This is a genomic window from Bacillus paranthracis (genome assembly GCF_001883995.1).
In the GTDB taxonomy this organism is placed as follows: Bacteria; Bacillota; Bacilli; order Bacillales; family Bacillaceae_G; genus Bacillus_A; species Bacillus_A paranthracis.
The window spans coordinates 1-41,306 of record NZ_MACE01000084.1; the positions used below are offsets into that span (position 1 = coordinate 1).

At 34.3% G+C, this 41,306-nt stretch carries 45 protein-coding genes; 6 read left to right on the plus strand and 39 right to left on the minus strand.

The window, feature by feature from the left end; all coding sequences use genetic code 11:
• Positions 1 to 686: 686 nt before the first annotated feature.
• The 10 genes from BAQ46_RS31490 to BAQ46_RS28195 form a co-directional block, all read right to left on the minus strand.
• A complete protein-coding gene (locus BAQ46_RS31490; RefSeq protein WP_002163576.1) occupies positions 687 to 821 on the minus strand; it encodes a hypothetical protein in 135 nt (44 codons plus the stop codon).
• Positions 822 to 887: 66 nt separating this feature from the next.
• Entirely contained in the window at positions 888 to 1,109 is a 222-nt protein-coding gene (locus BAQ46_RS30480) for a hypothetical protein (protein ID WP_000407000.1), read from the minus strand.
• A gap of 226 nt (positions 1,110 to 1,335) precedes the next feature.
• Entirely contained in the window at positions 1,336 to 2,121 is a 786-nt protein-coding gene (gdh, locus tag BAQ46_RS28160) for a glucose 1-dehydrogenase (protein WP_071743323.1), read from the minus strand.
• Between the two features lie 16 nt (positions 2,122 to 2,137).
• Positions 2,138 to 2,995 (minus strand): RhaT/GlcU family sugar-proton symporter, encoded by an 858-nt coding sequence (locus BAQ46_RS28165; RefSeq protein WP_000353541.1) that lies wholly within the window; start codon positions 2,993 to 2,995, stop codon positions 2,138 to 2,140.
• Between the two features lie 241 nt (positions 2,996 to 3,236).
• Entirely contained in the window at positions 3,237 to 3,836 is a 600-nt protein-coding gene (locus BAQ46_RS28170; RefSeq protein WP_000158931.1) for a nitroreductase family protein, read from the minus strand.
• Between the two features lie 364 nt (positions 3,837 to 4,200).
• Positions 4,201 to 5,274 carry a WD40/YVTN/BNR-like repeat-containing protein gene (locus BAQ46_RS28175; RefSeq protein WP_061184475.1) on the minus strand — a complete coding sequence of 358 codons (1,074 nt, stop codon included), beginning with the start codon at positions 5,272 to 5,274 and terminating at the stop codon, positions 4,201 to 4,203.
• 426 nt (positions 5,275 to 5,700) lie between these two features.
• Complete coding sequence (locus tag BAQ46_RS28180; RefSeq protein WP_000793586.1) at positions 5,701 to 6,540, minus strand: aldo/keto reductase; 840 nt, start codon at positions 6,538 to 6,540, stop codon at positions 5,701 to 5,703.
• A gap of 16 nt (positions 6,541 to 6,556) precedes the next feature.
• Positions 6,557 to 7,771 carry an MFS transporter gene (locus BAQ46_RS28185; RefSeq protein WP_001089895.1) on the minus strand — a complete coding sequence of 405 codons (1,215 nt, stop codon included), beginning with the start codon at positions 7,769 to 7,771 and terminating at the stop codon, positions 6,557 to 6,559.
• A 581-nt stretch (positions 7,772 to 8,352) separates the two neighbouring features.
• On the minus strand, positions 8,353 to 8,826 hold the full coding sequence (locus tag BAQ46_RS28190; RefSeq protein ID WP_001128303.1) for a tautomerase family protein: 474 nt from the start codon (positions 8,824 to 8,826) through the stop codon (positions 8,353 to 8,355).
• Between the two features lie 42 nt (positions 8,827 to 8,868).
• Positions 8,869 to 9,384: a heme-degrading domain-containing protein gene (locus tag BAQ46_RS28195; RefSeq protein ID WP_003267145.1), complete on the minus strand. Its 516-nt coding sequence runs from the start codon at positions 9,382 to 9,384 to the stop codon at positions 8,869 to 8,871.
• 511 nt (positions 9,385 to 9,895) lie between these two features.
• On the opposite strand from BAQ46_RS28195, the gene BAQ46_RS28200 reads away from it, so the two are divergent.
• On the plus strand, positions 9,896 to 10,378 hold the full coding sequence (locus tag BAQ46_RS28200; protein ID WP_061129150.1) for a VOC family protein: 483 nt from the start codon (positions 9,896 to 9,898) through the stop codon (positions 10,376 to 10,378).
• 159 nt (positions 10,379 to 10,537) lie between these two features.
• Here BAQ46_RS28200 and BAQ46_RS28205 read toward each other — a convergent pair whose 3' ends face one another.
• The 6 genes from BAQ46_RS28205 to spxA form a co-directional block, all read right to left on the minus strand.
• Entirely contained in the window at positions 10,538 to 11,857 is a 1,320-nt protein-coding gene (locus BAQ46_RS28205; protein ID WP_001014180.1) for an aromatic amino acid transport family protein, read from the minus strand.
• A 1,148-nt stretch (positions 11,858 to 13,005) separates the two neighbouring features.
• Positions 13,006 to 13,341, minus strand: a complete 336-nt coding sequence (locus BAQ46_RS28210; protein WP_000987477.1) for an IDEAL domain-containing protein — start codon at positions 13,339 to 13,341, stop codon at positions 13,006 to 13,008.
• A 116-nt stretch (positions 13,342 to 13,457) separates the two neighbouring features.
• Complete coding sequence (saiR, locus tag BAQ46_RS28215; RefSeq protein WP_000093217.1) at positions 13,458 to 13,871, minus strand: Rrf2-family transcriptional regulator SaiR; 414 nt, start codon at positions 13,869 to 13,871, stop codon at positions 13,458 to 13,460.
• Positions 13,872 to 14,034: 163 nt separating this feature from the next.
• Entirely contained in the window at positions 14,035 to 14,169 is a 135-nt protein-coding gene (locus BAQ46_RS28220; protein WP_000573531.1) for a BA3454 family stress response protein, read from the minus strand.
• A gap of 109 nt (positions 14,170 to 14,278) precedes the next feature.
• On the minus strand, positions 14,279 to 14,413 hold the full coding sequence (locus tag BAQ46_RS28225; RefSeq protein WP_000573537.1) for a BA3454 family stress response protein: 135 nt from the start codon (positions 14,411 to 14,413) through the stop codon (positions 14,279 to 14,281).
• A 47-nt stretch (positions 14,414 to 14,460) separates the two neighbouring features.
• A complete protein-coding gene (gene spxA / locus BAQ46_RS28230; RefSeq protein ID WP_000261183.1) occupies positions 14,461 to 14,856 on the minus strand; it encodes a transcriptional regulator SpxA in 396 nt (131 codons plus the stop codon).
• 582 nt (positions 14,857 to 15,438) lie between these two features.
• Here spxA and BAQ46_RS28235 point away from each other — a divergent pair.
• The gene (locus tag BAQ46_RS28235; protein WP_071743325.1) at positions 15,439 to 15,783 is read left to right on the plus strand and encodes a winged helix-turn-helix transcriptional regulator; all 345 of its coding nucleotides are present in this window, start codon (positions 15,439 to 15,441) and stop codon (positions 15,781 to 15,783) included.
• 64 nt (positions 15,784 to 15,847) lie between these two features.
• On the opposite strand, the gene BAQ46_RS28240 is transcribed toward BAQ46_RS28235, so the two are convergent.
• The 5 genes from BAQ46_RS28240 to BAQ46_RS28260 form a co-directional block, all read right to left on the minus strand.
• Positions 15,848 to 16,585 (minus strand): GntR family transcriptional regulator, encoded by a 738-nt coding sequence (locus BAQ46_RS28240; RefSeq protein ID WP_071743327.1) that lies wholly within the window; start codon positions 16,583 to 16,585, stop codon positions 15,848 to 15,850.
• A 32-nt stretch (positions 16,586 to 16,617) separates the two neighbouring features.
• Positions 16,618 to 17,679, minus strand: a complete 1,062-nt coding sequence (locus BAQ46_RS28245) for an oxidoreductase (protein WP_000176611.1) — start codon at positions 17,677 to 17,679, stop codon at positions 16,618 to 16,620.
• A 217-nt stretch (positions 17,680 to 17,896) separates the two neighbouring features.
• Entirely contained in the window at positions 17,897 to 19,069 is a 1,173-nt protein-coding gene (locus tag BAQ46_RS28250; protein ID WP_071743329.1) for a cyclopropane-fatty-acyl-phospholipid synthase, read from the minus strand.
• Positions 19,070 to 19,389: 320 nt separating this feature from the next.
• On the minus strand, positions 19,390 to 19,716 hold the full coding sequence (locus tag BAQ46_RS28255) for a winged helix-turn-helix transcriptional regulator (protein WP_000816333.1): 327 nt from the start codon (positions 19,714 to 19,716) through the stop codon (positions 19,390 to 19,392).
• 189 nt (positions 19,717 to 19,905) lie between these two features.
• Positions 19,906 to 20,247 carry a winged helix-turn-helix transcriptional regulator gene (locus BAQ46_RS28260; protein ID WP_000860838.1) on the minus strand — a complete coding sequence of 114 codons (342 nt, stop codon included), beginning with the start codon at positions 20,245 to 20,247 and terminating at the stop codon, positions 19,906 to 19,908.
• 412 nt (positions 20,248 to 20,659) lie between these two features.
• Between BAQ46_RS28260 and BAQ46_RS28265 the strand changes: the two genes are divergently transcribed.
• Positions 20,660 to 21,670 (plus strand): aldo/keto reductase, encoded by a 1,011-nt coding sequence (locus BAQ46_RS28265; RefSeq protein WP_000040518.1) that lies wholly within the window; start codon positions 20,660 to 20,662, stop codon positions 21,668 to 21,670.
• Between the two features lie 78 nt (positions 21,671 to 21,748).
• Positions 21,749 to 22,165 carry an SRPBCC family protein gene (locus BAQ46_RS28270; RefSeq protein WP_000079489.1) on the plus strand — a complete coding sequence of 139 codons (417 nt, stop codon included), beginning with the start codon at positions 21,749 to 21,751 and terminating at the stop codon, positions 22,163 to 22,165.
• 44 nt (positions 22,166 to 22,209) lie between these two features.
• On the opposite strand, the gene BAQ46_RS28275 is transcribed toward BAQ46_RS28270, so the two are convergent.
• From BAQ46_RS28275 to BAQ46_RS28295, 5 genes are all read right to left on the minus strand, one after another.
• Entirely contained in the window at positions 22,210 to 22,776 is a 567-nt protein-coding gene (locus BAQ46_RS28275) for an SGNH/GDSL hydrolase family protein (RefSeq protein ID WP_000855219.1), read from the minus strand.
• 16 nt (positions 22,777 to 22,792) lie between these two features.
• On the minus strand, positions 22,793 to 23,620 hold the full coding sequence (locus tag BAQ46_RS28280) for an MBL fold metallo-hydrolase (protein ID WP_001992904.1): 828 nt from the start codon (positions 23,618 to 23,620) through the stop codon (positions 22,793 to 22,795).
• Positions 23,621 to 23,645: 25 nt separating this feature from the next.
• Complete coding sequence (locus BAQ46_RS28285; protein WP_001102937.1) at positions 23,646 to 24,203, minus strand: DUF7010 family protein; 558 nt, start codon at positions 24,201 to 24,203, stop codon at positions 23,646 to 23,648.
• A gap of 27 nt (positions 24,204 to 24,230) precedes the next feature.
• Positions 24,231 to 25,070, minus strand: coding sequence for an aminoglycoside phosphotransferase family protein (locus BAQ46_RS28290; RefSeq protein WP_071743340.1), 840 nt, complete (start codon positions 25,068 to 25,070; stop codon positions 24,231 to 24,233).
• Between the two features lie 187 nt (positions 25,071 to 25,257).
• Positions 25,258 to 26,007 (minus strand): Nif3-like dinuclear metal center hexameric protein, encoded by a 750-nt coding sequence (locus BAQ46_RS28295; RefSeq protein ID WP_048557280.1) that lies wholly within the window; start codon positions 26,005 to 26,007, stop codon positions 25,258 to 25,260.
• A gap of 83 nt (positions 26,008 to 26,090) precedes the next feature.
• On the opposite strand from BAQ46_RS28295, the gene BAQ46_RS28300 reads away from it, so the two are divergent.
• Positions 26,091 to 26,300: a hypothetical protein gene (locus BAQ46_RS28300; RefSeq protein WP_000801653.1), complete on the plus strand. Its 210-nt coding sequence runs from the start codon at positions 26,091 to 26,093 to the stop codon at positions 26,298 to 26,300.
• A gap of 179 nt (positions 26,301 to 26,479) precedes the next feature.
• Here BAQ46_RS28300 and BAQ46_RS28305 read toward each other — a convergent pair whose 3' ends face one another.
• From BAQ46_RS28305 to BAQ46_RS28330, 6 genes are all read right to left on the minus strand, one after another.
• Positions 26,480 to 27,379: a PhzF family phenazine biosynthesis isomerase gene (locus tag BAQ46_RS28305; RefSeq protein WP_071743331.1), complete on the minus strand. Its 900-nt coding sequence runs from the start codon at positions 27,377 to 27,379 to the stop codon at positions 26,480 to 26,482.
• An 11-nt stretch (positions 27,380 to 27,390) separates the two neighbouring features.
• The gene (locus BAQ46_RS28310) at positions 27,391 to 28,167 is read right to left on the minus strand and encodes a GNAT family N-acetyltransferase (RefSeq protein ID WP_000638674.1); all 777 of its coding nucleotides are present in this window, start codon (positions 28,165 to 28,167) and stop codon (positions 27,391 to 27,393) included.
• On the minus strand, positions 28,164 to 28,868 hold the full coding sequence (locus BAQ46_RS28315) for an SDR family NAD(P)-dependent oxidoreductase (RefSeq protein WP_001264490.1): 705 nt from the start codon (positions 28,866 to 28,868) through the stop codon (positions 28,164 to 28,166). Before BAQ46_RS28315 ends, BAQ46_RS28310 begins: the two co-directional genes overlap by 4 nt.
• Complete coding sequence (locus BAQ46_RS28320) at positions 28,865 to 29,428, minus strand: GNAT family N-acetyltransferase (protein WP_071743333.1); 564 nt, start codon at positions 29,426 to 29,428, stop codon at positions 28,865 to 28,867. The genes BAQ46_RS28315 and BAQ46_RS28320 overlap by 4 nt, the downstream gene beginning before the upstream one ends.
• A 144-nt stretch (positions 29,429 to 29,572) precedes the next feature.
• Positions 29,573 to 31,066, minus strand: a complete 1,494-nt coding sequence (locus BAQ46_RS28325) for a class I adenylate-forming enzyme family protein (RefSeq protein ID WP_084638403.1) — start codon at positions 31,064 to 31,066, stop codon at positions 29,573 to 29,575.
• Positions 31,067 to 31,209: 143 nt separating this feature from the next.
• Entirely contained in the window at positions 31,210 to 31,743 is a 534-nt protein-coding gene (locus tag BAQ46_RS28330; protein WP_002170196.1) for an NAD(P)H-dependent oxidoreductase, read from the minus strand.
• Positions 31,744 to 31,867: 124 nt separating this feature from the next.
• Between BAQ46_RS28330 and BAQ46_RS28335 the strand changes: the two genes are divergently transcribed.
• The gene (locus BAQ46_RS28335; protein WP_000554057.1) at positions 31,868 to 32,191 is read left to right on the plus strand and encodes a winged helix-turn-helix transcriptional regulator; all 324 of its coding nucleotides are present in this window, start codon (positions 31,868 to 31,870) and stop codon (positions 32,189 to 32,191) included.
• A gap of 193 nt (positions 32,192 to 32,384) precedes the next feature.
• Here BAQ46_RS28335 and BAQ46_RS28340 read toward each other — a convergent pair whose 3' ends face one another.
• The 7 genes from BAQ46_RS28340 to BAQ46_RS28375 all read right to left on the minus strand — a co-directional run.
• Complete coding sequence (locus BAQ46_RS28340; protein WP_000418468.1) at positions 32,385 to 33,185, minus strand: hypothetical protein; 801 nt, start codon at positions 33,183 to 33,185, stop codon at positions 32,385 to 32,387.
• Between the two features lie 305 nt (positions 33,186 to 33,490).
• Positions 33,491 to 33,766 (minus strand): ArsR/SmtB family transcription factor, encoded by a 276-nt coding sequence (locus BAQ46_RS28345; protein WP_000662957.1) that lies wholly within the window; start codon positions 33,764 to 33,766, stop codon positions 33,491 to 33,493.
• A gap of 229 nt (positions 33,767 to 33,995) precedes the next feature.
• Complete coding sequence (locus BAQ46_RS28350; protein WP_071743338.1) at positions 33,996 to 37,343, minus strand: trifunctional glycoside hydrolase family 18/polysaccharide deacetylase/glycosyltransferase family 2 protein; 3,348 nt, start codon at positions 37,341 to 37,343, stop codon at positions 33,996 to 33,998.
• A gap of 177 nt (positions 37,344 to 37,520) precedes the next feature.
• Positions 37,521 to 38,843, minus strand: coding sequence for an anti-sigma-I factor RsgI (gene rsgI / locus BAQ46_RS28355; protein WP_076875315.1), 1,323 nt, complete (start codon positions 38,841 to 38,843; stop codon positions 37,521 to 37,523).
• Positions 38,833 to 39,555: an RNA polymerase sigma factor SigI gene (gene sigI, locus BAQ46_RS28360; protein WP_013246469.1), complete on the minus strand. Its 723-nt coding sequence runs from the start codon at positions 39,553 to 39,555 to the stop codon at positions 38,833 to 38,835. Before sigI ends, rsgI begins: the two co-directional genes overlap by 11 nt.
• Positions 39,556 to 40,108: 553 nt before the next feature.
• The gene (locus tag BAQ46_RS28370; protein ID WP_000136100.1) at positions 40,109 to 40,870 is read right to left on the minus strand and encodes a glycosyltransferase family 2 protein; all 762 of its coding nucleotides are present in this window, start codon (positions 40,868 to 40,870) and stop codon (positions 40,109 to 40,111) included.
• A gap of 336 nt (positions 40,871 to 41,206) precedes the next feature.
• A partial coding sequence (locus BAQ46_RS28375; protein WP_084638402.1) for a heavy metal-binding domain-containing protein occupies positions 41,207 to 41,306 on the minus strand: 100 nt, incomplete at its 5' end.

Below are 41,306 nucleotides of genomic sequence, written 5' to 3' on the forward strand. Positions count from 1 at the left end.
CAATAATTGAGTTGTTTGGTTTTAATAAGTTTAAATGAAGCAGTTAGCCTTCGCTAACTGCTTTTGTATTGAATAATTTTTTAAATACATGGTAATACTATAGATACACCAAGGTCGAATACGAATAACCATTGTGTTCTTCTTATTCACGAAGCAGTTAGCTTTTACTAACTGCTTTTCCTTTAAAAAAATAAATGAATTTTTATTAGATTCATTTCCGTATAACATTTTCATTCTCATTACACTATAACTGTAGCTTTATGTTCCACCTCTATTACAGGCAGGGCCTAATTTTCGTTTTTATAAACATATACTCTAATGAAATTAGGTATTTATTAGCGATTTATGCATCTTCTTAATCAAAGCCTCAGTAAATCACATGTATACTACAAATACTTCTGAAAACTGACACGAACATAAATTATTAATGGTATTTACACTTTAGCTTCTAATGTCGAAGTACTTAACCTCCCCCATGTAATCTTTTACAAATCATAACTCTGAATTCCTTAACAATAGTTATTACCTTCCAACCTTGTTCTTTTGGAATATGTTTAGTAATTGCTTTTTCCTTTGTTCAATCATCTACGTAAGTACGCTAGCGCAAGGTGTCATTACTGATGCCGTTCTCTTCTATTTTTTCAATTCTCTTTGAGATTAAAATAACGTTTTTATTCATGTTTTCTCTATTCATTTACTTCACGATTAAACCATTTATCTCTAGTTAACTTATCGAGAAGAAAATAATAATTCTCCGCTGTTACAAGCTCATAATTATTATTTTCCCAATAAATTTCTTTTAAATTATCTTCTGTAACCATTTCAACTAAATCCCCAGCTCATCGGGTTCTAATGCAAGATGCCCATATTATACAGAAACAAGCTCCTTAAAAGTAAAAAAACATAAAATATATAGATTCTTTATAAAGGAGCTGATAATTCAATGTACCCTTCCCATTATGTACCTTGGGGACAATGGCATCAACACCACCCTCATCAAACATGGCAACAATGGCATCATACAATGTGGCCACATTATATGAATTGGAATCAATGGCATCAACATTATCCTCATCAAACATGGCAACAATGGCATCAACAATTTCCAATACCTTACCATCGTTAAAAATAAAAACTATAAAACAAAGGGTACCCTCTAATTGGATGCCCTTTTGTTTTAATATAAGAATTTTATATAAAAATTAATCCATATTTTTCGCATGATTTTTTATATGAGATTCATTATATCCGTCACTCTGAAAGATATTCCTAAAGTAAAAAATCACTTTAAAGACTGATTCTATAATCTCTGAAAAAATCCTGTTATACAATTACTCATCCGCGTCCAGCTTGGAAGGATGGATATAGAGTCATGCCGCCATCAGCAAACAGTGTAATACCTGTTACATAACTCGCTTGCGAAGAAGCAAGCCATACCGCTACAGCTGCAATTTCTTTTGGTTCTCCGATATATCCCATTGGAACCATACTTTCAACATCCGCACGTTTTTCTGGATCTGCAAATTTCTCAGCATTAATTGGCGTATTGATAGCACCCGGTCCAATATTATTTACACGAATTCCTTTTGGTGCATACTCTAGTGCTAATGTTTCTGTCATTAGCTTAATACCACCTTTACTTGCTGCATAGTGAACAAATAATGGCCATGGAATTTGCTCGTGAACGCTTGACATATTAATAACTGACCCTTTAATATCGTTCTCTACGAAATATTTAATTGCTTCGCGGCTTCCTAAGAAAGCGCCTGTTAAATTCGTATTAATTACTCTATTCCAATCACTTAATGGCATTTCATGTGAAGGTACCGGATTTTCGATACCTGCATTATTAATCATGACATCTAGTGTACCAAATTCTTTCACTGCTGACTGCACGAGATTGATAACATCCGATTCGACTGTTACATCTCCTTTTATCGCAATAGCTTCCCCCCCTACTTTTTTAATCTCGTCTACTAATTCTTTCGCTTCCGATTCATCAGATCGATAATTTACTACAACCTTTGCTTGTTCTTCTCCAAAACGAACTGCCATTGCTCTTCCAAGACCTTTTGCAGCACCTGTAATAACAACTACTTTTCCTTTTAAATCTGTATACATAATTTTTTCCTCCTCTTTATCCTTTTGCAATTCCTAACATAACTCCAGCTGCGACAATAAAGATAATCCCAATGATAATCGCATTAAACTGACGTTTTGTTTTCTTTTCACCTAATATAAAAATGCCACCTAAAGTTGAGATTACAATCCCCATTTGGGAAAGGGAGAAGCTTGTAGCTACCCCTACACGCGGCTGTGATATAAATAAAAACATATTTCCGGCTGCCCAAATTAAGCCAGGAATAATATTACGAATGGCATATTTATTGAATGGTCGATGCTTAAATGTTAGCAGGATTCCACCTAACACCATGCCGATTGCTTGCGGCAATAATGCTGACCATCCGTCTATATTAAATAATCGTATTACCACTACATAAACTAAATAGCCAAAAGTAGATACCAATAAAATTAAAATCCCTCTTTTTAAGTTCCCTGCTTGTGCTTGTTGTTTCTCTTCTGAATTTGGGAGTGATGTAAGAACGATTCCGATTATGATACAAATAAGTGCCAGAACACCTAATATAACAGACGTTGTTGTGGACCATTCATGAAATACGATTACTCCAAATAAAGTAGCTGACACTAATTGCATCCCGGTTGAAATAGGCATTGTTTTAGAAACTCCAATTAAATCAATACTTTTTAATTGATTAGCTTGTCCCAATGCCCAAAATAACCCTGATACAATTCCTACTCCAATTACCATTGGCGTTAACACTGGTTTTACAAAAATATAAATACCTATTGAGAAAAGAAGTGCACCAAAAGTTGTTCCAAGTACTTGACTATAGGGTCCTCCGCCCAATTTAACGTTAAAGAGTACAATACTCCCCCAAAATAACGCTGGTAAAATCGCTAATAAAATATCCATTTTTTCATCACCCCTATCCCTCCTACATAGTTACTATTACACCCCGTCCCCAAAAATTATTGTTTCTCTCCTATATAAAATATATACATCTTAAAGAATTACTAATTAATTTATAAATACGAATATTTTCCTATTACCTAAAAAAGAATCCATTTTGAAAATGGATTCTTTTTTCACAAAAATATTTGTATGTATCCTAATTAGGATATGAATTTTAAATTATCCTTTAGAGAACAGTTAATTATTTATGAAATTTCACACGCTCTTCAAGCGGTTGGAATTCTTTTTCTCCTGGTGCAGCTGTTGGATTACCAAATGGCATTTGTGCAATGAGTTTCCAATTAGAAGGAACATTCCATTCTTGTTTTACCTCATCGTCGATTAATGGATTATAATGTTGTAAAGATGCCCCTAATCCCTCTGCTTCTAAACCTGTCCACACGACTAGTTGGTGCATACCTGATGCTTGGTGTGACCAAATTGGGAAGTTTTCAGCATATGCAGCAAATTTTTCTTGAAGCGATTTCACTATTGCCTCATCTTCAAAGAATAGTACTGTTCCATAACCAGCTTTAAACGAATCCATTTTTTGTTGCGTTCCTGAAAAATCTCCATCTCCTACTACTTTTCTTAATGTTTCAGTTGTAATATCCCATAGTTTATCATGAGCTTCACCAAATAATACAACTAATCGCGCAGTTTGAGAATTGAAAGCAGATGGAGTATATTTCACAGCAAACTCCACGATTTCTTTAATTTTTTCATCCGATACTTTTACCTCTTTATTAATCCCATAGTAAGTACGTCTTTCTTTCAGTGCAGTATAGAAATCTTTTGTCATAATTCAATTCCTCCTGAGTTTTAATATTCTTCAAAATCATACATCTCATAGATAATATGCGTTTAAAAGAGTTCATTTTTAAATCATTGAACTTCTTAACACCCATTGCCAGTCATTCTAAATCTAAACACACTGCTTTCTTCAGTTTCCCTAAAAAGCCTTATAACATTATTCGGTACTATTTTACCCATTCTCCATTCAGATATTCTACGTGTTTCATATTTACACAAATATGAAAATAACCTTAAATTGATAGTCAAAAAAGCCAGGTAACACGAATAACGCATTACCTAGCTTTTTACATTTTCAAATTCAATTCAAATAACCATACTTAATGAATAGTTGTAAAAATTATACTCATTACTTATTTAATAATTAACATCTCATAAGGATGTTGTTCCATAAATCTGTTCTCCCATGGAATATCTAATGACGTCCAATTTGAACCGCCATCTACCGACTTATAAACCCCTTTATTACTAAATAAATAGAACGTTCCATCACTTGTTGCCTTTAATACTGGTATGATTGTGCCTTTAGGAGTTGGTAAACCTGCATTCATTTCTGCCCAAGGCTGATCTTTTTCTTTCTTATAAATAAATGATTCACAATTTCCATTATTGTAATCATGCGCTACGTGTGGATTTGAAGATGTCGCGATAATAATATTTTCTGGATCATTTGGGTTAACTGCCATTTGATATGCGTAATGATGTTTTAGCCCACTACACATATAGTTCCAAGTCTTACCTCCATCATTACTCTCCGCATACTCGTGACCTGGTTCTTTCAAGAATGAATCACCTAACACCCCGTATAAGCGATTCGGTGCATTGCGATGTGATGTAAGAATGTGAATATCTTGAGGATAGTTCCCCTCTTTTTCCTCAGTCCATGTCATACCGCCATCTACACTTTTAATTAATCCCCCAACCTCAATCGTTGTATATATAGTTTCTGGATTATTAGCATCAATTTCAATATGTTTTACGTGGTGCGTATATGTTCGTTGAGGAAAGAACCATGATGAATACGATGGCATTTGTCGATAATCCGTTAGCAGTTCAAAACTGTCTCCTCCATTTTTAGATACAAACATGGCGCTCGGTTCAGTTCCTACATATACGATACCGTTACCGTCATCACCCTTCACTGAAGATACAGAAACCGCTGTAATAGCTCTCATATGAATAGCATTAGCTGGGAACACTTCACCAAAAGAAGGTAAAGTTCCAATCGCTTCCCATGAACTTCCTCCATCTTTACTTCTCCATAATCCCCTATCAAAAGTACCACAATACATTCTTTCTGAATCGTATGGATCTAAAGCTAACGCAACTGGATTCGCACCTACAAACTGTGATTGGACACTCCATGTTGAGTCTTTTTTTTCTGCAATTACAAGCTCTCTATCAAACGCTAATATAAATTTTTCCATAACTAAAATCTCCTCGTTTCATAATATATCTACTGTATTATTTAAATTTTCGCCATTACAATTTAAGAGGCGAATTTTATATGCTATAGCATATAAAAGATAAAATTTATAATCAATATGTGATTAAAAACTTACATTATATATTTTGTTAATTTCACATCAGTGCGATGAACAAGATACCCTGTTCACTCATATAAGTCCATATGCCACCTCCAAATAACTTGCAATATACATGCTATAGCATACATATTATAGAATGCATGATTACATGTCAAACTTTAATACTGTCTTAGAGTAAGTTCTCTACATAGCCAAAAGCAATTCAACAGCCATAATATAAACGCTAATCAAATAAACAGAAACATTTTATTGAATAGAAAATAAAAAAGAGTGCAACTTTGCACTCTTTTTACTCATTCTTTAATCTTAGAAATCAAAGTTATCAGGGTCTGGACCAACGCGGTGATTTTGGTTTAACGCATCGATTTTTTCCATATCTTCTTTCGTTAATTCAAAGTTAAATACATCAGCGTTTGCAATAATACGGTGTTCTTTCGTTGATTTTGGAATTGTAATTACTCCATTTTGAAGATCCCAACGTAAAATCACTTGTGCTGTTGTTTTACCGTATTTCTCAGCAATTGCCTGTAATGTTTCATTATCTAATAATTGACCTTGCATTAGTGGTGACCATGCTTCCATTTGAATACCTTGTTCTTTACAGAAAGCTTGTAATTCTTTTTGTGTTAAACGAGGATGGTATTCTACTTGGTTGATCATTGGCTTAATTTCTGCATCTTTTATTACATCTTGCAGGTGATGAATTTGGAAGTTACTTACGCCAATTGCACGTACACGCTTTTCTTTATAAAGCGTTTCTAACGCTCTCCACGTATCTTTATATTTCCCTTCTACAGGCCAGTGAACAAGATATAAATCTAAATAATCTAGTTGTAATTTTTTTAAACTCTCTTCATATGCAGCAATTGTTTCTTCGTATCCTTGGTCTGCGTTCCATACTTTTGAAGTGATAAATAATTCTTCTCTTGAAATTCCAGTCGCTTCAATACCAGCGCGAATTCCTTCACCTACAGCTGCTTCATTTCCATAAATCGCAGCTGTATCGATGCTACGGTATCCTGCCTTAATTGCTGATTTAATTGCTTCTACAAGCTCTGGTCCTTCTTCTACTTTAAATACACCTAAACCAAACCAAGGCATTTCTACACCGTTATGCAATGTTGTTGTACTTTGTAAGTTTTTCATTATATTTTCTCTCCTTTTATTTTACTTGATCTCGTTTTTCTAATGACATGCTCCATGCTGTTAAAATAACAGCACCTACTACCATAATGCCGCCTACCCAAGCAGTATGAATTAACCCTAACGAATTCGTTACAATACCACCTAAATAAGCACCAAGAGCAATCCCGGCGTTAAACGCCGCAATATTAATTGCCGATGCAACATCGACAGCACTCGGTACAAATCGTTCAGCTAACATTACGACATATACTTGTAACCCTGGAACATTCATAAATGCGAATAGTCCCATAAAAATAATTGTGATTAACCCCGCTACCTTAAATGGTGCTGTAAATGTTAAAACAAATAATATAATCGCTTGAATAAAGAACATGTAAAATAGCGCTCGAATCGGATTATGATTCGATAATTTCCCGCCAATCACATTCCCTATTGCAATGGCGATTCCATACACTAATAAAATGATAGTAACCGTATTAGCTTTAAATCCTGTTACTTCTTGTAATAACGGAGATAAATACGTAAATGTTACGAATGTTCCCCCATATCCTAATGCAGTAATGATGAAAACTAGTAACAGTCTTCCGTTTGTAATTAATTTAAACTGATCGCGGAATGATACAGACGCACCTTTTTTCATATTAGATGGAATGAGAATACTATTTGCGATTAAGGCAATAATTCCAATTACTACAATTGCTAAAAATGATGTTCTCCAGCCAAATTGTTGACCAATAAATGTTCCAATTGGTGCTCCTGTAATAGTTGCAACTGTTACACCAGTAAACATAATGGCAATGGCGCTAGCACGTTTATTTTCTGGTACAAGTGCCGCAGCAATCGTTGAACCAATTGACATAAACACACCATGCGAAAGTGCAGAAACAATTCGCGCAATAAGTAATACAGTGAAACTTGTTGCGACAGCTGCAATTCCATTACCAATAATGAAAATAATCATAATCCACATTAATAACGTTTTTCGTGACATATTAGCTGTTAACGACGTTAATACCGGAGCACCAAATGCTACGCCTAACGCATATAAAGAAACTGTTAAACCAGCTGTTGTCACCGACACATGTAAATCTTCCGAAATAGATGGTAATAAACCGACACTAACAAATTCAGTTGTCCCAATCCCGAACGCACTAATTGCTAGCGCTAATAACGCAAATATACTTCTTCGATTCGTCTGAACTTCTGAAGACGATGCTGTATATGAATTCAATTGATTTCCCCTCTTCCCTATAATTCCTATCATAATAGTGCGATAAAAAGGCCTTTTTATCTTTCAAAACATATATTTAATCTCTACAAACGCTATTATGAATGGTTTCATTCTCTTTTTAAAGAACGCACTTTAAAGTACTATAGATACTTTTTAGTACCGTAAAGCTTGTCTCTCTCCTACATGTACTATTATGAAATATATTTAACATAATGAATAGTACGCACTTTAAAGTGCTGTAGGTACTAAAAAGTAACATAGTTAATTACTAGTACCATAAAGCTTGTTTCCCTCTCACATGTGCTATTATGAATGATATTTAACATAATAAAAAGTACGTACTTTAAAGTACTATAGGTACTAAAAAGTAACATTTATATAACCTAGCTTATTTTGCTCCAAAATTAACATCTACATTCAACGAAGAAAGGTTTCATATGGAGAAATACTCTCTTCCTAGAGAGGCGACTTTAGAGGATATTACTTGAAAATGTAAAGGATCATATTCATTATCACAAACAAATAATAAAAAAGGCAAAAACGAACAGAAATATGTTCATTTTTGCCTTTTTATTAATTCATTAAAATGTACGACTTTTGGAAAGGAAATCTTTATCGGCTCCCGTTACACCACTTTGCCCCCAGTTTCCTGGAATCATTTCACGAATAAGAATTAGCACTTTATCCAAAGGTGCATGCGTATATTTAGATGTTACTTGTGTAAGTTCGTTTACCCACTTATCCTTTGTTTCTTGATCAAATGTATTCCATATGTCAATCTTAATAATAGCCATTCCATCAACGTTACCAGACGATGTATCGTAGGACTCTTTTGTCTCCCAATTGGACACCCTACTTTTCTCAGCAAAGGTAGCATCACTTGCTACAGCTCCGGCTTTCCCCCAATTTTCTTTCTCAAGTTCCGTAATCAACACTTGAATTTTGTCAGGGACAATTTTTAATCGTTTTATTGTAAGTTCCGTTACATTATAAATGAATTCCTTCTTTTCTTCTGTTGACATCGTTGGCCAAGTATTTAGTTCAATTAACGGCATAGTATTGCCCCCTAAAATTAATTATCTATTCACTAACTACAGCTATTGATTCAAATGATTTTTAACTGCCCTTACTACCAATTCGTGATCTTCTTCTGGTGGTAATCCTGATACTGTTATCATTCCAATAACCCCTACGTTTTTTATTCTGATAGGAAAACATCCACCAAATGCAGCATATTCCGAAGTATCTAAAAGATATTTTTCATTATATGAGATTCCAGTTATTTCACTTTGTATCTGCATATAATACGAGCTACGATCATGCAGGGAAACGACTCGCTTTTTACGCTCAATCCATTTCGTATTTTCCGCATTTGTCCCTGTCATCTTGAAATGAAATAATTGCACACCGTTTTTCGTTATATCAACAGCAATCAATTTTCCTTCTCGCTTTGCTGTTTCCACGATAAATAAACCTAGTTGCAAGGCATCTTCATTTGTAAAAGAGGTAAATTGAAGTGTTTCCTCCTCTTTTAAAATTTGTTTACTTATTTCATTTAAATTTGAAGAACTCATATCTTTAACCTCCATAATTGTTTTATGCCACTGCGGCATTTTTTGAAATTATTAGGCCACATAGTACAACCTTTCAATCAATTTGATTCTAAATAAAATGCTGTAACATCGGTGGTAACTAGTACCGAAAAGCTTGTTTTCTTCTTACTGGTGCTATTATGAATGATATTCAAAATTATAAAAAGTACGCACTTTAAAGTGCTATAGGTACTTTAAAGTACTATTTTACTTATCCCTATCTTACAGAGACTATTATGAAATATATTTAACATCTTAAAAATGTATGTACTAAAGAATAATATTTTTCATATCAAACTTTTTTGCTCAATGGCTGTAATGCAAGCCCATCAAATTTTTGTATAAAAACAAACGAAAAAGAAAAGAATCTAGCCGATACTAGATTCTTTTCTTATCTACAAAATACTCTTATATTTCTTTTGAGTTGTTAAAAACGAATTAGAATAGAACTTCAACTAAAGGCCCATTTTAATTACAGTAAAAGATTGGTGAAACGATACATTACACCACCTAAAAATAGGAGGTAACAAAAATGAGTGAAAAAACAGCAGGCTTTTCACAAGTAAATCACGTCGGAATTACAGTAAGCAATTTAGAAAAATCTATCGTTTTTTATGAAGCATTAACAGGTAAGAAAGTATCAAACATCGATGAAATTGGCGGGAAACGAATGGCGCAAACACAAGGACTTGAAGATACTCGTATTAAATATGCCAATCTACACTTAGACAATTTGAACATCGACATTCTAGAATACGTTGTCCCTAAATCAGATAAAGCATCTTACTCAAATGATCAAATTAGTGCGATGCATCTTTGTTTTGAAGTAGAAGATATTGATGCCGCTGTAGAACGTCTAAAAGCAATTGGGGTAGAACCAGATGGAGAGCCAATTATCTTCCAAGAAGAAGACGGCTTGAAATCTGGATTTGGTACAGGCGTTGCCTACTTCCGTGATCCAGATGGTACTAATTTAGAGCTCATTGCTCCAAAAGGCCCATTTAGACGTGAATAGTAAAAATAAATTAATACCGAAACAGCCACCTTATCTCTGAAAAGGTGGCTGTTTGTTGATAGATTAAATAAAAAGGACAAACTCTCCAACGTGAGAAGTTTGTCCCAAAATAGATATTTCATATTCGACTACTTTGACACTAAAATCAAAAATCGTGAATTAGAATAATGACTTAATACTTGCTAAAACAGTAAGTACACCTACAATAATAACAAATACGTTACTCATTTTCCCTTTGTACTTAGCTAATACCGGTACTTTTTGAATCGCATACATCGGTAATAGACATAAGATAGCAGCAACTAATGGACCGCTTAGAGAATCAATAAGTCCAAGAATACTTGGATTTGTATAAGCAACAAACCAGCATGATAATACAACAAAAGTAAGGATTATTGTCTTAATTGTTTTTTCTTCAATATCTTTTCCACGTGATTTACCAAACTTAATAATCATGTCACGCATTACTTCAAATGCTCCGATATAATGGCCAAGGAATGACTTTGTAATAGCCACAAAAGCAATAATTGGAGCTGCAATCGTGATTACAGGCGAATTAAGCTCATTCGCAAGATATGAAAGAATTGATAAGTTTTGTTCTTTTGCCATTTTTATATCCTCTGGAGTCAAGCTCAATGCGCTACTCCAAACGAAGAACATAACAACAGCGAATGTCATGATATAACAAACCTTTTGTATTTGCGCACATTTCGCATCAGTGGCTTCGATTCCATACGTAGCTCTCTGTTTCACAACAAATGATGAAATCATAGGTGAATGATTAAATGAGAATACGATGATTGGTAGAATCATCAATATCGTCCCAAAATAGCCTGTTCCTGTTGAAGCAGTTGAAACAGCTGAAAAACTAAGCATTGACGTATTCCACTGTGGAATTAAAGATATTGCGATAAACAGTAGAGAAACGATGAAAGGATACACTAACATACTCATTACCTTTACAGTAATATCTTGACCAAAATTTAGTATAGCGATAAGACCAAGAACTAATACAAGTGATAAAATTGCTCTTGGAGGTTCTGGCATGTGCAATTGATGCACGATAAAACTACTTGCAGTGTTTGTAAGCGCAACCGAATACATTAGTACGATTGTATAAATTGAACCGAAATATACGATGTTAAAAATGATACTCGCTTTATTTCCAAAATACTCTCTAATTGTACCTGTGATCCCCTCATCAGCAGAATTAGAAGCGTATATCATTTTAGCAAGCGCCCTATGTGAGTAGTACATAACTGGATATGCAAGCAATGTAATTAGCAGTAAAGATAATAAACCACCTGAACCTGCATTAATCGGTAAAAAGAGCACCCCTGCTCCAATTGCAGTTCCAAATAGACTGAGTGCCCATGTAGTATCCTGCTTATGCCACTTTTTCGGATCTGCATATTGCTCATTGTTTAGTGCGGTATTTTCAGCTTGAACTTCTATTTTCTTTGCAGTATTCCCGTTCATATAATAACTCCCCCTTGTATCTATTCCTGCATCTCTCTTTGCATCTAACAAATATTCCCTTTCCGGAAAATGAATTCCTTACAAGTTGCCCCACATTGTATGTCCTTCATCATAATGAATCCAAATTGAAACATTCGCTAATTAGCGTCCTAATATAATTGTTAGCGTTCACAAAAAAGTTTACTCGTAATATCCGCTCTTTATATAAAGACCCCTTAAGAGAACAATATAGAATAGACTTCATAAATACGTTGCAACATTTCTAATAACAGTGTATTACTTCATGGTTTCTCTTTTTTACTTTTAACAGTAATTTTAGCTAAACCGGCCTCTCTTCATTTGCGAGGCATTTCTTTCTCAATTCTATACATTAACTTTCATAACTTCGGTAGCACTGATAATATTGCTTACACAAGCCACTGAAGCACATTACATTCATTTCGCCTCTAATCACACACCTTTCTTACTAATAATCGCATTTTTTATATTTTCTCCAGAGATAATAAAATTTCTCTCGACGCCCTCATTATAACGTGTATATTTATAAAATTAATATTTTTATATTTTCAGAAATATTAATTGGATATAATTTTACATAGATAACATTTTACAGTTCGCATGCAACCCTTGTTCCTATCGCTTAAAACTGAATGAATTAGCATAAAACACAGTCACATATTATTTATCCAAGTTACTTATTATAAAGATACTTATATTCTTCTTTGTCAAAAAAATTTATTTTAATTTAAAAAGATATTCTAATAAATAATTAATGTGGTTAAAAAGAAATATCTTTTTGAATATACCAACCAATTTTCAGGATATATATTATCGACATTGCATTCATATACATTTTTAGGAAGCTACCTTTTACTTGATGGCAATAAGAGGACCGCTAACATTTTACAAAAACCTACGCTAAACGCAAAAATACAATAAGCTGCCCATATCGGGCAGCTTATTTACATAACAATTGTTATCAGAGGTATGCAAACAACTGAATGCAATGTAATCTTAATTCGAGTTTTTTCAACTCTTCTTCAGGAATATTTCTATATTTATAATGAATCGTTTTTATATCATTTCCTTAGAGATGATATTATTGATTATTGCACGATTCAACCTATTAAAAGCAAATCATGTAATCTTTAAAATCCTTCGTTAACTAGCTCTTTTATTGAGTTTAATTTTGAAGAAAGCTCGATAAACCATTCTTCGTCTCCTGTTAATAATGCAAGGTCTATCAGATAAAGAATTTGCTCCTTATTGATTACCTTTGATTCAGGAAGTTTGTTAACATGTTTACTAAAGAGTAAAATCGCTTCGTTTATTGTGTACTTGTCGTCACGTTTCACAATACTAACTGTAACTATATCTTCCGCTTCATCAAGTGATACAATGTAACCAACTATGAATTCGCCCTCATTTGATATTCCACGAACCCAATCTCCTACTTTTACAACTTGATTATTATTTGACATCATACTTTTTCACCTTCTTATAAATATTTTTTGTGACGATAAAAACGAAATTAAACTGTAATATTTTCCATTACATTTCAATGGTAAGAACTTACGGCTCTATATAACAAGTAAGCCACTTAACGTTCTTGATTGATAAGATCAACAACTTCTTTCATTGTGTAATTCTTTAAGTATTCACCTAGATGTTCTTCCGCACCTAAGAAAATAGTGAACAGCACTTTTCGCATGTTTGAACCTACAATACACTGATCATTTGATTCTGGGCACTTAGGCTGCAATGCACCTTCAGAGGTTATTTGATAAATATGCCAAAGATTAACTTCATCTAAATCTCGGGCGAAAATAAAACCGCCACCAGTCCCCTCTTTCGATTGTATAAACTTATGTTTTTTTAACAAACTTAGCACTTTGCGAATGCGTACTGGGTGAACCCCCGCACTTTCTGAAATAGCATTACTTGTTGACATCCTGTCTGGCTGTAAAGCTAAATAAGTTAAACTGTGTATGGCCAAAGTAAAGTCGCTGCTCATTGTTTTCCTCCTACGATCAAAAATATTATTTCTCCTATATTAACATACTGTAGCCATAAATATTACAGATAGGTTAGCCAGACGTTAAAATATATAAGAACCACTCTTAGCATAAAGAAATAGATTCCATAACTCCCTTTAGCTTTTTAAGTTAAACATACATTTAAAGACTCCATTGTTTCTTCACTTGCTCTTCTGCCAACTGTTTAATTTTTGTCCATATCGTATCTTTGCTTACAATAACATTTGTTTGATAATTTCTATCGTTATAATTGACTGTAACACATACTTCTATCATTTCCTGCTTCCTCCTTTCAAACAAATTTCTTATCTATATTTAAGTCCTGAAAAGTCTTGGGTTTATTTAAAGCCTCTAACTTGTAACTTCACTTTTTAAATAATCCAATTTAAAAGCCCCACTGCTTTTTGACTTGTTCTTCTGCCAATTGTTTAATTTTTGTCCATATCGTACCTTTACTTACAATAACATTTGTTTGATAATTTCTATCGTTATAATTGACTGTAACACATACTTCTATCATTTCCTGCTTTCTCCTTTCAAAAAACTTTTCCTAAAAATTATTACTTATTAATTAGCCAATTTTTGCAGTTCAATATTTAAAAATGTTCGAACGCTACGTGGTAAAAATTTACGAATTTCTTCGTCATTAAAACCAATCTGTAATCTTTTCTCGTCCAGCATAATTGGGCGACGCAACATTAGCGGATGCTCAATTATTAATTGATAAAATTCATTCAGCGAAAGCTCATCTATATTTATATTTAAGTCTTGAAAAGTTTTGGATCTAGTTGAAATAATTTCAGTAGCACCCTCTTCAGTTAAACGAAGAATGGATTTAAGTTCATCCACTGTCATAGAATTGGATACGATATTTTTTTCAGTATAATCAATTTGATTCTCCTCCAGCCATGCTTTCGCTTTTCGGCATGAACCGCAGCTTGCTGTTGTATATAAAACCACCATATTTCACTCACTCCTTTAATATTCTTTATGAAACTTCAATTTTAAATATCGGTCATTTAAATGTATTAAAAAAAATTACAGTTCAGAATCAAATTCACGTAATGTTATTTATTCGGCAATGTTTTATTTATCTCTATTATTCATGCTATATTTTACAGACGATAACAACTCACTTTTAAAAATCTTACTGTAATTTTAAACTTTACAGTTCAATTAATCAACTGTTAAGTCTTGGATTCATTTTAATAACAGAACAAATTGTTCTCATGTAAAATTGCCCATAGCATGGTAGCTCCTTCAAAGCACATTTCACGCATTTCTTGCTTACAAGTGCTATTATGGATTATATTCAGCATAATAAAAAGTACGTACTTTAAAGTGTTATAGGTACTAAAAAGTAACGTATGCATTTTCAAGTGCCGTTCTGCTTATTTCTCTCTTACATCGGTTATTATGAACGATATTTCGCACAATAAATAGTGCGCACTTTAAAGTGTTATAGGCACTAAAAAGAAATAATTTTATTATTAAAGCGTATGTAAGTCCAAAACTGTAATCTACATTCATCAAAGGAGTTTTTTTATGAAGACATACAATATTCCTGTAGAAGCGACTTTAGAAGTTATTGGCGGAAAGTGGAAGGTTGTTATTCTTTGCCATTTAAAAAAAGGAACAAAAAGAACGAGTGAATTAAAACGTTTAATGCCTGGTATTACACAAAAAATGTTAACACAACAATTACGGGAACTAGAAGAAGATGGTGTAATCCAAAGGAAGGTATATGACCAAGTGCCACCGAAAGTAGAGTACTCTTTAACGGATTACGGTTCGTCTTTAGGAGCCATACTTGATTCCCTCTGCACTTGGGGAGAAGTTCATCTTGAAAAAAACGGGAATACTTCCATGCTGATTACAGCAGATGAATAATAGCTGTTCCTACTATATTGAAAACAGAAAATAGGTTGAGGCAATACGTGCCCCAACCTATTTTTTATACCTCTTTATAACTTTTTGCAGTAATAACTGTTTCGAATTCAAAGGTTTCCGGCAAATGATTGGCGTAAGAGTATTCAAAAGTGCGTCCATCCGTTAAGTAGGCCACCTGTTCCACTCTCATTAGGAAATCTTGATTTGTTAAGTTCATAAACTGCTTTTCTTTATCATCCGGGCGAATTCCTTTAACCCTAACAACGGATGTTCCCACTTGAAGACCTAGTTTATTTTGAATGTGGGAGTAGATTGATTCCTCTAAAACAGAAACATCAACACCTGGAATGACCGAAATCGGCATCCATGTATGCTCCATAATCGTTGGAATACTGTGAATGATGCGGAGGCGGATGATTTTATATACAAAATCCCCTACTGAAATACCCAATTTTTCAGCAATGACTTCATCGGCACCGACAATCGTAAACTCAATAATTTTACTTTCTACCTCACTGCCATAAACAGCTTTCGTACCTGTTAAAGTTTGAATCATTCGCGCCTTTTCTTGCTGACGCCAATCTTGAACGACCGTTCCACTTCCGCGCCGGCGAATGATGTAGCCGTCTCTAACTAACAGATCCAGCGCCTTTTTTATAGTAAGGACAGAAACATCAAATTCTTCAGCAAGGACGGGGCTACTTGGAATTTTTTCGTTAATCTTATATTCGCCGTCTAAAATTTGCTGTTTCATTTTTTGATAAATGCCGAGGTATTTTACTTGTGTGGATCCGCTTGCCATTTCCATACCTCCTTTATGCTGTATTCCCTCTTCTATTCATTTAAGTTTAAAGCCTCAAGTTTGTAAACGGAAGGTGATGGCGCAGCAAATCCGTTTTCTAAGATTTCAATATTCGTTACCGCTTCTTCGTCTTTCACAAGCTTTGGTGCACCATTTACAATTGTTTCATACGCTGCATCATAAAAACGACCGTAATCACCAAGTGGCGTTTTAATTTGTTTTTCAATCCAATCACCGTTTGCGTTGCGATATTTCGCAATTCCATAGTACATCGGTGAATCTTCACCAAATCCTGCACTCTCAGGCATAATACCCGCTTTCAAATCATTTTCCTGCTGATCTTCACCATATTTAATAAACGATCCATTTGTTCCATGAACGATAAAGCGCGGATAATCTTTCGCTACAACATGGTTCGTTTTCAGTTTAATTTTCAACTTATTTCCGTAATGTAGACCAACATCGAAATAATTATCAACCGCACCTTCCACTTCATTATTACGAATATCGTATGTCACCGTATCTGGACGGCCAAACAGTGAAATCATACGGTCCATCGTATGAATACCTAAACTGTAAAATGAACCTTCTTCTTTCGGACCTTCGTGAGTGATTGAACCAGGACGGAAATAATCAATATGTGATTCAACCTCAACAATATCACCAAGGAATCCTTGTTCCACAACTTGCTTCACTGCTAAGAAATCACCATCAAAACGGCGGTTTTGATAAGGCATAACTACTACACCTTTTTCTCGTCCTAAAGCTAATAATTCTTTCGCATGTTCCACTGTATCGCAAAATGGTTTTTCAACGATAACTGATTTTCCAGCAAGTATAACTTTTTTCGCTAATTCGTAATGCGTATGTGCTGGCGTACAGATTGTCACTACTTGGATTTCTTTATCATTCAACAATTCGTTCAAATTAGTAGTGAAACTAACACCTTTTTCCTTATATGGAGCCGCTAATTCTTCATTAATTTGGCGAGCAAAAATCGTTTTTACTTTTATATTTTTACGTATATTCACATACGGTAAGTGATAGCGGTTAGCTGATTTTCCAAATCCAATAAAGCCCATTGTTAATGTCATATTCTTCAACTTCCTTGCTCATAAATTTTTGATTCTATATTTATTATATATTTTTATCATTAAAAGTATATAGTTTTGTTTTTAAAATTATATATAAAAAAGTCGAGATGGAAATCATTTTCTGATTCCGATCTCGACTTTAAGTTATAGACTTATGTCCTACCATCATTTTATTTACACTCGATGAGTAGTTAAAGAGCTGCTTCATTACATGCTCTTATTCATACATATAAGAACGTGTCATCGGAATTGTATCTTTAATACCTTTTGTAAATACAAATTGATGTAAATCAATATTACCTGTAAAGAACGAAGCTGCACATGCATTTAAATATAAGCGCCACATACGAATGAATCGCTCATCTTTCGTTTTGCGAACTTCCTCCAGTACATTTTCAAAATTTCGAGCCCAATGCTGTAATGTTTTCCCGTAATGTCTACGTAAGCTTTCCACATCAACAATGTAAAATTGTTCGTTTGTCATGTTCGTGATTAATTCGTTAACAGCAGGAACATATCCGCCAGGGAATATATATTTTTCAATCCAACCATTCGTAGCACCACCATTGGCCGGGGAAGTAATACAATGAAGTAGAGAAATCCCACCATCATTTAGTAGTGCATTCACTGTCTCAAAGTATTGTGTAATGTTGTCTTTTCCTACATGTTCAATCATACCTACACTAACAATTTTATCAAATTTACGATTCTTAATATCGCGGTAATCAAGTAAAGATACTTCAACTAAATCCGTAAGTCCCTCTTGTTTAATTCGCTCGGAAGTCTTAGCATATTGTTCCTCACTTAACGTTACCCCCATCGCTTTCACACCGTACTGCTTAGCGGCAGCTGTAATGAGCTCACCCCACCCGCAACCAATATCTAATAGCGTATCACCTTTTTGAAGGTTCAACTTTTTCAAAATATGATTCACTTTATTATGCTGAGCTGTCGTTAAAGAATCTTGCTCATTTTGGAAATACGCACAAGAATACGTCATTGTTTCATCTAGCCATAATTTATAGAAATCGTTCCCAATATCATAATGATGAGCAATATCATCTTTATTTTTTTGTTTTGAGAAATTCCATTTACTTTTGAAATATTGCAACTTACTATCACCTAAAAAGCTATCCTGCCTTTTATAAATTGATTGAATTGCTTTTTCAAGATTCCCTTCTATTTCAAGATCTCCATTCATATATGCTTCACCGAATGCGATAGAAGGATCCTTAGCAATCTCTTTTTTTGAAAGCGGCTTATGGAATGTTACATGAAATTGAGGTTCCCCTTCTCCATATTGTATTGTTTCTCCATTCCAAAGTGTAATTTGAACTGGATCTGAAAAAAGATTTTTAAGTATTTTTTTATAAAAAAGTTCTTCAACCATATAAACATCTCCTACTAAAGAAATTGAACAAAAAACTATACTAGTTAATAAGTCTTTTTGAACATAGCTTAAAACCGTTATGATTTCTTGCTACGAGTGTCATTATAAAACGGTTATATTATGAAGCATAGTACGTACTTTAAAGTGATGAAGGCACTTTTAAGTACCTATGAAAACTTTAATCCATTATTCATCACGACTAAAACAACTGCTATTCTGGTATAGATCCCTACTTTTCACCGTAGTAACTTTCTAAAGTTTTATACTGAAAAAACACCACCTCATCAATAGGTGGCGTTTCAATATTACATATATAGATTTCACTTAACTTTACTATTTTTTCTATCTATGCATCGTTCTCCCCATACGGTCAATTGATTTAATACATTTTGCAAAGACCACCCATAATCAGTTAAGGAGTATTCTACTCGGGGTGGAATTTCTTTATAGATTTCACGTGTAATCACACCATCATCTTCGAGCTCACGTAATTGTTGCGTCAACATTCTAACAGAAATTTCAGGAATTAGACGCTGCAACTCGCTCGTTCGCTTCGTTCCTTTCGTTAAGTGACATAAAATGACGACTTTCCACTTTCCCCCGATAATTTCTAAAGTTGCTTCTATCGGTATATTGTATTGTTTCACACGATCTCCCTCCTTTTTTCTAAATTTCTTCTCTATTGTTACGTAAAAACAAATAATTTTCTATACGGCACATTTTAGTTCCTACAGCACAAAAAAGTACCTATATTACCAAAAAGTAATTATGCCGTTTAAAAATATTTCTATATACAAAAAGAAAAACGAACGTATTCTCGTTCGTTTTTTTCTTGTTTATTCTGCTGTAATAAGCATAGACGTGTTGCCATTCTTTTCAAGATGATGTTCTCCCCAGTTACAAAGAGAATCGAGTATAGCATCTAAAGAATGACCGTATTCCGTTAACGAATACTCTACTTTTGGCGGCACTTGGTTATACACTTTTCTCTCGATTACACCATCTTCTTCTAATTCACGTAATTGTTGCGTTAACATCTTTTGTGTAATACCAGACATTAATTGTTTTAATTCGCACGTTCTCTTTTTATCTTTCTTTAAATGACAAAGGATCACTACTTTCCACTTCCCACCGATAACCTGTAAAGTCGCCTCTACAGGAATATTGTATGTTTTCATATAAAAATCTCCTTTAATAATGTGATAAGGCAAGTAAGCTAAAGATTTAAATATTACTTTTAAGTATCTATAGCACCTTAAAGTACGTACTTTTTATCCTATTAAACATGTTTCATAATAGCATACGTAAACAGCAGATGAGTAGTACGGTACTAAAAAGTACCTGTATTACTTTTTAGTATCTATATCACTTTAAAGTACGTACTTTTCATTATGTAAAATACATTTCATAATAGCATTTGTAAGAGTTGAGTGAGTCATGCAGTATTAGAAATTACATTCTTGTCCCGGTACTTTAAAGTGAGTATTTTTATCATACATTTTGTCCGACGATGAAATGACATATTTTCATTTTCACATCCATTCACAATGATGAATTAATTTTTAAATACATTTTAGGAGGATATTAATAATGAGTAAATTACTAAAAGAAAAAATTGGTTTTGGTACAGCACCACTAGGAAATATGTACCGTAATATTCCAGAAGAAGAAGCAATCGCTACAGTGGATGCTGCTTGGGATAATGGCGTTCGTTACTTTGATACAGCTCCACTTTATGGATCTGGTTTAGCAGAAATTCGTCTTGGCGAAGCACTATCAAAAAGAAATCGTGATGATTACTTTTTAAGCACAAAAGTCGGTCGAACGATTTCAGATGAACTAGAAGATCCATCTGCACGTGATTTAGGTGAAAAAGGCGGACTTTTCGAATTTGGCCGCAAAAATAAAATGATCAATGACTATAGTGCAGATGCAACACTTCGTTCTATCGAGCAAAGTTTGAAACGTTTAAAAACAGATCGTCTAGACTTTGTTTTCATTCATGATTTAGCACAAGACTTTTATGGTGATGAGTGGATTTCACAATTTGAAACAGCTCGAACAGGAGCATTCCGTGCACTAACACGTTTACGTGAAGAAGGCGTTATTAAAGGCTGGGGACTTGGAGTAAACAAAGTAGAATCAATTGAACTGATGCTTGATTTAGAAGAAGCGCAGCCAAATATATCCTTACTAGCTGGTCGTTATTCATTACTAGACCACGAGCGTGCATTACAACGAGTAATGCCTGCGGCTGTTAAGCATAATATGGATATTGTTGTTGGTGGCCCATATAGCTCAGGTATTCTTGCTGGAGGTGCTCACTTCGAATATCAAAAAGCCTCACCAGAAATCATTGCAAAAGTTGAGAAAATCAAAGCTCTTGCAGATCGTCACGAAATCAGTATCAAAGCTGCTGCATTACAATTTTCACTAGCGAATCCAGCAGTTGCTGCCGTTGTTCCTGGTGCAAGTAAACCGGAACGAATTGTAGAAGACCAAAACGCCTTAAATACAGTAATTCCAGCAGCATTCTGGGAAGAAATGCGCGAACAAAAACTAGTAGCACCTAATGCACCACTACCAATCAACGTAAAATAAATTGAAACCTTAATCAGTGGGGCAATCCCCACTGATTATTTACCCGCAAATACCGGGATGAAAAGGAGCGTAATGAACATGGCACAGACTACTACATCTATGGAAATTTTCGGTTCACCTGAACAAGTATGGCAATTAATCGGAGGTTTCAACTCCCTTCCAGACTGGTTACCTTATATACCTAACAGTAAATTAACGGAAGGCGGTCGTGTACGTCACCTAGCTAATCCAGATGGTGACACGATTATAGAACGATTAGAAGTATTCAATGAGAAAGAACGATACTACACGTATTCAATCATGAATGCACCATTCCCAGTCACTAATTATTTATCTACAATCCAGGTGAAAGAAGGTACTGAAAGTAACACATCGGTAGTAGAGTGGTCTGGTACGTTCACTCCTGTTGAAGTTAGTGATGAAGAGGCAATAAACCTTTTTCATAGTATTTACAGTGATGGACTGAAAGCATTGCAACAAGCATTTCTAGATTGAGCTATTAAAAACAATGAAAAGCAAAGCGATATCGCTTTGCTTTTTTATAAAATCCCTTTTAACTTTTCACCAATTAACTTCGCTACATACTCATAGCCTTCTGGTCCAAAGTGTAGCCCATCTCTTTCATCATTTTCTACAAACCTTTTATAATTCCGTTCTTGAATCATTTCAGCATACAAATTTAGAAAATAGCTTCCTGTTTCTTTCGCCACTTCCTCTACCACGTCTGCATACTGACCGAGTACTTCATTTGTTCTATTATGCTGTCTTTCTTCATCAACTGGGGCAGGACTAATAAGCAGTACTTTACCTGAAGAAATATGGTTCACAATCTTCTCTAAATTTTCTTTGTATGCTTGTAATGACCCTTGCGAAAAAGAGACTGCATCATTCGTGCCAAGAAAAACTGTTACGAAATCTGGTTTATGTGATAATACATCTTCTTTAATCCTTTTTAACGCATCAAACGTATTATCACCTGGAACACCTGCATTCACTACGTTCCAATTCGGAAACATCTCTCGCAAACGTGGTGTTAACCTCGGCGTTCCATTGAAAAACACTTCATCAGCTGTAATACTATCCCCAAAGCATACTAACGTTTTCATAAAACTAACTCTCCTTTTACGTATGAAACAACTTTCCTTCTACCGCCTTAATATATCTTTCAGCAGAACGTTCCACTGCCTCATTTGCATGTTCTTTTACTACTCGATGAAAAGCGTTGTATAACCGATTAAACTGTAACGGCTTCACTCGATTCACCATTTCTTCCACTTTTCTCGCTGGTAATGGAATTAAGTTTGGATAGCTGTACATAAAGCTTACCCATCGTTCATCCGCTACAACTTGAATAATATCACCTGTTAACAAAATTCCTTTCCCATCATTACCTTCTTCCCAATGTAAGACAGATCCACCTTTAAAATGACCACCTAAACGATGAATAACCAATCCATCCGCTAATTGTAAAGACTCACCAGACCAATAAATAATACGACTACTCGGGCGCATCACCCACTCTTTATCATCTTCGTGTATATAAATTGGTACATCAAATGTCTCTGCCCATTCTACTTGTGTTGAATAATAATGAGGATGAGACAAGGCAATTGCATCTAGTCCACCAAGCTCTTTTATTTTCGCAATTGTCGTTTCATCTAAATAAGTAATACAGTCCCATAGTAAACGATATGATTCTGTTTTCACTACATATGCCGTTTGACCAATCGCAAATCCTGGTTTTGTTGTAATACTAAAAAGCCCATTTTCCTCTTCGATTATTTCATTTTTATATGTATCACTTGTTTGTAAGCTTTCTAGCGTCGTCCAAGACTGCCCTTTCGGATTCACATATTGTCTCTCTTCATCACAAATATGACAACTCACTGGTTCTTCTACACCCGCTGCATACTGCACGCCACACGTTGTACAAACGAAATTTTTCATCATAATTTCCCCTATCCCTCTATTTTTATTAAGCTGATTTTTGTTGATAATGATCTGCTTTTTTATTTTCAATTAATAAACTGATAAAAGTAAGTAAATAAACACCTGTAACAGATAATGGAATGACAGTAAATCCTTTTTCTGCAAAAAGAATCCCGCAAACTGACGTTACGAATACAGTCCCTACGGATAATAAACCATAACTTTTGCTTTCATAAATCCATACGTACGGGATAAAATGAACACCTATTAACATCGCTACTACAAAAGGTAACCATTCTGGAAATTGAAAATAGGCAAGTAATACAAGCGGAATATTCAATACATTTATCCCACCAATTAATCCTGCCAAAACCCCTAACGGGTTTCCTTTCGCAAACATATCAATTTTCAATATAGCAGCTATCATTAATCCAAAAGGAAACACACATCCCATACCGATTAAATATACCCACACCACTTGTTTTTCAGAAAGAACAAAGCCCATTATACTCATAACTATCCAAAATAAAACACCAGCTAATATAATCGGTAATCCTCGCTTCGTTTTGATTGCTAAATCCTTTTTCGCTTCTGAAACATTCATTTCACGATCCCCCCAAAAATATTTGTACTATAAAGTCACCTCAACCTCATCCATCCAATAACGCCAAGCTGCTAAATAATCTTCTAAATCTTTCGGGTGGTGCCGTAAACATGTATCTATACGCAAATATAATCCTATGACTATCTCTTCATATAAATCACGGTCATTTTTATGAAATACACATTGTTTCATCGCATAACCAATCGTTTCTTTTGTTAAATCTTCTGGAGTTGAACAGAACGCATAAATTAAATCGTATATAGGATCTCCTAACACTGGTAGGGGATCAATTACACCATGCAACTCATTTCCTTGAAATATAAAATTATGAAATCCAAGATCACCATGTAATAAAAATGGCTGATTTATTCCAGCATCCCTATTCGCTAACTTAAGAACTTTTCTATACTCTTCCTCACTTATGTACGGTCTTACATTTTTATGAGCTTCCACCACATTTGTCGTTAAAAATTCATTCCAAGATTGAACCGGACTTTCTTTCCATCCCCAGCCATCTATACGTGAAACTATTTCATACTTATTAATAACTTCTTTTACAAGGGTACTAAGCGTAATTCTTTTTTGTCCTCGTCCGCACGAAGTACTACCTTCAAGGAAAGAATACACAATATATGTATGTAAAGGTTCCTTATACAAAAGATTTGCAAACAAAGTATTCCTTTCATAAAAAGAAAGAAAAATAGCTTCTTCACGTATTACTTCCGCTTCATTAAGTTTTACAACGTATTTTTCATCCAACAAATATACAGTACTTGTCGTTCCCCCGTTCAGCACTTTTACGCTAGTTGGATAATGTGAAATCACTTTCTCCTTAACTAGTTGTGCAGCGATTGTTGAAATGTCCATTCCCTCACCCTTTAATCCCGAAGATTTCTTCAATTCAAAAGACAACTTTACTATTATTTGACAAACACAAGGGAATTCCTCCTAAAAATCTTAATATAACAAAAAATAATTTTATTTCATTGCAACTGCTTCCTTCAATATTTCATCAAATAATTCATTCCATTTATGATAATGTGATACAATTTCTTCACTCCAAATGATCTTCATTTAATCTAGTAATTTCTATTAAATTATCTCTTTCTTTTAACTTACGAGCTAAACTTTCTACACCAAAAACTTCTGTAAATGTGTGGCTACCTACTATTAAGTTAATGCCTTTAAATTTCGCATGTTGCACTGTGTATAATGTTTTTTCTCCAGTTATATACGTGTCACACCCTTTTTCTAATGCACGTTCAATCAAATTTGTATTGTTCCCTGCACCAGTTAAAATCGCAATTCGTTTTACTGGTTTATCATGGTTTCTCCAGCTCTTCACTTTCTCTTCCATTTTTTCTTCAAGTCTTTCAACCAAGTTTAAAAATGCAATCGGTGCTTTAAATTCTCCTATTCCAGGTAATTCCTCTTCCTCATACGTAGAGTATTCTAAAATTGTATCTATCGCAATTTCATTAAATAATGATGTACACGTACCAAATTCAATAAAATCTAACGGCAAATGAATCCAAAAATGATTCATTTCATATTGTTTTAATTTCTCAATACAAGCCTCTTCCATTCCAAATAAAAAACTCCACGGTGCATGATGTGTAACTATCATGTCGATTCCATTTTTATACCCTTCTTCAATCGTCTCTAACGTCAAATTTGTTGTGTAACCAATTTTGTGAAATTCATCTTTACTTATATGAGTAAATCCATATTCACCATCACCGTATTTATGAAGATGCTCTCCAAATAATGATGTTATATATTCATTAAACTGCGTTATATTCATTTTTATTTCTCCTTTCATTTACTTTTATATTTCAAAAATAAGGAAATACTAACAACAACGTTACATACATATAGGAGGACAATATGAAACCTGAATTTTTAAAAGCTGTACATGATGCCATCGGAAATGTCGAACACATTCATATAGAGGAAAGCGGTGCTGACAGCTTACTCATCCATCATGATGATGCACAGCAGTTACAACAAGTCGCTAAAACGTTAGAAAATAACAATTTCCGCTCTGCTTTAAGAACAACTGGAGATGCTTCGTATATTGAAGTATTGAACAGATAGTGAAAGTCCGGATGTATGCTGGGCTTTCTTTTTTATCCCGCATTAACGGGCAGTAAGACCCTCACCTCAAAATTCAACGGAAGCAAAGAAGTTAGGTGGGGGATCAACTGCCCGTAAAAGCCCGATTGGTTCAACTAATAATCAGTGGGGATGCCCCACCCACTGATTAAAGTTTCACTTTATATTAAAACTTCAAACTCTTTCACATATACCGCTGTTCCAGCAATATCTATTTGTAACTTCTCATTTTCTACATCTTTCGTTACATATACCGTTACACGACCATCTTTATGTATTTCTTGCCCTTGTTCAACGATTAACTCCATTTCATGGTCAACATCTTTCTCCACATACGTCGCATAATATGCTCCCATTACACCTGAAGCTGTTCCTGTCACGGGATCTTCAATCGTTCCAGCATAAGCTGATGAGAAATGACGCCCATGCATATGTACCTTTTCGTCATAAGTTTCTAGACAAATTGGGTGAATAGAAGCATTAGGTATTTCTTTTAATACCGATGGAAACACCTCATTGTTAGGTTTCATTCTCTCACATACATCTAGATTTTTAACCGGTACAATTACGGTCCAGTTCCCCGTACTTCCATATACAATCGGTAAACTTACATCTAAATCATTTACTTCTAAACCGATACTATGAGCTAATTTTTCTTTTGAACCTGTAAATTCTTTAAACTGAGGTGCTGCCTGCCTCATTTTAATAAAGGTTTCTCCATTTTCATTTACACCTATTTGTATCGGTAAAATCCCGGCCTTCGTTTCAATCGTAAGGCTTGCTTTCTCTTCTAATAAACCTCTTTCACGCAAGGCAAATATTGTCCCAACTGTCCCATGACCACATAAATCCATTTCAAAACCAGGTGTAAAGTAGCGCATTCTTATATCTCCTACTTCTGAGGAAAGAACAAAAGTTGTTTCGTTAAATCCAACTTTTTCAGCAATACGCTGCATTTCCTCTTCTGTTAATCCATCTGCATCTAATACAATACCTGCTGGATTACCCATATTCGGTTTATTCGTAAATGCGTCATAATGAAATACGTTTATAGTCTTCATCTTCTTTTCTCCTAACCTTCTTTAAAAATTTTATAATAAAGCTCTATCTCCGTTTTCAACGAACAATTATTTCTCCAAAATATTCTCTGCATCTTTTCATTTGAAGTATGTGCGCTTCCGATGTAATAAGTAGCCCCTATTTCCTTTAACATATGTAAAGATTGAAGATGCAGCCGGGAAGCAATTCCTTTCCCACGATAACAAGGCATTACCCCAAAATAAAATAATCGTCCTTCACTTTCTGTTCCAGTTTCTATATGCGGTATGGACATACCAATCAGCTCATTTTTATCATAAAAAACAATACATGACTTTTCCCAACCCTTACCTAACTCTGTTTGTACAGAATAAAAATGTTCATCGATAGTTAAAATTGAAGTTTGATTCCCTGAACCCGACATACATTGTTCCCAAATATATTTAAATTCTTTTTCCGATAACGTTCCTTCTGCTATTGATCGATATGTATATTGTCTTTCAAGTTCTTCTATATTGTTCAATTCTCTACATACTTCTACCTTTGCTGCGTGCAAAGAAAAACCTGCATCAAGTAACACCCTCACACTTGAGTTATAACTACTAAACCTTTTGTTTAATACAATACTCGCTCTTTTTAACTCCCAATTAAAACAAACCTCTTCAAATCTACTTATCTTTTCTTTATATGTTTGTACGTTATACAAAACATCTTCTTCTATTTCTTCAATCGTTACTGCATGTGGTAAGCCATTTAATACTTTTTTAGAAGGGCCAAACAAATTCTGAATGATTGCAAGATCGTATATCACCACTTTAATTCACCTACACCTGGCTCAATAAACTTCCCTGAAACATCCTCATTTGAATCTATTATCCAATCATATATATTTTTTGCTCCTTCAGCCGGGGTCATATTCGCATCAAAAGCACCAATTTCAGTCTTTAATTTTCCAGGGTGAATAGCAGTTACACGAATTCCTTTATCCTCAAACTCTTGTTGTAAACAGAGCGTTAACATGTTTTGTGCAGCTTTAGCAATTCGATATGAATATGAGAAATGGCCTTGCGGAAACTCTTTGTTGGCCATTTTATGCAATGAACCTAACCGAGAGGACACATTTATGATTCTCGGATGATCCGATTTAGCTAAAGCCACATATGTACCTTTTACAGCTCGAATTACACCTAAGCAATGAATATTAAATAAGTCCGTTAACTCTTCTGAATTCGTATGTAAAACCTCAGTCTCCTTTCCAGTAATTCCTGCGTTATTTATAACTAGATCAATATACTCTGTATATTCCTCAAGCTGTTTCTTAATTTGTTCTGTACTTTCATCAGCCGATAAGTCTGCTAATATAGGAAAACATCTGCAACTAAACATTTTCTTCAATTGTGTTAACGCAACCTCAGTTCTAACTAACGGATAAACGATATGTCCATTTTCATGAAACACTTTTACTAACTGTAACCCTAATCCGCGATTTCCACCTGTAATTAGAACTCTCATATATTCATCTCCTTATTTTTAAAATAAATAAGAAAATCCATCCACTTACCATTCTCTAATGAAAACGCCTCTCTCTTGCATTCAAAAGAAAAACCGGCTCTTTCCGCAAGACGAACGGATGGCTCATTATCAACACGTATATGTAATTCGATTCTATGAAAATGAAGACGATTAAAAAATAACGATACTGCAGCTTTCACACTTTCCATGCCATATCCGTTTTTCCAGTATTGATTATGTATGGAATATCCCATCATCGCCCATTGATAGTCCATACGTAAAATTTTAATCAGCTCTAGCTTACCAATATTAGCTCCGTCTTCTTTACGAAAAATACCTAATACGTACATCTCATCTCGATGTGCTGCTTCATCAAAGCCTCTAATCCATTCCGTGAACCATTCTTTCGTTGATGATGCCATAACTTGATAACCATCGTCATATTTATACTGCGATGGTAACCTCTTATGAAATCCATCTAACCAACTTTCATAATCATCATTTTGGAACGGACGGATCATCAGTCTCTCTGTCTCTACCTGTAATAGCGGCAGCTTCATTTACATCTCTTCCCTTGATTAATATTTGAATATTCTTTATTATCTTACACAAAATACAAAATCTAGTAAATTATTATGTTTTGATAGACAAAAACCCAGTCATGCTTTATACATAACTGGGTTCTTCATCGTTTAATAACATTTTTATTTCACAAGAACTACATCCCTTAATTCCCTCTTCAACACTTTCCCTAAAGCGTTTTTCGGTAATTCTTCTACGAATACCACTTCTGGAATTTTGTAACTTGCTAACTTCTCCTTACAATACTGAATAATACTTTCTTCTGTTACTGTTGTTTCGCCATCCTTCACAATGTAAGCTCTTGGAACCTCTCCCCAAAATTCATCTGGAACTCCAACTACTGCCACTTCTAAAACACCATGTATTTCATGAATAACATCTTCTACTTGGTCTGGATATACATTGTCACCACCGCGTATAATAACGTCTTTATATCTTCCCATAATATGCAAGAATCCGTCGTCATCTATCATGCCAGCATCGCCCATGTTAAACCAATTATCTTTTACTACCTTCTTTGTCGCCTTTTCATTATTCCAATACCCTTTAAACATGTATGGACTTCTTACATGAATCTCTCCAACTTCATTTGCTTTAAGTTCATGTCCTGTTTCTGGATGAACAATTTTCACCTCTACATTTTTCAAGGCTTTTCCTACAGAAGACATCTTTTCTTTTCCCATCATTGGATGCCATGAAGTTACAACCCAACCTTCTGTACTACCATAGCCTTGCACCATATAGATTCCTTTTTCCATATATTTTTGAATGAGCGTTTCTGGCACTTTTGTTCCACCGCTTTGTGCTACTTTAAAGGTTGAAATGTTCCGTTCTTTTTTATTTAGTTCATCAAGCATATAGCTATAAACAGCCGGGAATGCAAGCATCGTAGTAATTTTCTCTTCTTCAATCTTATCCCAAATAAGAGTAGGATTCGAATCAGCTAAGAAGATCATCGTAACACCATGATAAATACAATTTAAAATAGAAAGCACGCCACTCATATGAAATAATGGATGCACGGATAAAAAGCGTTCACCTGCTGGAATTTCTCTTTGTCCTGCAATCTCTGCAAAATAATGATGTAAGTTTTTATGTCCAATTACGCATGCTTTTGCCTGTCCAGTCGTTCCTGAAGTAAATAAGTAAATGGCATCATCTTCTTCATGAACTTCTACGTTCGGTTCTGTCATTGGCTGTTTTTGCAACTCTAATTCAAATGAACCAAAGCCTTCTTTTGTCGTTTGAATTACATAAGGAATTTCTTTAACAGCATCAACATTTAATAACACTTCACTAAATTCTTCATCAATAACTAACACTTTTAATTTCGCTTCTTTTACAATCGTTTCTAATTCATATACAGTAAGCTGATGATTTAGCGGAATACATACCGCTCCAATTTTTAAACTTGCCATCATAACGCTTGGAAATGGGTGATTATTTTTGCATAGTATTCCTATACGATCTCCTCTTTGCACACCATTATGTAATAAATAATATGCAAGCTGATTTACTCGTTCATTATATTGCTGAAACGAATATCTTTTCTCCCCCCCTACAAGCGCTTCCAAATTTGGTGATTGCATTGCTCTTTTTTGTAATAATTTTTGCATCGTTCTCAAGTAAAACTCCCCTTTATATATGTTAGGTTTTTTATTTTACCAGATTAACTATTAATTTACTAAAGATTACACTTAGTGAATATAACAAGAATATAAAATAGCCATTTACTTCACAAGTAAATGGCTATTTCCTCTTATATATTAGAATACTTCTTGTTCATTACATATTGCACATACTCAGGTGCACTTTTATCAATCTCTTCATCACTTAATTTATATTCGGCACCATATAAATAAAATGAAGGTATAAATTTCATGTCTGTATATAAGCATGTAGCTTGGAATGGTTTCGTCAACTCATCCATCGTAATTCCGCTATTTTCATAATCTTTTTCTAATCCACCTATAGAAACTGCTACACCAAACTCTTTTCCCTTCACTTTATCCCCTTTTGATCCGTATGCAAATCCATATGTTAATACATCATCAAACCATTTTTTTAATAATGGCGGTGTGCTGTACCAGTAAAGCGGAAATTGGAATATATATCTGTCATGTTCTACTAATAACTTTTGCTCTTCTTCAATATTAAACTCCCAGTTTGGTGCCACTTTATATAATTCATGCACCGTAATTTCATCTGAATGTTTCTCAAGTTCTTCTATCCATCTTTTATTAATTTTTGATTTTTCAATATGAGGGTGTGCTACAATTACAAGTGTTCTCATCATTTTCCATCCCCTTTATAAATGAATCAATCCTTTACATATTAGTATGAATGCATTACATATAATTGAAAAGTACGTACTTTCAGGTGCTATAGGAACCTTGAGGTACCTTTGGAGGTGTTATATGCATCAAAATGATAACTGTCCAATTGCAACGACGCTCGATGTAATCGGTGGAAAATGGAAAGTTCATATTTTATGTGTTTTGATGGATGGAAAAATGCGAACAAATGAAATCCGACGAGAAATCCCAAACATTACGCAAAAAGTTCTGACTCAACAACTTCGGCAACTTGAAGCTGATGGGATTATCCATCGTACTGTATATCAAGAAGTACCACCAAAGGTTGAGTACACAATAAGCGAATACGGGAAATCTTTAATGCAAATTATGAATGAACTATTTGAATGGGGAAAAGATCATCAGCTCAAAAGATTACATGACTAAAAAGGCACTATATACTTTGTTTAATCCTCAATGTTTATATTTTGTGTTTTTATAAATTTTATTTTTATCGTTTTTGGGCTAACTTGTTTTCTTAGATTGATGGACGTGACCCCACATCCATCAATCTAAAAAGATATAATTAGAAAAATGAGATTTCTATACAATTTCGCATATAAACACTACTTCTACCTCATTAAACACTTGCCCGACTTTTTCTAATCTCAATTGTACGTAAACTATAAAGGAGCACACCTAAACCGAGAATTTTTTCGTTATTAGACGCATTAGAACCTAAGGTAATAGTAGGTACATTTAAACCCATAAACCTTTCACTCCATTCTATAGGCATATATCCCTGCTTACCAATTACTAATGTACGTCCATCTATTGTACGGAGAGTACTTTGAATAAAATCAAACTCAACTTCTACATCTGACAATTTTGTGGCTTTATCTGTCATCAAAGTACCTCGTATCATAGTAAATCCTTGTATCATTTTTTCTTTAAACATACCAATCTGATTATAATTTGAATCATAGACTACCCAATCATATCCGTCCACTTCAGTATGAAAATAAGCTAGAATTTCCCCGCTACTCGTTTCTAATCCGTAAACATCTTTATTATGTAAAAAGGGTATTACTGAAAAAAGAATATTTGATGAAACCATCTTTGTTCCTGCTATATACTTACCATCAGGATGATATAGACCAAATTGCTTGTTTCGTTTTGGTAATTCTAATACAACCAAAGTATCAACATCCCAAAATGTTGCATTACTTTTTATCATATTCTTTTGTATCAACTTTCCTTTTCTTAACTGCCAAAATCCAATCCCAAAAAAGATAGAAGCAGCGATAACAAAAAAGATAAACTGCCCCCAATTAATATGTCCCCAATCTTCATATACAGCGCATAAAGCAAGAATAAAAATACCCGTCCCAATTAACAGTTTCAACTTTCCTTTTCGTTTATAGTAATCAAATAATTCCATTTCTATATCTTCACCCCTTATTTGTGGTTCCTAACTATTAATATATCAAAAACATATAATTCCCTCTATTCAAAAATATAAGTTCTTCCACTGTCCACTGCATTGGAAACAAAGTGATAGTCGGCCTTTTGAGCTCAAACTCCTGAGAAAGAATAAAAGCGAAATCAATATTTTTTTATTTTAGAGATAATACCATATCACCATCAAGCTAATAAAAAGATACTCCTTAAAAATAAAAAACGCTATTCTCTCTGTAAAATCATAGAAAAGAATAGCGTTTCTTATTTTGAAATAGAAGTCAGCATTTAAACTAAACATGCTAATATTGATTTTGTGCGATTGTCAGTTACTTCATAATAAATTTCTAATCCTTTCCGAGTACCTGTAACCATTTTAGCAGCCTTTAGTTTAGATAAATGTTGACTAATTGTACTTTGAGGCATTTCCAAATCCCCATACATTGTTGTTACATTAGTAGGACCTTTTGCAAGCATTATTTTTACTAATGATAAACGAACAGGATGCGCCAATACCTTTAGTACTTCAGAGATTTCTTCAAACATTTCTTTTTGTTCTTTCATCTTATTGCTCCCCTTTTATATACATATTTATGTTATCCATATATATAATTCGAAGGTATATACAATTTTATGTCCGTCATTTTAAAAAAATATAAAAAAACTTTTTCTCGAAACTAAAGGAGTATCTTCACATAATGTCTCACTATTAGAACTCTTATAGATACAGATGTATGTACTCTACACTCAGCTCACTAAAATTAATAAAAAAGAGAGCAGATAACCTGCTCTCTTAAGATGCCTCCTTATGTTCCGTGGAATGTTTTACACTTCCTATTCTCTTTAGCTTATTCCAACCTACCGCTACTCCTCGAATCGATGAGAATATAGATTTAACGACAACATAAGTCATAAATTGACGATAAATAAAGCGTTGTAAAATTAACAATACTAATGGTTTCGGATTCTCTTCCTCTAATTTAAATGCAAATAGAGATGCGAGAAGATCCATTAAAAAGAATACAAAATAAAATCCTAAAACTTTTAGCGGATCACTACTAAATAACCCCATAATCATTAATATATCTGCAAAAGGAGCAATGAATTGCAAAACATATTGGAATAACCACATGTTAGGCAATGCAATAAATCCTAACGTTTTATGCTTTGAATTACATAACGCTTTTCGATGTTTCCAAAGACATTGGAGTGTACCATATGACCAACGATATCGCTGTTTAATGAGACTTTTCACATCTTCAGGTGACTCCGTAAAAGCATACGCTTTTTCTTCATATACAATTCTATGTCCTTGACGTAAAAATGTAATAGTAAGATCTGTATCTTCTGCTAATGTATCTTCGCTTAAATATCCCGATTCAACTACATTCTTCTTACGCCACGCCCCAATAGCCCCTGGAACTACTGTAATACAATTTAATTCATCAAAAGCTCTACGTTCTAAATTAAATCCTGTTATATATTCAACATGTTGCCAAGTAGTTAACAAGTTTCGTCTATTCCCCACTTTAACATTACCTGAAACTGCTGCTACATTTTGATCTTCAAAGTGTCTAACCATGAGAGAAATGGCGTCTTGCGCAATAATAGTATCCGCATCTAAAGTGACAATAATCTCTCCTCGCGATTGTTGAAACCCTAAGTTCATTGCCGATGATTTCCCGCCGTTTTCTTTCTGAATGAAACGAACTTTAGAGTGTTTATAAAATGTTTCTTGCATTACTTTTGACGTACCATCTGTCGATCCGTCATCCACAACAATAACTTCAAATTCTCCATACTTACTATCCAAAATTGAGCGAATCGTCTTAGCTATCACCTTTTCTTCATTATATGCTGCTATGACAACACTAACAAAAGGTTGATAGGACGAATGAATAGTGTGAGGTAGCGTTTTTCTTTTCTGCTTCCATGCAAAATAAATTAAGAATAAGAATCGAAAAATCCCTAATCCAATAGCGATATAAAAAATAGTTGTTAATATATGTTTAAAGTATCCCGCCCCTGAAAAGACAGCTTTATTGTAAAGTAAATATTGCTTCCCCTCAGAAGAAACAGGAGGCATAATTTCATCACGTTCTTTATTCATTAAATCTGAAATTGTTACAAAACTATATCCATGCTTTTTTAAGTCTTTAATAATGATCGGCAACGCCTCTACCGTATGGGTACGATTCCCTCCCGCATCATGGAGAAGAATAATATTTCCCTCTCCCTTATAAACGGGATTAAGAGCACGCTTTACTAATTCATTTGTTGATGGTGTTGCCCAGTCCTCAGGATCCACTTTTTCTGCTACCATTGTATAGTTCATATTTTGTGCCCGTAAAATAGGCAATATTTCATTTGAGGAATCCGGGTTAGCATCCGCTTCGTATGGTGGCCTAAACAAAACTGTAGAATGCCCAGTTATTTCCTGGATCAGACGTTGCGTCGTATTAAGTTCTACTTTGGTTCGTAGTAAAGACGTATCAGCTACGTTAGGATGCTTGAAAGTATGATTGCCAATTTCATGCCCTTCATCGTATATTCTTTTCACAATACTAGTATTTAGTTGTGCGTTTTCACCAAGTACAAAAAAAGCAGCTTTGATCTTATTCTCTTTTAATATATCTAAGATTTCCGGCGTATATTTCGGGTCTGGTCCATCATCAAATGTTAGTACTACTTGTTTCCCTTTCGGTTTTCCATATCGTTGCACTTCGTATGCAGATGGTAAGGATTGATATACTTCATCTGTAAGATAACCATCTTTACCTACTTTAAAATCTCTCAATCCATTTTGCTTTTCATTCTCAATCTGTAAAATTTCACCTTGTCCAGAATAATTCACTTCATCTAAACTAGTGATTTTATGTAATACATCAGGATTTTTTTGTGCCTCAATCGGATTTTTTAAAACTTTCCATATTGTAGGATCTTCTGCTCCTAATCTCCATAACGCAAACCCCTTTGCTTTGTTGTCCATTGCGATTTTCACTTGATTATAGAGAGTAACGCCGTCTAAGAACCAAGCAGTATGTTCTTTATCTCCTGTTTTATATCTAAAATAAGGATTTCCACTCATCTTATCCCATTGAATATTCATATCTGAATTATGAGCCATTACCATAACTTCTGAAAAAGTTAAAGATTTCGCCGGTTCCTTACTATTTACTTTCCAATCATATCCATAGTTACCGAAAGCAACTATAAGTTTATTAGACGGAATATTCAGTTCTTTCAATGTGTGTTGAAACCATTTATTTGAAGCAATTGGTCCTGGCTCTCCTGCTCCATAGTGCTCATCGTACATCATTACAATCATTCGATCTATTATTTTTGCTAACGCACTATAATCAAAAGCCTTATCATTAGCTGGAACATCTTGTGTAACGAGCAAATCATGTTTATGAAAGACCGTAGTAAGTTCTTTCATAAAATTTGTTACGTTTTCTCTATCACTTTCAGGTACGGCCTCAAAGTCAATATTAATACCCGCAAATCGATTCTTTTCAACTTGCTTTACTAAATCATTTATAAACTTTGTCTTTACATCATTTGAGGAATTCAGCAACTTATGAATTAGCCCACTATCCGGACCAGAAGCTTCCTCAGTATAGTTAGTTAGTAAAGGCATAATTTTCACTTGATTTTTTTCTGCTAACTTTACTATCTCAGGTTTTATCTCACTTCTAATCGTTAAATCTGCTTTTAAATGATACCACTCCGGTACTAGCGTGGTTAATGAATCAATATTTTCTTTTAAAGAAGCGGTACTATTTTCATCCCAGTTTACATAAAAACCATACACTTCTTTACGTTGTTTACTATCCTTCGGCGAATTCACCAAATTTTTATTATCCTTCGTTTCGGTATTTGGTTTAAACTCTTCCTTCTTTAACTGCTGATCACTAAGTTTTTGATTAATTGGTACAAGTTTAGTATCTTGTTGTACAGCTGTATTCATATTTGGAATTTCTGGTGTTGAAAAAATACTTCGAAAGAAAAAATAAAATACAATACTTACGCTAACTATTGAAATACATAGAAACGAAATAAAAGCTATGTTTCTTCTTCCTTTCGGATCATAAAAAACAGGTTTTACTTTATCTTTCTCTTGTTGAATGTTTTTCTCCATTATATTTTTCACATACTCCTTCTTAATAGAACGATAGAATAATAAAGTACAACTTTAAGCAGCCCAACTCCCACCTAACTTCTTTGCCCTAGCCAAATTTTGAGATGGGAGTTTTACTGCCCGCAATAGTGAGATAACTCCTTTTCACTTTAAAATGAATCTCCCACTTCTATATTTCTATTGATTCTTCTTTTCATTCCCTTGCTGGTGGCCTCTATTTTCTTGTTGAGATCCTCTTCCGTTGTTCCCTTGCTCGTTTCCAACACTTTCTTTCTGGGATCCTCTTCCGTTGTTCTCTTGCTGGTGCCCATTATTTCCTTGGGACCCTCTTCCGTTGTTCTCTTGTTGGTGCCCAGTATTCCCTTGGGACCCTCTTCCGTTATTTCCTTGCTGATTCCCATTATTCCCTTGCGATCCTCTTCCGTTGTTCTCTTGCTGGTGCCCATTATTTCCTTGGGACCCTCTTCCATTATTTCCTTGCTGATTCCCATTATTTCCTTGGGACCCTCTTCCGTTGTTTCCTTGCTGATTTCCATTATTCCCTTGTTGGGATTCTCGACCGTTGTTTCCTTGCTGATTCCCATTATTTCCTTGTTGGGATTCCCTACCGTTATTCTCCTGCTTATTCCCTCTATTTTCTTGCTGAGATCCTCTACCATTGTTTTCTTTTATTTGCTTCGTTGGCTGTTCCTCTATTTTCTTTTGTTCTTTATGCTCTGGCTTCTCATATTTTTTGTCTTTTACAGAAGACAAATCTGGCGATACATCAGGAGATGACTCCGGCTGTGATTGCACCTCTTCTTCGTTTTCCACCGGATTAGACGGCGTGGCAGGCGGCGTAACCGATTTGTTCTTCTCATTCTCTTGCATTATATAGACACCTGTACCAATTCCAGCTTTTCTAGCATTCTCTCGTACTTGCATCGTGCTACTTTGATATTCGACTGTAATATGTTTTAGCTCATATTCTTTCTTTAATTCTTTCATTACCTTTTCCAACTTCGGTTCTAGCAACTTATCCTTTGCAATAGCGGTTAGCATAACTTGCTTATCATTCGTTAAATACTTATCCTCTTGACTCTGCTTTATAATTGTACGTATTACTTCTTGCAATTGTTTATTTTCCCATTGCTTCAATTCTTTTAAAATACGCCTTCCATCATCATTACAAGCTTGTAAATCTATAACGCGAAGATCCTTCGTTACGCTCACTTCTAAACTTGGATTTATATCAACTGAGACGTAAGCGAATACTTTTTCTTCCGGTTGGTTGTAGAAAAATAACAGCGCACATAGAAAACAAGCAACAAGTAATGATGCCGGCTTTAAGAAATAAGGGATTGAAAAACGCGATGCTTTTTGTTCTTGCTCATCAAATGAAATTTCCTCTCCAATCATGCAAGAATCCCCTTTTCTTTTACACGTAATAAACTCTCCATTTGGCGTTAAAACAACTACGCTATGTTTTTTTATATCCATCACAATTCCTTTATTCATCATGCTTCCCTCCCCTTATATAATCAAGAATGTATGTATAGTTGTTTGCGAAGATAATACACATTGCAATGATATATTTTCTATGCCGTTCCAACGTTTTACGACTTACCCTAACACGCGGTTCAATATGTTTAAGCGGTAACTTTTTCTTCCGGAACAGCTCCTCCATCATTTCCTCTTCTTTTATAATCATCTTTACAATTTCTATTAAGTGTTCACGCGTATCACGATGCTTAGGAGATTCTTTAGCAAGCTCTGAAAATGTGATTTTAAACTCAGCTAACACACTTTGAAAATGGAGAATTTCTTCCTTACGGTTACCATTTTCTATTTCCTTCATATACTCCGTAAGCGATACTTGCATTTCTAACATTTCCTCTTGCTCATCTTCTTTTAAAAAGACAAGGTTATGCTTAGACTCCTTGCGTATATAGTCAATTACATCTCTTTTTATAAGAAGATCAGCAAACGCTAGAAAAGATTTCCCTTTTTTATATGAATACTGTTCAATTGCTTCGTTAAACGCAAACAATCCAATACTATATTCATCATCCTGTTCTGTAATATATCGGCGGCAGACAGACGAGATTGATTTTCTAATAAACGGCTGATACTGTACGATAAAAGCTTCTTTATCTTCTTCATTATTTTGTATGTTACATACGATATCTTCTATTTTCGGTTTTCTTAAGATCTTCATTACTAAACTCAACACGGGTAATCTCTCTCCCTCCTTCTGCTTGAAATAGAAAAATGGTCACTAAACAAGTGACCATTCAACCACAGTTTCTTTAGGCTTGTCTTCTTGTTGTTCATATTTTTCAAAGCCAACTTTTCTATCGTTCTTACAGTTAGGCTTACATTTCACTCTACTTTCTTATTTTCTTCCGCTTGTTTTGCTTGCTCTGTTTCTATTTTATCTGCAATCCTTGAATAACTCTTCTCTATATCATTGGTAATTTCACCCTTTTATTTCGGATGCCCCACTTAATCTAGTAATTTTATTAACACGTCAATATTCTTTCATAATCAATTTTCTTCTATTTATTTTCTTCACTATACATATTCGGAGGAATACAAAGTTTTATGGGGGTCAAAAAATATTTTTTATAAAAAATACATATTTATTTCAAAAATAAAAACCATTGATTTGAAAAGGACTAATCAAATTGATGGTTTTCTTATCATATCTATTAAATTAAGTTCGGCTCTCATTATGTATAAAAAAATCTGCTGTTCTCCCTATTTCCTGCCGCTTTTCTCCATCGTTATCTTTCTTGATTATCATAATATGTCTTATCTGCATATTTTTGATCATTTCCTTTTAGATAAGCTAATATTACTTTTGGATTTTTAAGTAAAGCCCAGTCTCCATATGTATCAAATCTTCTGCATGAAGTTATCATGCCATTTTTAATGGTACCAAATTTCTTATTATTTCGTTTTCCCCATTCTTTTAAGCGTTTCGCGAAATCTGCATCCTCTGCCATAAGCATGTTTTCATTAAATCCGTTAATTGCCATAAAATCTTTTCTATAACACCAAAAAATCCCCACAGATATAGCTCCGTACTTAAAAAGTAAGGGAATTATAATTAGAATTGCAGAAAAGAATATTCCAAAAGACATTCTTTCGAACTTCCCATTCACCCCACCACCAATATATTTACCTGAAGATAAATATTTATCTACATTAGATAACAAAGACTCTGTCATTATCGTATCAGCATCTATAGTAACGATTATTTCTCCACTAGCTATTTCTGCCCCTGCATTTCGGATTTTAGATAAGTTTTTATCTTCATTTTTTAATGTAATACAATCATAAGATTTTGCTATTTCCTCTGTTTTATCTGTGCAACGATTTAAAACAACTATAACTTCCGTTTGCTCTTTATATGCCACTGATGCTTTTGCAATTGAATCCAAACATTTTCTAATGTACTTTTCTTCATTATGTGCAGGGATTATAATAGAAAACTTCACATCTTTTTGTAAATCGCTTCCTGAAGATTCGTTTATTTCAGTCATAATATTCCCCCTTATTTTAGATAAATATATGTTATACATAACATATATTAAAATTGATTAAGTTTTATTATAAAAAAGTACTTAAAACAATATAGACATATTATTTTAATTGTAATAGGGCTACTATTAAGCTAACAAAAATTGACGTTGCATAAGCTTAGCTTAATAGGGACGTGTTGGGGCCTCTATATAAAAAACCACAGTTTACACCCAAACTGTGGTTTTTTGACGTACAATGATTTATCAACTTCTGTTTTTAGTCTTAAAATCTGCAACAGAACCAGGATCCCTCCTGAAAGTATAAATTCCAAGGAGGGAATCCGTTTTTTTATTTACTTATATACGTACAGCTGTACCACTTACCGCAACCATTAACATTCCATCACGAACAACTTCGTAATCTACGTCAATACCAACGATAGCGTTCGCACCTTTT

Bases quoted from the DNA above. Each gene is read 5' to 3' on its own strand.
- BAQ46_RS28180 (WP_000793586.1), bottom strand. From the start codon at position 6,540: ATGAAAAACTTACAAAGTACAACAACATTGCATAACGGTGTAGAAATG.
- BAQ46_RS28165 (WP_000353541.1), bottom strand. From the start codon at position 2,995: ATGGATATTTTATTAGCGATTTTACCAGCGTTATTTTGGGGGAGTATT.
- BAQ46_RS28280 (WP_001992904.1), bottom strand. From the start codon at position 23,620: ATGATGAAAAATTTCGTTTGTACAACGTGTGGCGTGCAGTATGCAGCG.
- BAQ46_RS28175 (WP_061184475.1), bottom strand. From the start codon at position 5,274: ATGGAAAAATTTATATTAGCGTTTGATAGAGAGCTTGTAATTGCAGAA.
- BAQ46_RS28265 (WP_000040518.1), top strand. From the start codon at position 20,660: ATGAGTAAATTACTAAAAGAAAAAATTGGTTTTGGTACAGCACCACTA.
- BAQ46_RS28240 (WP_071743327.1), bottom strand. From the start codon at position 16,585: ATGGCAAGCGGATCCACACAAGTAAAATACCTCGGCATTTATCAAAAA.
- BAQ46_RS28275 (WP_000855219.1), bottom strand. From the start codon at position 22,776: ATGAAAACGTTAGTATGCTTTGGGGATAGTATTACAGCTGATGAAGTG.
- BAQ46_RS28295 (WP_048557280.1), bottom strand. From the start codon at position 26,007: ATGAATATAACGCAGTTTAATGAATATATAACATCATTATTTGGAGAG.
- BAQ46_RS28285 (WP_001102937.1), bottom strand. From the start codon at position 24,203: ATGAATGTTTCAGAAGCGAAAAAGGATTTAGCAATCAAAACGAAGCGA.
- BAQ46_RS28205 (WP_001014180.1), bottom strand. From the start codon at position 11,857: ATGAACGGGAATACTGCAAAGAAAATAGAAGTTCAAGCTGAAAATACC.
- BAQ46_RS28335 (WP_000554057.1), top strand. From the start codon at position 31,868: ATGCATCAAAATGATAACTGTCCAATTGCAACGACGCTCGATGTAATC.
- BAQ46_RS28210 (WP_000987477.1), bottom strand. From the start codon at position 13,341: ATGATGTCAAATAATAATCAAGTTGTAAAAGTAGGAGATTGGGTTCGT.
- gdh (WP_071743323.1), bottom strand. From the start codon at position 2,121: ATGTATACAGATTTAAAAGGAAAAGTAGTTGTTATTACAGGTGCTGCA.
- BAQ46_RS28305 (WP_071743331.1), bottom strand. From the start codon at position 27,379: ATGAAGACTATAAACGTATTTCATTATGACGCATTTACGAATAAACCG.
- BAQ46_RS28250 (WP_071743329.1), bottom strand. From the start codon at position 19,069: ATGGTTGAAGAACTTTTTTATAAAAAAATACTTAAAAATCTTTTTTCA.
- BAQ46_RS28245 (WP_000176611.1), bottom strand. From the start codon at position 17,679: ATGACATTAACAATGGGCTTTATTGGATTTGGAAAATCAGCTAACCGC.
- BAQ46_RS28370 (WP_000136100.1), bottom strand. From the start codon at position 40,870: ATGACTGAAATAAACGAATCTTCAGGAAGCGATTTACAAAAAGATGTG.
- BAQ46_RS28235 (WP_071743325.1), top strand. From the start codon at position 15,439: ATGAAGACATACAATATTCCTGTAGAAGCGACTTTAGAAGTTATTGGC.
- BAQ46_RS28330 (WP_002170196.1), bottom strand. From the start codon at position 31,743: ATGAGAACACTTGTAATTGTAGCACACCCTCATATTGAAAAATCAAAA.
- BAQ46_RS28260 (WP_000860838.1), bottom strand. From the start codon at position 20,247: ATGAAAACATACAATATTCCTGTAGAGGCGACTTTACAGGTTATCGGT.
- BAQ46_RS28195 (WP_003267145.1), bottom strand. From the start codon at position 9,384: ATGCCGCAGTGGCATAAAACAATTATGGAGGTTAAAGATATGAGTTCT.
- BAQ46_RS28340 (WP_000418468.1), bottom strand. From the start codon at position 33,185: ATGGAATTATTTGATTACTATAAACGAAAAGGAAAGTTGAAACTGTTA.
- BAQ46_RS28190 (WP_001128303.1), bottom strand. From the start codon at position 8,826: ATGCCGTTAATTGAACTAAATACTTGGCCAACGATGTCAACAGAAGAA.
- BAQ46_RS28170 (WP_000158931.1), bottom strand. From the start codon at position 3,836: ATGACAAAAGATTTCTATACTGCACTGAAAGAAAGACGTACTTACTAT.
- BAQ46_RS28315 (WP_001264490.1), bottom strand. From the start codon at position 28,868: ATGAGAGTTCTAATTACAGGTGGAAATCGCGGATTAGGGTTACAGTTA.
- rsgI (WP_076875315.1), bottom strand. From the start codon at position 38,843: ATGATGAATAAAGGAATTGTGATGGATATAAAAAAACATAGCGTAGTT.
- spxA (WP_000261183.1), bottom strand. From the start codon at position 14,856: ATGGTGGTTTTATATACAACAGCAAGCTGCGGTTCATGCCGAAAAGCG.
- saiR (WP_000093217.1), bottom strand. From the start codon at position 13,871: ATGAGCAGCGACTTTACTTTGGCCATACACAGTTTAACTTATTTAGCT.
- BAQ46_RS28325 (WP_084638403.1), bottom strand. From the start codon at position 31,066: ATGCAAAAATTATTACAAAAAAGAGCAATGCAATCACCAAATTTGGAA.
- BAQ46_RS28350 (WP_071743338.1), bottom strand. From the start codon at position 37,343: ATGGAGAAAAACATTCAACAAGAGAAAGATAAAGTAAAACCTGTTTTT.
- BAQ46_RS28320 (WP_071743333.1), bottom strand. From the start codon at position 29,428: ATGAAGCTGCCGCTATTACAGGTAGAGACAGAGAGACTGATGATCCGT.
- BAQ46_RS28225 (WP_000573537.1), bottom strand. From the start codon at position 14,413: ATGATAGAAGTATGTGTTACAGTCAATTATAACGATAGAAATTATCAA.
- BAQ46_RS28300 (WP_000801653.1), top strand. From the start codon at position 26,091: ATGAAACCTGAATTTTTAAAAGCTGTACATGATGCCATCGGAAATGTC.
- BAQ46_RS28220 (WP_000573531.1), bottom strand. From the start codon at position 14,169: ATGATAGAAGTATGTGTTACAGTCAATTATAACGATAGAAATTATCAA.
- BAQ46_RS28270 (WP_000079489.1), top strand. From the start codon at position 21,749: ATGGCACAGACTACTACATCTATGGAAATTTTCGGTTCACCTGAACAA.
- BAQ46_RS28345 (WP_000662957.1), bottom strand. From the start codon at position 33,766: ATGAAAGAACAAAAAGAAATGTTTGAAGAAATCTCTGAAGTACTAAAG.
- BAQ46_RS28290 (WP_071743340.1), bottom strand. From the start codon at position 25,070: ATGGACATTTCAACAATCGCTGCACAACTAGTTAAGGAGAAAGTGATT.
- BAQ46_RS28200 (WP_061129150.1), top strand. From the start codon at position 9,896: ATGAGTGAAAAAACAGCAGGCTTTTCACAAGTAAATCACGTCGGAATT.
- BAQ46_RS31490 (WP_002163576.1), bottom strand. From the start codon at position 821: ATGGTTACAGAAGATAATTTAAAAGAAATTTATTGGGAAAATAATAAT.